Consider the following 56,478-nt stretch of genomic DNA (forward strand, 5'->3'; position numbering starts at 1 on the left):
GTGGCCCATCGGCGCCGTTCGCTGCTGGCCGCAGGTATCACCGGCGTCCGCGGTCGATTCGCCGGCGGCGACGTGGTCGACCTGGTGGCGCCCGACACTCGCGTCGTTGCCCGCGGCGTCGTCGAATACGACAGCACCGAACTCGCCGGCATGCTCGGCCGCTCGACCGCTGAACTGCCGGACACTATGCGGCGTCCGGTCATTCACGCCGACGACCTGGTCAAGGTGTAGTCCGCGCGGTCACCTTCGGGGTAGCTGCGTCGCGGCGGGACTGTTGCCGCATCGGGGTATGTCGCGGATCCGGATCCAGTGCAGGTAAAAGGCTCGCCCATGGGGCGGGGACGGCTGTACGCTCTGCGGATGCTTCGCAAGACTTCCCAGGAGAAGAAGCGGCTGAGCTATGCCAAGGATCGCCGCAACAACTACGGCGAGAACGACAAATCCTCGCGCAAGAACATTCCGCTACGTAAGCGCCTGGTCAATCGGGCCAACCGCCGTCTCGCCGAAGTCATGCTGATGGGTGCGACCGGTATCGCAGACCCGGTCGGCGCCGATTCGGTCGAGCAGGACTTCCTTGGTCGGCGTCCGAAGCGATGGAAGAAGTCGCCCGACATCCCGCTGGGGATTCATGCCGCGGGCAAACGAGAGCGCGGCAATTGATCGGTCTCACGGCGCGGTGAGGGCACCCGTCAGGACGGGACGACGCCGGGTTGGTTCGTGGTGGGTACCTGGTTCTGGTTGCCTTGCACCGGGCCGGTGACGCCGGGCTGGCCGCCGGGATCGGGCAGCGGGACCGGGGGTTCGGCCGGGCTGGGGATCGGCGGCTGTACCGGTCGCGCGGGTTCCGGTATCGCAGGTGCCGGAGGAGGGCTCGGCGGCGGCTGCGTCGATGCTGGCGGAGGGGACGGCGCCTGCTGTGTCTGCGGGGTCGGTTCGGGTGCGGGCTGAGGCGTGGGTGCGGGCTGGGTGGAAGGGGCTCGCTCGGACGGCGACGATTGCTGAGACGGTGGCATCGATGGGCTCGGCTGAGGGGCGGGCAGCGGCTGGACTCCCGGTGCCGAATCATGCGATGGTGCCGGCGATTTCGGTGCGGGGTCGGGTCGCGGGGTGTCCGGCGCCGATTGGCTGTCCGGGCCTGCCTGTTCGGGCGTCCTGTACTTCGGCGTGTTCGGCGCCGAAGCCTCGGGCGTGGCCCGGCCCGATCGCACGTCCGGCGGCGCGGGCGGGTCGGGCAGCGCGGGTACCGCTGTACCCGCCGCGGAGTAGGCGGGCTTGTAGACCATGTTCATCGCGAGCACGGCCTCCTGCCGCAGCGCCTCCTGAGCCATCTGCGCATCGATGACGTGGGCGGCTTCCAGAAGTTTCGCCACGGTGCCGACCGGTCCGGAGTTGCCGGGCGGCACCGCCGCGAGCTTCACCGCCTCGGCAGCCGTAGCGACGCCGCCGAGCCGGGCGCCGACCTCGCCCATCACCGCGGCCAACTCGTCCACCGAGGCGGCGAAGCTACGCGCGCTGGCATACGCGGCGTCGGCGGTGGCGCCCTGCCACTGCATCGAGTTCAGCACGCGATCCACGCTGCCCTGGGTGAGCGGAAACGAGGTCGCGAGCGCACCGGCCACCTCCAGCCACGTCGCCGAGGCGCGCAACACCTGCGTGGCGTCGATCTGTTGTGCCTTGGCATAGATCTCTTCGTGCCGCATCGACTCGAAGTGCTCCATCGAAGTGATGTAGTCCGGGTCGTAGCCGGTCATCTGGGCGACCTCGAGTCGACGGCGCGCAGAGCGGCGGCGTTCGCGGCGTCGGCCTCTTCGAGCAGTCCGCCGCTGATCAGGAAGGCCTCCCTCATCCGGTAGGCGGCCTCGATGTAGTGATCGAGTAGCGCAGCCGCGTCGCGGGCCTTGTGGCCGAAACCGTCCCGCAGTTGCTGCGCGGAGTCGAATCCGCCGAATCCGCCCAGCTCCGCGGCGGACTCGAGGCGCTGCCGCAGGTGGATCAACCGATCGGCCTGCCGGTCATACTGTTCGGCGCACTGCCGCGCTGCCGCCGGATCGAACTGTACGGTTCCCGCCCGCGCCGCTTGCTTGAATCGGGCGATATCGGCCCGGCTGGTTTCGATCGTCATCGCGCACCCCCTGAGATCGTTCGGTACGCCTCAGACTAACCGGAAGCCGGGTAGCGGGTCCGTAGTAACCACCGGTCGGCTGACGATGGCCTACGCGGGAATTCGCCTTTGCAGTTGTGCGGCGATCTGCTCGGGCGAAGCGGGGGCGATATGCACCTCGACTCCCGCTTTGATCAGGTAACGCCCGTCGTCGCGGACATCGATCCAGGTGTAGTGGGTCGGTGTCGGTGGGGTGGGCCGGTCGAGCCGGGACTCGATCCGAATGTGTCCCTCGGCGGTATGTGGCTCGAGTAAGAGCTTGCGGATCCGTGGCGCGGCAGGCTGCCGTGCCGGCGCCGCGTCCTCGTCGCGCACGGCGTCGGCCGAAGCAGCCCGGGCGGGGTGCTTGCCCGGGGGGATCTTCGGCAGCAGCGCCGCGATCCGCGCTCCCAGTTTGGCGCTGTGCCCGATCGAGATTCGCACGCGGCCACCGAAATCCGGCACCGGTCCGGGCTCCTGTACCGCGAGCACGGCACGGTCGTAGATCGTCGCGGCCAGCAGCCGCAGTTCGGTGCCGGGCTGGTGCGCGCCACCGATCGCCACGATCCGGGTGTGCGGCATCGCCAGAATACGCAGGCAGGCGGACAGATCGGGGTCGGAGCCGAGCGGCATCCGCTCGGCGAGGGCGATCCGTAGCTTCTCGGCCTCGGTCTCGGTCCGCGGCGTCTCCAGGATGCGGAGGGGATAGGGGTGGCGATCCAGATCGGTCTCGCGCCAGATGTGGGCGAACTCGTCTGGAGTGAAGGTCCATTCCATGGCCGAATCACATCCTTACCGAACCGCCAATGCTGCTCGTAGCCTAGCGGTCTCGCGCAAGGAGCGGAGAGGTCACGATCGACGACCTGGGTATGGTGGGGCTAACGCGGCGACGAATTCTCGGATATACAAGCAACCACCCGGTTGTACTCGGCTCGGTCGTTCCGAGATGCCGTGCTCCGCAACGGGGATCGGGGTGGATGGGAGTATGTCGTGCAGATTCTCGGACCGTGGAGCGATATCGCCACGATATCCGCGCTCGGCGGGGGTAAGGCCCGTGGGTTGCATCGCCTGCATCAGGGCGGGTTGCGAGTTCCGGACTGGACTGTGCTCGGCACGGATGTCTGTACCCGGTTCCTCGCGCCGACCGCGTCGGTGAACGTGATCGATATCACGGACGCCACGGATCTCGACGCGGCGCTGACTGCGGCCGAGGCGATGCGGGCCGCGATCGGCACGACGCCCATTCCCCCCGAGGTCGGTGCGCTGATCGCCGAGGCGTACGACCGGCTCGGCGCGGGCGCGATCGCGGTGCGCTCCTCGGTCGTGGCCGAGGACGGCGCGGAACGGTCCTACGCGGGCCAGTTCGACACCTTCCTGAACGTCAACGGTCTGGACATGGTGCTCGATCGGGTGCGTGACTGCTGGGCTTCGGCCTTCTCCGAGCGGTCGGTCCGATATGCCTTCGCCGGCGGGAAGCCGAACGCGCTCGCGACCGCGGTTGTGCTGCAACGGTTGATCGTGGCGCGGGCCAGCGGCGTGGCGTTCACCGCGAACCCGATCAGCGGCGCCGCCGACGAACTCGTGATCAGCGCCGTATACGGGCTCGGCGAGGGCCTGGTGTCCGGCGCGGTCGACGCTGACACGGTGGTTGTGGAGAAATCGTCCGGCAGGGTCCTGGAGACGGTGGTGGGGGACAAGGACCGGTTGTACGCGCCGGCGGACGAACAGGGCCTCGGGATGATCGAGGTCGACGAGTCGCGGCGCGGCAGGCTGACACTGTCCGATGCCGAGATCGCCGACGTGGTCGCTCTGGGGCGCACGGTAGCGGCGTCCTTGGGCGCGCCGCAGGACATCGAGTGGGCGATCGACGACGACGGCCTCTGGGTGCTGCAATCGCGGCCGATCACGACCGAGATCGGTGTGCCGGACGGTGTGTTCCTCCGCGGGGCGGGCGAGGACGTTCCGGACGGCGAACTGCGAATCTGGGACAACTCCAACATCATCGAGAGTTTCAACGGCATCACCTCCCCGCTCACCTACACGACCGCCGCCGACATCTACGGCCGGGTGTACCAGGGCTACGCGGAGTCGCTACGAGTGCCGCGCGAGCAGCGGCGCCAGACCGGAAGCTGGACTCCGGTTCTGCTGGGCTGTTTTCACGGCCGCGTCTACTACAACCTGCTGCATTGGTATCGCATGGTGGGTATCGCGCCCGGCTATCGGCTCAACCGCAAGGTGTTGGAGGCGGCGCTCGGCGTGGACGAGCCGCTCGCCGATGAGGTCGCAAAGACATTGCGTCCATTCACGTTTCGCACACCATTTGGTCGGGCGTGTTCGCGTGTGATCACCTCGGTGACCTATGTGCGCAGGCTGCTGGGTATCGACCGGCTGGTCGAGCGGTTCATGGTCGACTTCTATCACGTGTACGCCGAATACGACTCGGTCGACTACACCGCGCTCTCCGGCGAGCAGGCCTATATCGCTTACCGCAGGGTGGACCGCGATCTGGTGGAGCGCTGGGGCCCGCTCATGGTGCTGGATGCGATCCTGCTGACCTGCACGGGGTTGCTGTATCTGCTGACCAAGCTGTTCCTGCCGGCGGCACCCGAGTGGTTCTTCTACGCGGTGGTGGGCCCCGGGGCCGACGTGGAATCGGCCGAACCGGCGCGGGCGATGAAGTCCCTCGCCGGACTGGTGCGCGCGGATCCGGAACTGACCGCGCTGGTGAACACGACCTCGCCGGACCAGATCTACCCCGGACTGGCCGACCATCCCGAATTCCGGGTTCGTGTCGACGAATACATCGATCGCTACGGCTACCGCAGTCTCGACGAGCTCAAACTCGAGGCTCCCGACCTGCGAGAGGACCCGGCGAGCCTGTTCATCATGCTGCGCAGCGCTGTGCCGGACGCGCCGCTCGGCCGCCGCGACGAGGCCGAGGCGTATCTCGACGCGCATCTCGGCGGACTCCGGCGCCGGATGTACGAACGGTTGCGCGGAAAAGTGTCCCGGTGCTCAGCGCACCGGGAGCGGCTGCGGTTCTGCCGCACCAGAGCGTTCGGCATGGTCAAGCGCATGATCCGGGCGATGGGAAGGGATTTGGCCGAGCGCGGCGTGATCGAGGAGTTCTCCGACGTGTTCTACCTGACGGTGCAGGAACTGCGCGGCAGTTACGAGGGGGCGGATACCGACGGCCTGCGCGAGCTGGTCGCAGCGCGGAAGGTACAGCGGGTCAGAGACTCCGGCCTGGTCGCGCCGGCCCGCTTCGTGACGGTCGGCTCGGCCTTCGGTCGTGCGGAATTGGCGAGGCAGGGGTGGGGCCCGGTCACCGACATACCGGCGGCCGAAGCGGGAACGATCCTCGCGGGGACGCCCTCGAGCGCGGGCGTAGTCGAGGGAGATGCTGTCGTGGTCGACGAACCGCGCGATGTCGCGGGCGGCATCCTGGTCGCCTACCGCACCGACCCCGGCTGGGTGGCCGCGCTGCCGTCGGCCGCAGCACTGGTGATCGAGCGCGGCAGTCCGCTCACCCACGTCGCCATCGTGGCGCGGGAGCTGGGTGTGCCGACCGTGGTCCAGGTCAAGGACGTCACCAAAAAGATACGGACCGGCGCGAGAATTCGGGTAGACGGCACCAACGGAGCGGTTACTGTGCTGTCCGGAGGAGATCACCGCGATGCTGACTGACAAAGACGTTGCGGCAGTGCGACATTGGCTGGTCGATCCGGCGGAGTCGACCGGTATCCACCTGGCTGACGAGGTCGACGGGTGGACCTACCGCAGTTATGCCGAACTCGCCGAGCAGGCTTGGTCCATCGCGGCACTGATGCGTGCGCACGGTGTGGGCAGCGGCGACGGCGTCTGCGTGATCATGCCGACCGGGTTCTCCTGTGTCGCCGCGTTCTATGCCGTGTGGGCCTGCGGCGGGGTCTGCACACCCGTTGCCCCGCCGATGTTCGGCGATCTGGGGCAGATCGTCGCGCACATCGCGGCGATTCTGCACCAGGCGGGGCCCCGGCTGGTGGTGACCTCCCCGGAGTTCGAGCAGTGGGTGCGGCAGGCGGCCGAGGCGGCGGGCCGCACCGACGAACCACTCGTGGTCGATGCCGCTCCGCTGTCCGCCCCGCTCGCGGCCCGTGCGTTCGGCGATCCGGGGGAATGCGCACTGCTGCAGTTCACCTCGGGCTCCACCAGCGCACCGCGCGGTGTGCGGGTCAGTTGGCGCAACCTGGCCAACAACATCGCCATGATCTCGGCGCTGATCGATTGGCGCGATGGTGAGGCGATGGTCTCCTGGTTACCGCTGTATCACGACATGGGCCTGGTCGGTGCATTCCTGACCACAGTGACCAACCAGGGCGAGTTGTATCTGATGCGCCCCGATCAGTTCGTCCGTGATCCGGCGCGGTGGTTGCGCGCGATGGCGCATGCCCAGCATTCGCCCTCGCCGTCGTTCGCCCTCGGCTATGTCGCCCATCGGGTGCGCCAGGCGGAGATCGCCGATCTCGACCTGTCCGGCTGGCGCACGCTCGCGGTCGGCTCCGAACCGGTCGAGGTGGCCGATCTGCAATCCTTCGCGGAACTCACCGGATGCCAAGGCTTTTCGACAAAGGCATACACACTGGCCTACGGTCTCGCGGAGGCCACGCTGATGGTCACCTCGTCGGCACGCGACCGGCCGATCACCGCGCTGCGTCTCGACAACGCGAGCTTGCGGTTCGGTGCGCCGGTGCTCATCCTCGCCGAGGAACGGCTCGACGACACCCAGCGCGTCGACGGCACGGGCTGGATCACCGGACTCGGCTATTCGACGCCCGAATCGACGGTGCGGGTCGTCGACGAGGAAGGGCGAGAACTGCCCGACGGAGTGCTGGGCGAAATGGTGGTGGTCGGCGATTGCGTGGCGCTGGGCTACTCGGACGATTCGGCCACCGCGTCCACCCGGATCGCGGACGGCACACTGTACAGCGGTGACGCCGGATTTTTGCACCACGGCGAGGTTTTCGTCCTCGGCCGGCTGGGGTCGAGCCTCAAGGTGCGCGGGCGCTCGGTGTTCATGGAGGATCTCGAATCGCGGGTATCCGGAGAAACCGGGATCGTCAAGGGCAAGCTCGCGGCGGTCGCGATCACCGATCCCGGTGCGCAAGGCGTCGCACTGTTCGTGGAGTCGCCGCCCGGGGAGTGGATCATGGCGGCGCGCAGGGTCATGCGCGGCGAACTCGGTCCCGCGCAGACGGTCACCATCGTCACCGGGCCGCGCGGCACCATCCGGCGGACCTCCAGTGGCAAACCGCGCCGCCGACACATCTGGCAGCAGTTCCGCGACGGCGGACTGGTGGGAGCGGTCGTGCACGAGACCGACGGCGCGACCGTGACCTCGCCCGCCGAAGGCGCGGGCGAGGTGATCGCTCGCACCGGGACCGGACTCGTCGCGGCGAGTCCGGAGACGGCCGCCGCGGACCGCGCACCGCGACCCACGCTGCCCATCGCTCGGGTGACGCAGCTGCTGGACCGCGCCATGGACAGCGTCGCGGTTCCGGCGAACTCGGCCGTCCTGTTCGAGGGCTCGCTCGCCGAAGGCTTCGGCAACGCGGGTTCCGACGTGGATTTTCTGGTTCTCGCCCCCGGGGCCGAGGAGTTGCCGACCTTGCCGACGGTGCTGTTCGTCGACGGCCGCCGGGTGGAGATCCGTACCCGTTCGGTAGCGCAGCTGCGTCGTCAACTCGAGCAGGTGGCCGCCGCGGTGACCACCGATGACCTGGCCGAGGACGTGCTCAATCGCTGCCAGCGGTTCCTGCGCGCCACCGTGGTGCGCGCTACGCCGGATGCTCCGGACGTTACCGGACTGCGGGCGGCGCTGCCGCACTCCGTCCTCGCCGACATCCTCGCCGACTGGTGGTTCGGCCGCGCCCGCCACGCGCTGCGCTACGCCGTGGCGCTGCGCGCGCTGAAGGTTCCCGACGAGGCGGTGGGCTGGGCACGCGACGGACTGCTCCAGGCGATGAAAGGGTGGGCGGCCCGTCGCGGCGAAACCTACTTGGAGACCAAGTGGCTCCCCGGGCAGCTCGATCGGCTCGGCGGCGACGACCTGATCAACCGCTACCGCGACCTGAACGACCCGGCGGCGTGGCCGGGTGACGACGAATCGCGTGCCTTGGGCGACACCCCGACCGATGTGCTCGGCGTCGCGAAAGCCCAGGCGGCTCCCGAAGAATCCGTATGGGAACAACTGCGGGAGCTGGCCGCGGACCTGGGCCTCGATGCACCGGTCGACGATCCGCAACGAATCCGGTTCGCCAGGGTACCCGGGGTGACCACGTGGCCGATCGGTCCGCGCCTCCACGTGCTGCGCGGCGATCGCGACGTCTTCGTGCTCTCCGACAGCGGTGCGCGAGCGTGGCGATCGGTGGTGTTCGGCCACTCGGTCGCCGACGTGCTGGGGCGTGCGCACCATGACATCACCGCCGAACTCGCCGAATTCCTGCGCCTCGGATTGGTGGGATTGCGCTGGTGCGATGGTGAACTCATCACCCCGGCGCTCGCGATGTGCGCACCCGTACGGCCCTATACCCCGGTGCCGTCGACAATCGTTCCCGCGCTCGGCCTGATGGGAGCGGCCCGCACGGACGCGGTCGCGACCTTCGCGCCACTGCCCGCGCGACACTTCACCGAATGCGCGCTGAACCTGGTGTGGTCGAACATTGTGCTGGAGAACGCACGTGAGGACTTGGCGGGCGCGGTGAAGGACGCCCAGGGCTCGGTCGCCGATATCGCGGCGCATCGGTTGATCGCCATGTGCGTGCGGGTGTTGTTGTCGGCCTTCGGTCTGCATCCGTTGCCCGCCGATGTCGCGCCCGTCGCGACACTGCGCCGGAGTTTGCCCCGGCAGGCCGCACATCGAACGGACCTGCTGGCACAGGTCGAATCGGCGCAACGCGTGCGTTTCTCGGCGATCATCGCCGAGGGCGGCGACATCGCGGCGGGGGTTTCGGTGCTCGATGATTTCGTCACGCTGGTGCGCCGGGTCGCCGCCGGAACCGACCCGGTGGCAGGTGCCGATGGCTTTCCGGCGTCGTTCGATTCGCGCGAGCAATGGCGGCGCACGCTGGCGATCGGGTATGACTGGCTGCGCATCGCGGGGTATCTGGACACCGAACTACCCCTCGACGAGGCGCGCGACTTGCTGGCCTCGGGCGGACAGCAACCCCACCTGCGGACGAAGGAGTCGACATGACCGCCGCCGATGCAGCGCAGGCCGAACGGGTACGGGGACTGGTCCGCGCGATGGCGCCCGATCAGGCGACTCCCACGGACGACGACCAGCGGCTCGTGGAGGATCTCGGCTTCGATTCGCTGCGGTTGATGGAGCTCACCGTGGTACTCGAACGGGCCTTCGATCTGCCGCGTTATCGGCCGACCGACCTGGTCGGCGTTCGACGGGTGGGCGAGGTGGTCGCCTTGGTCGAGCGCAGCGTGGCGGAAGCGGCGGGGGAGCGTCGGCGAGCGCACGGCGGGCCCAGCGCACAGGCGTGCGCGACGGAGCCGAGCCTCGGTGAGGCGCTGACGTGAGCGGCGCGGACACGGTGCTGATCACCGGCGCCACCGGGCTGGTCGGCGCCGAGGTGGTCGCCCGGCTCGCCGCCGCGAGCAGGCCGGTCGCCGCCGTGCTGCACAACACGGCAGCCATTCTCCGCAACGACGGCACGGAGATCGGCGCGGGCACGTCGGTCGCGGGTGACATCCGTACACCCGGATTCGGTCTGTCCGACCGCGACCGGGACGATCTCGCCGAGCGGGTGGGAATCGTCGTGCACTGCGCTGCGACAACGGCTTTCGACGCGTCTCTGGTCGAGTATGACGAGCTCAATGTACGCGGAGCGGCGAACGCGATCGCTCTCGCCCGGCAGTGGGACGTGCCGCTGGTGTACGTCAGCACCGCGTATGTGTGCGGCATGCGGGGCGGCGCCGTCACCGAGGACGAACTCGACCTCGGCCAGTCGTTCGGAAACGGGTACGAGTGCAGCAAGTTTCGCGCCGAGCAGCTGGTGCGGGCCGCGAGTGAACGCGGGCTGCGCTCGGCGGTCGTGCGGCCGGGCATCGTGACCGGGGCGAGTGACTCCGGCATGATTCGGGAATACAAGAACCTCTACACCGTCCTGAAGCTGATGGTCGAGGGCAAGTTGCGCTCGCTGCCCGGCCGCTACGACGCGACGTTGTCGCTGGCGCCGGTCGACCACGTCGCCGATGTGGTCGCGGCGGCAGTTCTCGATTTCGACTCGGCGCAGGGGCGCACGCTGCACGCGCTCGGCCGCGACACACTGTCGCTACGCGAAGTCTCCGACGTGTTGGCCGAGTACCCGTCATTCGAGGTCGCCACATTCGTGCCCGAGGCGACTTTCAGTGAGCGCGATCTCGACGCGATCGAACGCGAGTACTACCAGCGCATCGGATCGCTCTACACCAGCTACTTCCGGCGCCGTCTGGTGTTCGACACCGCGCGGGCCGAGGTGCTGCTCGGCAGGCGGAGCCCGGCTACCGGCCAGGACTATCTGCGGTTGCTGCTGGACCACTGCCTGGAGTCCGGCTATCTCGGTGTCCCGCTGCCTGGTATCGAGGAAGTGCTGGCGAGCAACGACGTCCGCGGAGCGGGCCGGTGAGCGCGCCGCTGCGCGAGCTGCTCGCCGCGCTGACACCACAACCCGAGAAGGTGAACGCTTACCTGGCCGATACCTACCTGCAGGAGACCGTCGATCAGTTCGACCGCCTCGGCATCGATGCGGAGACCTTCGCCAGGGAGCACTCGCTGCTGCTGCTCAAGCCGGACGCTATCGTCGCGAGGGCGGTCGAACCTACTTTGAAATGGTTAAGAGACAACGGGTTTCGCGTCGTGGCCGCCTTTCGTCGTCCGGTGGACCGACACCTGGCCCGCGCACTGTGGTATTTCGCGTGGAACATCTCCTCGCCCGAGCGCAGGCGTCTCGCCGATCTGCTGGTGGGCATCGCGGACGTGCTGGTGCTGGTGGTCTGGGCCGAGGACGGCGAACTGCCGGTTCCGGTCCGGCTCGCCGAGGCGAAAGGCGCGACCGATCCGCGGCGTCGCAAGCCGGGCGAACTGCGCTACCTGCTCGGCCGGCACAGCTATCTGCTGAACCTGGTGCACTCGCCCGACGATCCCGCCGACGTGCTGCGGGAGCTCGCCATCTACCTCGACGAGCGAAGCAGGGCGTCGCTGCTGGCGCTGGCGGCGACCGGCGCCGACCGCTCGTCCGATGCCGTCGCGATCGCCCGCGACCTCTACGCGTACACGCCGTCTCGTAGTTTCGATCGGGCCGACGCGCTGGAGCACATCCTGCGTGATCTCGAGCGGGCGGGGGCAGCGGTCCCGCCCGAGTTCGATCCGGCGGCGGACGCGGACTGTGCGCGCCTGCTGTATGCCGCGTGGGCCGACGATCGGGCCCTCGATCCCTGGTCGGTGATCGTGCTCGGGTCCTACGTACTTCCCATGCGAACCGGCGCGCAGCCGCAGACACTGCCGCCGGTGTCCGCGAAAGAGTGGTTGGAGGCACGACCGTGACCATCGAGATGGTGAAGACAGCGACCCATCACCGGACGATTTCCCGCGAGCTCGCGCACCGGTGTGCGGTGTCGGAGGTGTTCGTCACCTCGCTGGATTCGCTCGGGGCGGACGAGTTCGTAGTCGGCGCACAGCTGCCCAGGATGCATGCCTACTACGGTGACCATGCCGGGCACCTCGGTGTGCGCTACGACCCGCTGCTGGTGATGGAGGCGGCACGGCAGGCCGCCCTCGCGCTCACCCACGAGTTCTATGGCGTGCCGCCGGAGGTGGCTTTCATCGTGCGCACCTTCAATGGCACCGGCGGGGACACGGCTGCCTGGCAGATCGACACGGCGCCCGCGAATCTGGTGATGAAAGTGCGGGTACCGCGCCGCCACCACAGTGGCGAGACGTTGATCGGTTTGGACATGGTGCTGGAAATCGATGGCGCTGCCGAGTCGATGATGACGGTCGATGGCTCGTTCTCCTGGACGACGCCGCAGCGGTGGTCGGCGCTGCGCTCCGCTTTCCGGGAGAGCCTCGGCCTCGGCCGGGTCGTCGGCGCCACCGCGCGCACCGAGCGCGCTCCGTGCGCCGCGGTGGGCAGGGAGAACTGGCGCAATGTGGTGATCGGCTCGCCGCGGCTGGCGGGCGGTACCGCTCATGCGCTGCTCACGCCCGATCTCGGCCACCCCGTGTTGTTCGATCATCAGCTCGATCACGTGCCGGGCAGCCTGCTGATCGAGGCGTGCAGACAGACCGCGCTGGCGATGGTGGTGCGGCCGTTGCCCCGGCTGGAGTGTGTCGCCAGCTCGTTCGAGCGGTTCGTCGAACTGGATCGTCCTGCCGAATGCGTCGCGGAGATCACCGGCAGTCAGGCCGACCGGACCGTCGTGCATTGCGAGATCCGGCAGTGCGGCGAGGTGGCGGCCCAGGTGGACCTCGAATTCGCCGAGAACGAGTTGGTCGCGGACCCGCCGCGGGCAGGCGCGAAGCTCGGCATGGATGGCGTCTGATGGGTATCGAACTGCTCACCACCACCCGCGCTTTCCGCCGCAGGCTCGACCTGACCCGTCCGGTGGCGCGCGAGGATCTGCTGGACTGCGTGCGGATCGCGGTCCAGGCGCCGAGCGGTAGCAATCGCCAGCCGTGGCGATTCCTCATCGTGCAAGACCCCGAGACGAAGCAGCGGATCGCGGAATACTATCGAAAAGCATTCGCCGCCAACCTCACCGGCCGCGTCATCCGGCCCGACCAGCTCGCCGACCTGTCCTCCGGCCGCTACCTGGCCGAGCATGTGCACCAGGTGCCCGCGCTGGTCCTGGTCTGTTCGATCGGCCGCCTACCCGAGCCTGCCGCGCCACCGCGACTCGCGAGTTTCTATGGTTCGATCTATCCGGCGGTGTGGAACTTCATGCTTGCGCTGCACGAGCGTGGCCTCGGCTCCTGCCTCACCACCGCGCATCTTGCCTACGAGCGTGAGATCGCACAGCTGCTCGGCATCCCGTTCGATGAGGTGACGCAGATGGCAATGGTCCCGGTGGCAGCACTGCGGCCGGGGGCGTCCGCGTCCGGCCGCCGTGCCCCCGCCGCCGAGGTGACCATGTGGGACCGGTGGGGCGGCGCATGAGCGTGCCGGCCGCCGCGGCGCGGATCGCGCGCTTCACGGTGCTGATGTACAAACCGCACTACCTGCTCTACGGCATCCTGTGGGTGCTCGCGCTGGAAGGCACCGCAGCGCTGGTGACCGACCTGGGCTGGCATCCGACCGCCGCCACCGTCGTGCGCATCGTGGTCGTCGCGATCGTCCTGCTGTTTCTGCGGATGGTCGACGAGCAGAAGGATCTCGAATACGACCGTGTGCACAACCCCGATCGACCGCTGGTCACCGGTGCGGTGCGAGCTACCGACCTGCGCGTCGCCATGGGCTTCATCGCCATCGTTTCCGTCGCCGCGAGTCTCGCGCTCTCGGTCGGTTCGGCGGTAATGATCGCCGCCGCGCTGGGGTACGGGCTCGCGCTGTGGGGGATGGAGCCTCTGTTCCTGACGGTCCGCACGAACATCCTGATCAACCTGGTCGTCACCTATCCGGTACAGCTGCTGGTCACCGCGTACGTTGTCGTTTCGGCGATCGATACCGGCGCGGTCGGCGCGAGGTGGCGCGCGGCAGCCGTCGCCGTGATCTTCGCCGGGGCATTCCTGCACTTCGAGTTCGCCAGGAAGACCACGCGGACATTCCGCCCCGGCGCGATGATGTACTCGAATATTCTGGGCGCCAATGGGAGTGCCGCGGCAGCGCTGCTGTGCGCGATGGTGGCGGTGGTCGGCGATGTCGTGCTCGTCCGACCATGGGCGCAGGTCGGGCCGGCAGCGCTGATCGCCTGGATTCCCTTGCCGTTACTGCTGATTCCTGCTTTCGGTTTCTGGCGTTTCGGCGCACAGGGTCGGTCGGACCATCCGGTGCTTCCCGCGGTCTTCTTCATCCTCGCGCTGTATCTCGTCCTGATCGCGCAGGCATCGGTGGCGTCCTGAACGGCGCGGTTCATCGAGTGGCACCGCACTCGACCGGTGCGCCCGATTCTGGTGGAATGTCGCTGGAGGGTCGAGGACTCACGCATGGTGCGTGGCCGGGCCCCGGATGCGGGCAGGCCCGGTCTGCCGAGGAAGGGTTGCGATGCACACCATGATGCGGCGACTGAGCGGAGGCGGCGGCCTGCTGATCCTGGCGGGTGGTCTGGTTTTTGCGGGCTCCGGGCCGGCCGCAGCCGCGCCCACCGGTTGTTTCGTCGACCGCGGACTCACCGATGCGGCCGCGCTCTGTCACGGCGGTGAGGGCGCGTCGGTATTGGAGGCCGAGTGCCTCGGCTTCTTCGTGCCCCAGGGGGAATCCGCGCCCGTGTTCGGACGCTACAGCGGCTTCGAGTCGCAGCGGACGCCGGTCGGCCGGGCAATGCGGGTCACCTGCATTTCCGACCATGCGTTGGGTATCGCGACCACGGCGTTCGTCATACCCGCGGCGCCGTAGCGCCGGGCTGTCCGGAGTTCAACTCGGTACGGCCACCAGCACATTGTCGGGGGAGATGGTTGGGACCAGCCTGGTCAACGTGAACCCGTGGCGGGCCAGGAGGTCACGGTACTCGGACTCGGTTCGTTCCCGTCCACCTACGTTGACCAGCATCTCCAGGTCGATGAACTTGCTCGGGTGCGGGGCCGTGTGCTCGGGGACGACCAGTTCGATGATCAGCAATCGTGCGTCGGGCGCCATGGCCGCGCGCACGGTGCGCAGGATTCGGCTCGCTTCCGGTTCGGCCCAGTCGTGCACGATGTGTTTGAGAATATAGGCGTCGCCGCCCTGCGGGACGGTGTCGAAGAACGATCCGCCTTCGACGGTGCAGCGGTCGGCGAGGCCGAGTTCGGTGAATCGGGTGGGCGCGGACGCCACCACCTCGGGCAGATCGAACAGGATCCCGTGTGAGTGCGGTGCGCGGCGCAGGATTTCGGTGAGCAGCGCGCCCTCGCCGCCGCCCACGTCGACAATGGTCGCGTGGCGGCCGAAGTCGTAGGCGGCCAACAACGGTTCCATCGCGAGGGTATTGATACTGGTCATCGCACGGTCGAACAGTTCGCCCAGTTCGCGATCGTGCCGCACGTAGTCGAAGAACGACATGCCGTAGAGCTTCTCGCCGACGGGTCGGCCGGTGCGGACGGCGTCGACGAGGTGTGACCAGTGGTTGCGGTGGCCCGTCGAACCGAAGAACAGCATCGCGTCGCGCAGCGAGACCTCGGCATCACGGCGCAGCGCCTGCGCCATCGGCGTCAGCGCGTACCTGCCGTCGGCGCGCTGGGTGAAGATGCCGTAGCTGATCAGCAACCGCAGCAGCCGTCGCAGGGCATCCTGGTCGGCGCCGACCGCGGCGGCGAGTTCCGCGTTCGTCCGAGGTCCCGCCGCGAGCTCATCGGCTATCTGGAGCGACGCCGCGGCATGGATCGCCTGTGAGATCCATCCGGCGGCCATCAACTCCATCAGGGCGATGTGCCCGGGCACCAGTTTGCGGAACACCACCGCCAGCACCGCGCGGACCGACTCGATGGCGCGCACCAGTGGTCGCGGTGGGATTCTCGGTCGGTCGGATGCCATGGCGACTCCATCCGTCGAAGGTCGGCACTGTGCGCGTGTTCTTGGAGCGTACGTCGTGGGAGCGCTGGCCCGGGGTCGCACACGCGAATACGGACCCCGGAACGGCGGCGTGCCGTGGAGGCCGTGACTTCGCCGATCGACCGGGCTCTACACACCTGACAACGGTTCCAACGGCCAGGCCAGGGCAGCTGTGTTGGATGCCGAACGTACGCCGATTGTCAAGCGTCCGAACGTGATCGGTTCTGCCACGGATCTCGATCGGCCGCCGAGGAGAGGTCGTCGCCGAATTCACGCCGCGGGATACCGACTCCTGGAAAACGTCGCGATCCGCGGTTTTCGCTCGGTGTGCATCGGTACGACGAATCGCAAGGTCCGATGCCGACGCGTCGGGCATGGCCGGCTGCGCGGAGGCTCACTGCCCGAGTCGTCACGCCGACGCGCGGCCGTACTGCCGCCGCGGCATCTTCGTCCTCAGTACCCGCGTTCGGGATCGATCGGAGCGATCAGCTCGCGTCCCGCGACGAACCGCATGACGTTCTCCCCGACATGATCGGCGAACGCCGCGAACCGCAGCTGTGGCGGATTCGAATCATGCGGCGTGACAATGGCATTGGGAAGCACCCAGAGCGGATGTCCGTCCGGGAGCGGTTCGGGGTCGGTGACGTCGAGGCCGGCGCCACCGATCGCGCCCGAGGCCAACGCGGTCACCAAGGCGTCGGTATCGACCAGACTGCCGCGGGCGACATTGATGATCCAGGACGACGGCTTGAGCCGGGCGAGCTCGTCGGCGCCGACGAGGTGCCGGGTATCCGGGGTGGCGGGCGCCGCGATGACCACATGGTCTGTCCGTGGCCAGATTCTGCCGAGATGCTCGGTGGCCAGGGTCTCGACGGTCTCCGGGATGCCAGGACCGGTGACGGGGCGCCCGCTGCGGTTGATGGCGATCACGTGCGCGCCGAGTGGGATCAGCATCGGGATCAGCGCGCGGCCGATGCCGCCCGCGCCGACGATGGTCACCGTCTTGCCGCGCAGCGTGTCGACGTGCGGAAAGAAGTCCTGCTGACGCCAGCGGGCGGCGCGCAGGTGCTCGGGCAGATAGCGGACACCCGCGAGCAGCAGCATGAGCGCGTGCTCGGCCACGCTGGCCGCGAAAGCTCCTGCGGCGGAAGTGAATCGGACAGCGGGATACTTGGCGAATATGCCCGCGGTGAACCAGTCTTCGATGCCCGCGGCAGGCAACTGCACCCATTCGACGGTCGCGGGCAGCTCGTCCGGGAACTCGCCGGGACCACCGGCCCAGATCAGGGCGCGAGCATCGTCGAGTTCGGACACGGCGGCGCCCGCCTCGACCACCGCCTTCTCCAGCAACGCGGGGGGAGGTTCGGCGGGGCCGATCGCGATCGGAACTGCCGGCCGGCTCATGGATGGACCTCCTTCGGTGCAGTACGGCTCGGGCGCCTGTGGTGCAACGGGTGGACAACCCGAGGTCGCCGCAGCGACGGTAGCACCGTCGCGCGGGCGCTGGGTGGCGGAGTGTCGGACAGCACCTGCGCGTCGGGTAGGGCGCTAGTTGTCGTCCGGTTCGGTGTGCGCATCCAGTTCGGTGTCGACCTTGTCCCGTGCGGCCCACTCGAGCAGCCGATCCAGGTGGAATACCGCGTCGTCGATGCCCGCGTGCAGGTCGCCGAGTTCGGCGAAGCGGGCGGGGACGGTGGCGATGGTGAAGTCGCGCGGATCGATGTCGGGGATCTCGTCCCAGCGCACCGGGGTGGAGACCGTGGCGGCGGGGACGCCGCGCACCGAGTACGCCGCGGCGATCGTGTGGTCGCGCGCGTTCTGGTTGTAGTCGACGAACAGCAGCTTCGGGTCGCGATCGCGGCGCCACCAGGTGGTGGTCACCTTGTCGGGCGCTCGCCGCTGGACTTCGCGGGCGAAGGCGAGCGCGGCCCGGCGCACGTCGTGGAATCCCCACTCCGGCGCGATCCGGACGTAGACGTGCAGCCCCTTGCCGCCGGAGGTCTTCGGCCAACCGACGGCGCCGAGCTCGTCGAGCACCTCGTGCACGACATCGGCCACCCGCTGCACCCGCGACCATGGACACTGCGGCATCGGGTCCAGATCGATACGCCACTCGTCGGGGCTCTCGACGTCGGCGGCGCGGGAGTTCCACGGATGGAACTCGACAGTCGACATCTGCACCGCCCAGATGACATCGGCCGGTTCGGTGACGCACAATTCGTCGGCGTATCTGTCATAGCGCGGGAAGTGCACCCGCACTGTCCGAATCCAGTCCGGCGCGCTCGCGGGCAGTCGCTTCTGGTGCACTTTCGCGCCCGCCAGTCCTTTGGGGAACCTGTGCAGCATGCACGGCCGGTCGCGCAGTGCGTTGACGATGCCGTCCCCGACACTCAGGTAGTACTGGACCAGGTCGAGTTTGGTCGCGCCGGTTTCCGGAAAGTAGACCCGGTCCGGATTGGTGATGCGTATCGTGCGGCCGCCGACCTCGAGTTCGAGCGTCGGCGCCGCAGATTTGCCGGCCACGCGTTCGACCCTAGCCGATGCGGGGTGGATCAGGTTTCGAGTGCTACATCGTTCTGGTATGCATACAGGTATGAGTAAGGCGACGCGCGTGACGGTCACGTTGGATCCGCAAGTGGCCGAATGGGCCAGAGAGGCCGCCGAACGCCAGAACCGCAGCCTTTCCTCGGTGATCAACGCGGCGCTGCGCACCACGCTCGTGCACGACAGCCTGACCGCGCTGGTCGTCGACGAGGAGGCCGAGCAGGCCGCCGCGTACGACGACGTGCAACTCACGCAGGCTGCCGAGAACGACGCCCGCGGCGCGGCATGAGGCGCGGCGAGGTCTGGCGTTACGCTCCCGCGCTGCGCGACGGCACTCCGTTGCCGCGGCGGGTGACCGTCGTGCTGGTGTCGGACTCGGCGGTGATCACGTCGCGCTACCGGTGGCTGAACGTCGTTCCCTTGCGCGACGCGGACCCGGGCCATGTGCTGGCCACCAAGACCGAGCACGGATGGGCGGACACCCTGGAACTGCACCGTGCCTACCGGCCGTGGCTTTCCGAGCACCTCGGTGTCCTTACATCGGCGGAGACCGAATCCCTCGACGCCAGGTTGCGGGCCACGCTCAGCCTGTGAGCGTGCTCGGTGGCCGCGTGGTCCGCCCGTTCGGATAGCGCGAATGTCGTGGATGGCGCAAGCCGCGCACCGCCCGGATGGGATCGCCTGCGACCCGAAACCGCCATGTTGGTCTCCAGCTCGCGCTGCGAAGATCGCGGTTGGGCGAGGACTCGGCTGCCCTTGCCCCGGCGTCCGTATCGACAGCAAGCGAAATGCGTTGCGGCAATGGGAGTTCGAACTACAGGGCGTCCCCGTTCGGTCACATGACGACGGTGATCATCGGACAGCTGCGGTACCCGACCCGAACGGTGTATCACTCCGGTGGGACGACCTGCGCCGTAGGAGCCGCCAAGAACTCCAAGAGATCCACACGGTCACCCAGGAGCCGGGTCATGCGCTGGCGTAGATCGTCGTCGGAGGGGCATGGGGGCAAATGGAGTTGCTCTCGAAACGTGCGGTATGTCTCGGCTAGCACAAGAATCGCGAGTGCATAGAACACATTCATTTCCATCTTGTAGCTCTTACGCTGTGCCTTCGACGCCATGGACCAACCCTGAATTTTCCCGCGATGGCGTTTGAGTAAGAACCAATGTGGCACGAAGTACGCCCAGAGCGGCTTCGTCAAGCGCATTGCGTGGATTTTGTCGATCCCGAAATACCCGGCTACCACCGCGGCCATAGGATCGATATCCATCAGAGTGTGCAAGTCGTAGTCATCGATAGCGCAAGGGTGGTAGATCTTGTTGACGATCTGATAGATCCCCCCGGCCAGGTCGCGCAGAACCTGTATGCCCTGGACATCACTCGGGAGTTCCTGGAGTTCGCGCGTCGAATCGAGATCGGTCAGGTAGACGGTTCCAGTGCGGTGATCGAGATAGAAATTGTCCCAGCCCGCGGAATAGCGATAGAGCCCGGCCTGCGCCAATTCGCGGAGTCTCATTCCGATCTGCCGCCCGACCACTGCCCGCACCGACAGAGCCGACACCCCGTCGCGTTGGTGCGGCGGGTAGCCGAGCGTCTCACGCACACCGGCGGCGTGGGCTCTCTCTTCAGCAGTTGCGGCGGGGTTCTCCACCCGCAGAAGGTCCAGTGAGTATGGGCTCTCGTCCCATGTCAACGAAATGACCACGCCGAGCGGGAGGTCATTGAACAACTTGCCATCATCGTATCGAAGGACAGCTAGCGGAACGATGGAGGGAGCGCCTGCGCGATACAGCGTCGCGGCGTTGTCGAACTCACGTTGCGCGCGCGGTAGCGTCATTCCGCCGTATGGTGCCGGCTGGCTGAAAACCGACGCGAAACAGCCGTTTTCATCCAGCCCGAAATGAGGATTACGTGTGGTTTCCTCATATGCGCTGTTCGATGGAGGTGTGGGCTCGCCAGCGTCGCTATGAGTCGGCGTTGGTGCGACGCGGGGGTGCCAGGCGCCGACCCCCTTGATCTTCGCGGCGACGAGCGTGCGCGACGTCTTGGGATCGATGACCGGCTCGGAAAGGACATACCAAGCGGTTCGACCGGGCACGGCGAAGGATGGCTGCCGGTCCCAGGACACGATCTGCATCAGCGTCCGCTGATCTCGGGGGGATAGCTCGAACCCCGGCATCTCGTCAACGATGGTGTATTTCAGTGGCATGCGGTATTACTCCGGTGGACGCGTCCGGGAGCATGCTTACCGCTCCCGGTATATGGGGATCGAGGAGGTACGTCGCAATGACGATGCGCTGCCACATCGTGATCTTTACCTGATATTTCTCGGCGAGTTCGAATAGTTGGCGCCAGTCGCGAGACTCGCCCGCGCGGATCCGTGTTATCACGCGTGCCAACTCCGGAGCCGGATCGGGCACCCTCGTGGGTTCGACATGGTTTGCGGCGACGGCGATCTCGTCAAGGGTACGGCCCAGGTCGAGATCTACCTCGGGTGCTGTGTTCTGGACGCGGTCGACAAGAGCGTATGCCGCCGCGGTGCCATCTACATCGGCTACGGCTGCCGAAAAGAGTCTCAGGCGCTGATCGTGGTCGCACAGGATGCCGAGTTCACGCAACAGGTCGGCTGGCTCGTCGGCGCCATGGACCAGATTCAGCTGGTAGTTGAAGCTGCCCACCGCGTAACGCAGGTGGTGCGGACGGCAATTCTCGGGTTCGGCTGGGCCCTTCGCCCGACTCAGGATGGCGGTTGCCGACTCGGCCTGTCCCGCTTGTGCCAGAAGCAGGAGAACGCACTCGCCGGCTGTCATGTAGAGGTCGGCGGTGTCTCGTCGGTCGCGACTGGCGGCGTTCAACCCGTACTGCCATAACGCTCGCACGGTATGGCGCGTAAACATCACCGGGACGGCGCCGACGATCGAGAAACCATGATCGGTCACCCACCGGAGCACCGCGGGGGCGCGGCGGGAAACAATTGCGTCCGGCTTCAGCAACAACAGCGTGTGATCGCGACAGAATCGCCTGAAAGAATCTCCGGCGACTGCGGCAAGGTCCTCGATGCTGTCGAGAAAGTATGAATCGGTTGAATAGAGGGAGCGTTTTATCGGGAGGGTCGACAAGAAATTCGGCACGAGACGACCGGACCCGGATCCCGCACCGTCCACCGGGTTGTGTTTTTCGGACCCGCTGCCAGGAATCGCTGGAGTGGATTTACCGCTATACACGTCCGAAACGTACTGCAACGGCGCCTCCTCGTCAAGATCCGATGGCCCCGCTCGGCACGGTATCGAGATTCTCGTAAATCGACTGCCTGGCTTCATGATTCGCGCACATCACCCGGATGTTCGGCGCGGCCCCGGCGCGTGAGATCGTGGTTGCTGGATCTCGATCATTCGAAGCTCTTGGCATGAAGTGTGATCCCGTTCATGTATTCTCCCTGAAATTGTTGCCGCACAGCCGATTTAACGGGAATGCGGCGCGAAGAGCGCGCGGCTGTGGTCGCAGGCTCTCTCGAGTCGTCACTCGTACCCGACTCGGTGCACGCCGGATGGTCGCCATAACCCCTATGTCTGAGGGTATTCGAGCGCCCGGCTCCGTCGGCAATCTCTGCGTCGCGGGGAACGCCGGCACCCGATCGACGTCGGACGCGCTGCCGTGGCGGTGAATACCTGTGCTGGTCGGTGATCATACCGTGGGTGGACCAGGTGGTATGGTACGGATACGGTGGACTGCGCTGCGAATCCTCTGTAGCAGAAAGAGTTTGCCGGACGACGATCCGTGCCGCGATACACCGCGCTCGGCCGGAGTGGAGGAGAGCATCGGGCCTCATGACCTGGATTGCCAGTGCGGGCGGCACCACCGCGCGACTCGCTGGTTGTCACCCGGCGTCGCTGGTCCGCCACGCCCCGAACGCTGTGGGATCGGCTTATCGCGCGGCCCACGACGACTTGGAGGGTGTCGGAGCCAAGGGCTCGAGTAGTAGAGCCCGTACGCAGAACCGGGGATACGGACGTGTGCGTATTCATGGCGCCGAGGGAGCCTTGTGTGTGAACCCCGGTTCGAAAGATAGACGACTGTGCTGCGGCGATACCGGGCACGCCGCCGAGCGCGGGGTACCGCTCGCGATCACCGTGCTTCTTTCCGTATCAGTAGAGAAAGGAGGGTGATCCGATGACCAAGTATGTCAAGCCGGCGACCACGCAAGTGACCAGCAACATGGTTCTCGGCGGCAGCATCTGAGTCGAGTGAACGTGGGTGGCTGCTGGGCGAAGTGGCCACCCATGACCACGGTGCGCAATCGGCTCTCGAAGGGATTACGGTGATGTGCTCGCGGGTCCGGGGCAATCGGCTCGGCGGTGATTTCGAGCGCTTACTGGCGGCGAGTGCGATCAGCGCCGCCGGTACCGCGGTGACTACGGTCGCGTTGCCTATCGTCGCGCTGGTGACATTGCGGGCCAACACGTTCGAGGTCGGGGTGATCTCCGCGGCCGGGCTGGGGGCATGGCTGCTGTTCGGCCTGTCCGCAGGCGTGTGGGTAGAGCGCATGAGGCGCCGACCGTTGATGATCATCTGCGATCTGGCACGTGCGGTAGCGTTGGCGTCCATCCCGCTGGCGTCCGTTCTGCACCTCCTGACTGTCGCTCAGGTCGTGATCGCTGCTCTGGTGGTGGGGATCTGCTCGGTATTCTTCGACATCGCCGGCCAGTCCTACGTGCCTTCCATCGTCGCGCCGTCGCAATTGCTCGCCGGCAACGGCAGGATGCAAGTCAGCCACGCCGCAGCAGGGACCGCAGGCCCCGCATTGGGTGGCGCACTTGTCCAATCGCTGGGCGCTTCGTTGTCTTTGTTGGCCGACGTGCTGAGCTATGTGGTTTCCGCGGTGTTGCTGGCGAGGGTGGGCAAGCGCGAGGCGCCGGCGGTGCGAAGCGGCCCCCGACGAATGCTGCCGCAGGTCAAGGAGGGCCTCGGCTATGTCTGGCGCGACCCGGTGTTTCGCCCACTCATGGTGGTCGCGGCGATCTCGAACCTCTTCGGCGCGGCCTTCGACACGCTCGTCGTGCCATTTCTCCTTCGCGACGTCGGCGTATCCGCGGTGGCGATCGGTGTATTGCTTGCCATCGGCGGAGTAGGCGGGCTGTTGGGGGCGGCGGTGGGCCCATCGCTGGCGGACAAGGTCGGAGGTGCGCGGGTGTTGGTGGTCGCGGCCATCGCGGGTCCGCTGCTCGGGCTCCTGGTGCCCACCTCGCGGGCTGGGGTCGGGCTGGTGGCATTCGTAGTCGGCCTGCTCGGCCGAGAGGTCGGCATCGCGATCGTCAGTCTGTTGGCGCGGACGATCCGGCAGTTGACCGCGCCGCCCGAATTGCTGGCCAGGATCACGGCAACGGTCCGGTTCGTTTCCTGGGGCGTGTTGCCGATCGGTGCGCTCATCGGCGGATCGCTCGGCCAGCTGATGGGTCCTCGCGTGGCGTTGTCCGTGGTGTCCGGCCTGATGCTGCTGAGCGCGTTGCCGATCGCGTTCATGTCGCCGCGCGCTCTGCAGGCCCTGATGGACGATGCGACGGCCGCGCTGCCGCGGCCGGTAGGAAGCGGTTGATGTCGATCTCGTACCAGGACGACAGATTCAGGGATAGGAACAACAGATGTGCGGACTAGCAGGCATCGCCGCTCTCGGCGAGGACAATCTCCCTGCCGGCGTCGGCACGATCCTGGCGGGCATGTCCCGGGCAGTGGGCCACCGGGGCCCGGACGCCGAACAGGTGTATATGGATGGCCCGGTGGGTCTGGGTTTCCGGCGGCTCGCGCTGGTCGGCCCAGAAAGCGGTGACCAGCCGTTGTTCAGCGAGGACGGGAAGGTGGTCCTCATCGCCAACGGCGAAGTCTACAACCACAGACAACTCGTGACCGGGTCCCTCACCGGCGTGCGGACGCGCACCAACTCCGACTGTGAGGTGCTGGCACACCTCTATGCCCGCGACGGCCTGCGGTTCCTCGACGACGTCGTGGGCATGTTCGCCATCGCGCTCTGGGACCGGATGCGACATCGGCTCGTGCTCGCCCGCGACCGGTTCGGCATCAAGCCCTTGTACTACACGCGAGTCGACGGCGCCGTACTGTTCGCCTCGGAGATCAAGGCACTGTTCGCGCATCCTGGATGCCGCCGAGAGTTGGACTGGGAAGGCGCGTTGGCCGACCAGTCCTTGACGATGTCCCCGTATCTGACCGATGCGCCGGTCAACACCTGGTTCCGGGGAATCGAGATCGTCCCTGCGGGTTCCATCGTCTCCATCGACCTACGCGACGGGGAGGTCGACCGGCACCAGTATTGGAACCTGCCGAGTTTCGAAGGCGATGCGGGCATCTCGGATGAGGAGTTCGTTCGCACCTATCGTGACCTGCTCACCGGCGCGGTGCGCGACGCGGCGACCGCCGACGCCGAGTTGGGCTTGTTCCTCAGCGGTGGCATCGACTCCACAGCTGTCGCCGCGCTGGCCGGCGCCACGGGAAGTCCCATTCATACCTTCACCGTGCTCAGCGGCGGCACCCTGGTGACCGGGGATTCCGAGTTCGGCCATCGCGCCGCGTCGACACTGGGTATGCCAAACCATCAACTGGTCTTCGACGCGAAGACCGTGCCGGCGGTTGACGAGTGGAAGCGGTTGCTGTGGCTGCTGGAGACGCCGCTGTGCGGCCCCGAGCAGTACTACAAGTACGAGCTGTATCGGTATGCGAAGCAGGCGCGTCCACAGTTGCGGGGCATGCTGCTCGGTGCCGGAGCCGACGAGTACAACGGCGGGTTCTCCACCGTGTTCAACGTGGGTGCGGATTGGGCAGGATTCGAGTCGGGCATCCGGCAGATGGCCAGGGCGGCCGCCCTGCACAAAACGCCCGCTCTAGCCCCCTGGTGGGAATGTCGGGAGAGTCCGCTACTCGAGGGCGCCTTGCTCGGGAGTTCTGCGACCAGCCCCCTTGTCGACCCGTACCCAGCCTACGTCGCTTCGCGTCATCGCTATCTACAGCAGTACAACTGCTGGCACGACGATCGCACCGCAGCAGGCAACGGAATCGAGGCCAGGGTGCCCTTCCTCGACCATCGGATTATCGAGCTGCTCATGAGGATCCCCACGCGCCAGCGTGCCGGATTGCTCTGGGACAAGAAGATTCTGCGCGAGGCGGTGCGCGACATCGTTCCCAGCGAGATCGCCGCCAGACCGAAGGGTGCGTTCATCTGGGGTGAGGGGGCCGGCTTCACCCACCGCATGGTTGTCCGTCTGCTCAGCCAACAAGACTGCGCGTTGCTGGAGGAGGCGCTCGCCTCGCCGGGCGCGCGCCAGGTGCTGTGCCCGGACGCGGCGCGCGCCATGCTGGGCAGATTGCGCTCCGAACGGCAGCCCGCGGATGCGCGGTTACTGCTCAGCCTCGTCAACCTCGGTCTCCTCGACGAAATGACACGTCAGCTTCCCGCTGTGCCCCTGGATGCGCCGCCGCGTGATGTGCTGACGGCTATTTCGATAGGAGACTGGGACTGCGAGGCGCCGGCGATTGCCGAGCGGGTCAGGGACCATAGCGTGCCATCGCTGCACGACGTGGTGGCCTTCCCCGAAAATGTCCTGCTGGTGCAGGCGCGTCAGTCCCCAAGCCGCCTGTATCTGGTCGTGGACGGCGCATTCGAGTACGTCGTCGATGCCGATCTCGACGCAGCGTGGTTCGCCTTTTTACAGACGGTCGACGGCGAACGCACGCTTGGCGAGCTGCTCGACCTCTGCGGCCAGCCGTATGTGTCCGTCGAACAGACGCTTCTCGCCAGCATCGATGCTGGCCTACTGCAAGGAATTCCGGCATGACCATCGAGAATCTGCCCGATCTGGTCGACGTCCTGCGTCAACGTGGCCTGATCCCACCCGGTGAACTGGCCGTATTCCTCGTCGGGTCGAGGGCGCGCGGCTGGGCCCACGCCACCAGCGACATCGACTTGGTTCTGGTGTCCACCGAGCGCTTCACCGATGATCGGGCAATGGAGTTGAATGTCCCGCTCGCCCCGGGCACAGTGCAGACGGTGACCTTCCACCACGAGGGCCGGCGCTGGGAACTCAAGTACTGGCTGGACAGACAAGTGGACGAGCTTTTCGGCAAGGTCACCTGGGCGGCATTCGACAACGACGGTAAGGTCGGCGCGCGGCTTACCGTGGATGAGAGCCTCTTCCTCAGCCGGCTACGTACCTGTGTCCCCCTCGGCGACGACAGTTGGGTTCAGCGGCGGCGGCAACAGCTCGAGGACAGCGCTTTCTGGTCATTCCTCACCCTTCAGTTCCTCAATGATGCCGATGGTGCGGCAGAGGACGCGGTCGGCCTACTCGCCGTCGGTCGAACCGAGGGCGCCGTGCTGTCGGCGCGGCAGGCTTTCGGCTTCGCCATCGATGCCATGCTGATCGGACGTCGGGAACACGACGCGGGGGTCAAGTGGCGTCCGCACAAGCTTCAGCACCTCGCCTCTTTACCGCTGTCGTTCGAGGACTACTGGTCCATCGAGACCATGCGCGACTACGACCCCCGCCAGTCGGCCGAATGGGTGCATCGTGTGGTGTCCCTCTGCAAGAAAATCAGCATGGAGGTGGAAATTTGAGCCCGATCACCCCGCATGCCACACCGCGACTACGGCTCACTGCCCGCATGCGGAAGTTTCGAGGCAGGCTGTTGGTCGCCAGCCAGGAACACAATCTCGAGCTGAGCGAGTCGGCGGAGTTCATTTTCCGCAGTATCGACGGCATGCGGACAGTCAGCCAGATCGGCGCAATGGTTGCCGAGAGGTACGACATTCCCGCGGATATGGCAACGGATGATGTAGCCGACCTTATCGACGAACTCGTCGAGGCATGTGTCGTCGACGTGGACTCGTGATCGCAACCATGTCGGTGGATGAGGCGTACCGCCAGTACTGCTGGCGATGGGAGTCGGACCGGGAACTGACGCGCCGCTCGTGAGCCACCACCAGGAGACTCTTAGAGCTCACCGGGTCGGTCGTTGTCCGCGACGTCGACGGCGCCGGACCGATCAATGGCACCGGTGAATTTCTGGATCGAGAAGTGTGGTGTCGCCACCGACGGAGCCATCGAAGACACGCAGGAGCAGGTGAATCATGGGATCGGCCAATTCTTCCGACGGTCTCGGAAAAGGTGTGGGGAGCATGTCGGGCTCGTACGACAGTAAATTCGGCAACTGGGAGAGGCGGGCAAGTGTAAGGAACAAGTCCCGTCGAACGATGGACATGGAAGAGCCCCGCTCGTTGTTCTTTCCGCCCGAGTTCGTACCGGCTGTGTCGCATCCCCTCGTCGAGGATCGAGGTCCAGAAGTCAGGCACCGCGTCCTCGTGCATTCGCTGTACCAGTACCTTCATTTCACGACAGTGCTGGAACAGGTCGCCATTGTGCCGGTGACAGCACGGATATCGAGCAATCGCAGCGGAGTAGAGGCGCCGAAGGCGATGCTCGCGGACGCATTCAAGATAACGACCGACGAGGCCTGGCATGCGCAGTTCTCCTATGACTTCATCGAGGAGGTCGAGCGCTGCAGCGGAGTCACCGCGACAGCCATGGTCGAGCCGAATTTCGTGTGTCTGCTCGACAGCATCCGCGAGGTGTACACACCCGGGACTGGACGTGCCCTCGATCTGGTCGCCGCCACGGTGAGCGAGACGCTCGTCTCCTCTCTCTTATCGGAGATCCCCAACGACGCAAGGCTTCCGGGGCCCGTTCGTGCGCTGGTCGCCGATCATGCGGCTGATGAGGGGCGCCACCACGCCTACTTCCGAAACTTCTTGCGGTATCTGTGGCCGCAATTGCCGAAACGTGAACAGCGGACCATCGGGCCCCGAATCCCCGAACTCGTGAGTGCGTTCCTGCGCCCCGATCTCCGGGCGGTCGCCGCGACACTTTCGGCTTCGGGTTTCACACAGCCCGAAACAGCCGAGATCCTCGGCGACTGTTACCCGGCGCGATCCGACGCCCACGGCATCAGACATGCCGCCCGCTCGACGGTGCGCAGTTTCCGAGAGGTCGGCGCTCTCGACGATCTCGCGACCAATGAGGCGTTCCTCGCCGCTGGCCTCCTGGCAGAGCCGGAAGCCTCGCTCGGCGGATGCGCCGCCGATGCCGGTCCACCGGGATCACGCCGAGCGAACGGCTGAGTCCTATCAAGCCCTCATCATCCGCCGGAGGAAATACAGCGATGGACGAGTCCACACTGCCGAACTCGATACAAGAGGCTCTCATCACCAGGACGGCAGGCGCGTCCGGCGTGGCACGCCTGGTGATCGACGGCTTGTTGGAGATGAGCCACGACCAGGAGCTACTCGCGCAGGCCGGCACATGGCTCAGTCGACGACTCCCGGGTTACGCGCCGATGTGGCACATCGCGAATGCCGCCCGCGGTGACCAACCGATTGATGCGCTGAGAGCCATCCGCCTCGAGTTGGACCGTTCGATCGAGAAGAGTGTGGAAGCAGCGGTGGCATGGTTGTCGTCGTATCCCGGGCCGGTCGAGTCCGCGCCGAGTAGTTCGATCGTCAGCCAAGTGCTGGCGCGACTCGGCGGCCGGGCCACGGGCGGCCCGGCATGTGTCGCTGTCGCCGGGGCTGACGCTATCGGCCCGACGACCGTGTTGAACATCCAGGGAACTCGGCCTTTGGCAGCACGTCTCCCGACGGTAGTTGTCACCACATCTCTGAAACTCGTGCCAGAAGCAGTGTTTTCCACGTTGGGCACACCGTCGTTCGAGCGCATCCCGTTGACGGAGTTCGCTGGAGTCGTCCTGGACGGCGAGGTCCTCGATCATGCCGAGGTCGGTCGCCGAGCCGCCGCTGTCCGCGGATGATCCGGTGGCAAGCCATCTCGGTTCGCGTGGCGAACCCGGCGATTCGTGTGATGTCGCCGATCGGCGGTACTCCGTGCGATGGGCATATTTCCCGTGCGGCATCCGGGGATAGCTCATGTCCGTCGGCGAGAGATGAACCCGGTTCACCATCTGGAAAGCGAACATGGCGTCGATAAACATCACTATGAATGGCTTCACACGCTACCGGCACGACCAGGACTTCATCCGAGGATTCGCCGCGGCGAAGCACGCGCTTGGTGGCGACGAGACAGCCGTCGCGAACTCGGTTGCGATGTTGCTGTTCTCGCCACTTGCGCTCCGCGCGGCGCGAGTGCATACCGGGCTGGCATGGCTCACCGCTAATGGATTCACTGTCGGATATGTTCGCCATGTCCGTCTCGATCGAGGGCAAGTCCGACGGATCTGGAAGTACCAACCCGTCGAATACGACGCAGAGCGGGTGCGCATCGTCTGTGACCTGCTGACCAGCGGGCCGTGCCTGCTGGTCGTCGTCACCGGGCCGGAACAAGATGGCCTGCCCCTCGCGTCCCGGCTTCGAACGCGCAAAGGGCCTTCGGATCCGCGCCGCTGCTGTCCCGAACACCTCAGAACCCACCTGGGTGCGGCGAACATGTTCAACAATCTCGTGCACACCTCGGATGGGCCCGTCGAGGTGATGCGGGAATGCGCAGTGATGCTGACCGATACCGAGTTGGCGACCTTGTGGCGATGCGTATCCGACTCACTGTCCGGCTCTTCCCCGTCAGGTCTCGATGAGGCATTGGCCGGGATTCCGACGGTTGCCATTCCCGGCGGAATATCGCTGGCCCATGTGACGATCGCGTTGCGCGCCGCACTGTTGCAGGACATCCGCCCGATGTCGGCGCGAACCGGTCGGCTCGGTGCGGCCCAGCACATGCTTGCCGCGGAGATGGAATGGGCACAGCGACAGGATCCAGCCCGACCCGTCCAAGCACTGCACGCGTTCCGTGCGCATTTCAGCCCGGTTCACCCGTTGCTTCACGAGGCATCTCTTGGTCGGGATCGGAGTTCTCTCTCCCTTTTCGAGAATGTTGAGCACGCGCTATTCGGCATGCCATTCCGTCTCGATTCCTTGAATCGGTCGGCTTCGGCAGCGAATATCACTCTGGACGTCCGAGACCGGCTTGTGTTGGAGACGGAATGGCTTTCGCTGAGGTTTTCCCAGCAGGGCCCCCGTAGTGCGCCGTTGTCCTGACGCTGGTCGAGGCGGAACCTCGATGCCGGGTCGCGCGAGCTACGCTCAGCCTGTGACCACGCGGGTGTCATTGTGCGTCAACTGGTTCGACGCAGCAGTGCGCTGTGCCCCGGGGGCACCCCGCACACCGAGTCGATACCGTGCCCGCAGGCACCCGGTCGCGAGGCGGACGCCCGAGCGGGCCGCACCGCGCTACGTCGCTCGCTGATCTCCGAATGATGCGCGTCAACATCGCGGTGGTTACTGGACGGCGCTCCGAGCGACAGGTTTCCAGGTCAGCAGTGTGCGTAGTCGTTGTGCCCAGCCCAGGTCGCTGAGCCTGCCGAGCACGCGGCCGGTCTCGGCGCCGCCGGTGATCTTGCTGGATAACCGACTCGTCCTGTCACGCCTCGATGTTCGAGGTCGCCATCCTGCGTTCTTACCCGCGGGGGTCCTCGACCAGGTCGGTTCGGGGGGTCGTAGCCGGTGCCGCGGCGGGGACGCCTCCGTGGCGGACGGCTGCGTGTGCGGCGCGGCGGGACGGCACAAGGGTGGCTGCGAGGGCGGCCGCGGTGAGGAGCGCGGCGATGAAAACAAAGCCGTGGGTGTAGCCGGAGTCGTAGGGCAGGCCGGAGGGCTGCGGTCTGCTGGTGATCAGCAGACTGGTGAGTGCGGTGCCCAGAGCGCCGCCGATGGTGCGGAGATTGGCGTTCATGCCGGTCGCGGCACCGGTCTGCTCGGTCGGCACGCTGCGGACGATGAGGTTGGCCATCGCCGAGAAGGCCAGGCCGATGCCGAAGCCGAACAAACCGGCGACGAGCCCGACCTGCCACGGCCGTTCATGCCAGAGTGCGAGGATGCCACAGGCGATGGCGCCGAAGACGGCACCACCCACCAGCAGTCGCTTGGCCCCGACGATCGGCTCCACGCGGCCGCTGAGGATGCCGGAGACGAACATGGCGACCAGCATCGGCATCATGAGCAGTCCGGAGGCCGTGACGCTTGCGCCGAAGCCGTAGCCGGCGGCGCTGGGGGTTTGTACGAAACCGGGCAGGAATGACCAGATCGCGAACATGCCGGCGCCGAACAGCAGACCGGCGGTGTTGGTCGTCCAGACCGTCGGCAGTCGCATGATGCGTAGGTCGATCAGCGGATTCTCGGCGCGTGCCTCGGCGAACATCCATAGCCCGCAGATCACGACGGCCGCGGCGAAGAGCCCGATGACACGGCCGGAACTCCAACCCCAGTGGTTGCCCTGGGTGAGTGGTAGCAGCAGTGCGACCAGCCAGCCGGACAGGAGCACACCGCCGGTCCAGTTCACCGATCCGGCGTCGCGGCGGGATGATTCGGGCACATAGCGCACGGCCAGCACGGTCGTGACAGCGACGACGACGACCGGGATCCAGAACAGCCAGCGGTAGTCCAGTGCCGAGACCGTGGGCCCCGCGGCGACGATGCCGACGCCGCCGCCGGCGGCGATCACGGCGGACAGGTTGCTGATGCTGCCGCTGACCCTGTTACTCGCGAATTCGTCACGAATGATGCCGAAGGAGAGCGGAAACAGCGCACCGCCGACGCCCTGGATGATCCGGGCGATGATCAACACGCCGATGTTCGGGGCCGACGCGGCGAGCAGGCAGCCGGCCAGGACAGCCAGCAGGACGGCGACGAGCGTGCGCTTCTTACCGGCCAGGTCCCCGACTCGGCCGAGGATCGGAGTGCAGACCGAGGCGGACAGCAGGTACGCGGTCATCACCCAGGTGACAGTGGACTGGGAGGTGTGCATGGCGTGTTGAACAGTCGGCAGGGCCGGCGCGATCAAGGACTGCAGCATGGCGAACACGCCCGCACCGCCGGCAAGGATTGCGAAGGTGAGGCGGGTGGACTTGCGGGGCATGGAGTGACTTCCTGGATCAGGGCGACCGCCGTCGGGTCCGGCCGCTGTGGTCGCTGGGGTTGTGGTCAGACGAGGGGGTAGTCCGTGGAGCGGCTGACCGCGGCCCAGTCGTTGGCCTCGGCGAGGCGACCCTCCTCTGAGTTGATGGCGATCTGCAAGGCGTCACTGCCGAGCAGCAGCCGCCGTGGCGGTCGTTGTTCGGCTACCGCACCGATGATGGCGTGGGCCATACGGTCCGGGTCGCCGGGCTCGTTGCCGGCGTACTCGGCGAACTCGGCCAGCCACGCGCCGACCGTCTGCTCGTAGTCGGGGGTGATCGGGCCGGACGCCTCCGCGGCGCCCGCGGCCCAGCCTGTGCGGATGCCGCCGGGCTCGACGATGGTGACTTCGATGCCGAACGGGGCGACTTCGTTCGCCAGGACCTCGGAGAATCCTTCGACGGCGAATTTCGCGGTCTGGTAGGCGCTCAGGCCCGGTGTGCCGCCCACGCGGCCGCCGATGGAAGAGATCTGCACGAAGTGCCCGGACCGCTGCCGGCGCATGATCGGCAGGGCAGCCCTGGTCACGTTGACGACGCCGTAGAGATTGGCGTCGATCTGTGCGCGGAACTCCACTTCGGGGAAATCTTCGATCGAGCCACTGGTGGCGTATCCGGCGTTGTTGACGACAACGTCGACCGAACCGAACCGTTCGACCGTCGCGGCGACCACGTCCCGGGTCTGGGACGCGGAGGTGATGTCCAGCGCGGCTGTCTCCAGCCGCTCCGGGTGCTCAGCCTTCAGGTAGGCCAGCGCTTCCGGCTTGCGGGAGGTCGCCATGACCCGGTCGCCGGCCGCCAGAGCTGCGAGCACCAAAGCTCTACCCAGGCCTTGCGACCCGCCGGTGATCAGCCAAGTTCGTGACATTGTGCGTTCCTCATCTCGTCGTTTCGTTCGCCGCCCGATAAGACAGCAACTCATCTGTAGACCATTCAGCAATAAATGCTACATACAAGTCGCATAAAATGAGAGTGCTAAATCTCTCTAGAAACTGTTAAGCATGTAAGTGAAGCTGACAGTTAAGATCACTGGATCATGAGAGCTGACGCCGAACGCAATCTGACCGCGGTCCTTCGTGCTGGGGCTCGTCTGCTGGCCGAGGACCCGAGTACCTCCATGGCGGCCATCGCCACCGCCGCAGGCGTGGACCGCACCACAGTCCACCGCCGATTCGCCACCCGTGAGGCCCTGCTCGGCGCAGTCTTTCAGGCCAAACTCGATTCGGCCCAACGCGTCCTGGACGAGGCTCGCCTTACCGAGGCCCCCGTCCCGGTCGCCTTGCACCGCTACCTCGAAGGGATCATCCTCGTCAGCCGTGAATGGGCTGTCGACATCCGCCGCATGATGCAGAAGGACCCCGCCGCTCGCGCCCGTCGCCGACGGGAGGGCGCGCGAGTCGACTCCTTCATTCGCCGTGCCATCGACGAGGGCTACCTCCGGGCCGATACCGACGCGGCCTGGGCACGGGCGGTCCTGGACGAACTCGTCAACACCATCGCCCACCAGTTCCCCGCCGTCGAGCCGCCACAGGCCGCCGACCTCGTCGCCGCTACCTTTCTGAGTGGTTTCGGCGCGACTTGACGCGCGGCACCGGACGGAAACCAGATCAGCCTCACCGCGACCGCCGTCGCGAGGCGGGGCCCGAGCAGTGCTCTGTGCGCGCCCTACGTCGGTGTTGCCAGCGCGAAGGGCAGGATGGCGTCTGCTCCGGCGGCGCGTAGCGCGTGTGCGGCAACGGTGAATGTCCAGCCGGTGTCGGTGAGGGTGTTCACCAGCAGGATGGGGCCGGTGATGGTGGTGAGGTCGGGGATGTCCCACGAGTCGCGCAGTCCGGCTACGCGGTGTGCGGAGTTCGCTGCGGAGACCGGTGGCCGGTCTGGTCGGGTTCGCAGCGTTCCGAGATCGCGTAGGCGGCCGACCTCGGCGAGCCGAGCGGCGAGGGTCGCGGTCAGGACCGGATAGCGCGGGGATTCCAGCGCCAGCACCGCAGTGGGGCGTGCCGCCCAATCCCATTCGCGCAGTATCGCGATGCATGCGTCGAAGACTGTGTCGGGCACCGGATCGTCCGGTTTGTCGAGCAGCGTCCGCAGCCGCTGTCCCCAGCCCAGGTCGCTGAGCCTGCCGAGCACCCGGCCGGTCTCGGCGCCACCGGTGATCTTGCCGGACAAGGGGATTCCGAGTTTCGCCATGCCGGTCGGCCACTGCTTGCGCGGGGCGAGGTCGATGCCGGGACGATCGAGGCGAGCCCTGGTCGCGGCGAGCGCGTCGGCGATCACGCTGCGGTCGGGACGCGTGCCGGTGCAGTTGTCGCAGCGTCCGCAGCCGGGCGAACCCGGCTGATTCGCGGGAAGTCCCGGGTCGTCGAGTTGACGGCGGAGGAACTCCATCCGGCAGTCGGAGGTCGACTGGTAGTCGATCATCGCCTGCTGTTCGCGCTCGCGGGCGACAGCGAGGCGTTCGTAGCGTTCGGCGTCGTAGGTCCACGGCTGACCGGTGCGGATCCAGCCGCCGCGCACCCGGCGCACCGCGCCGTCCACGTCGAGCACCTTCAACACCATCTCCAGCCGGGAGCGGTTGAGTTCCACCAGCGGCTCCAGCGCCGCGGTGGACAGTGCCCGGTCGGAATCCAGCGCGTCGAGCACCGCGTGCACGAGGTGTTCGCGCGGAAAGGCGACCGACGCGAAGTAGCTCCAGATCCGCGTGTCCTCCGGGCCGGGCAGCAGGACCACCTCGGCGCGTTCGGTGCCGCGACCAGCGCGCCCGACCTGCTGGTAGTAAGCGATGGGGGAGGAAGGCGCGCCGACGTGCACCACGAAGCCGAGGTCGGGCTTGTCGAATCCCATGCCCAGTGCGGAGGTCGCGATGAGCGCCTTCACCTCGTTGTTCAGCAGCGCGGCCTCCAGCGCCTCACGTTCGGCCGGGTCGGTCTGCCCGGTGTAGGCGGCGACCGTGTGGCCGTGCGAGTTCAGCACGTCGGCCAGATCATGCGCGGCGGCGACGGTCAGTGTGTAGACGATCCCGGAGCCGGGCAGCCGGTGCAGCCGGCCGCTGAGCCAGGCGGTGCGTTCCACCGCGTCGTCGAAACCGATCACCGACAGATGCAGCGACTCGCGGTCCAGCGTGCCACGCAGCACCAAGGTGTCGGTGCCGATCTGGGTGGCGACGTCCGTGACCACCCGGTCGTTGGCGGTCGCGGTGGTCGCCAGAACAGGTACGTCCGAACCGAGATCGGCGATCAGGGTGCGGATGCGCCGATAGTCCGGCCGGAAATCATGGCCCCAGTCCGATACGCAGTGCGCCTCGTCGATCACGACCAACCCGGCGTCCGCCGCGAGTCTGGGCAGCACCTGGTCACGAAAGTCCGGATTGTTCAGCCGTTCCGGGCTGACCAGCAGCACGTCGACCGTGCCCGCGGCGACCTGCGCGTGGATCTCGTCCCATTCGGTGACGTTGCCCGAGTTGATGGTCGCGGCGACCACCCCGGCACGCTGGGCGGCCGCTACCTGGTTGCGCATGAGGGCCAGCAGCGGCGAGACGATCACCGTCGGCCCGCGACCGGCCCGCCGCAAGAGCTTGGCCGCGATGAAGTAGACCGCGGACTTACCCCACCCGGTGCGCTGCACGACCAGCGCCCTACGCCGCCGAACGACCAGCGCCTCGATCGCCGTCCACTGGTCTTCCCGCAGCCGCGCGCCGGACCCGGCCAATTCGCGCAGCAGATGCTCCGCGCGCTCGCGGAGGTCAGGCGCGGTGAGGTCGATCTCAGGGACATCGGTCGCCGTGGTCATGCGCTTCATCGTGCCCGACGCTACCGACACCGCCGAACGAACCGACGCGAAGGCAGCGCGCCGCGACCGCGCGCCGTGGCCGGGCACTTCGCCTAGCGCGCGTGCCGGCGTCCGACCGGGGCGCAACGTCACGGCGGCGGTGGCCGTCGCGGGAAAGCGAAACGGGATCCGCATACGCGCCGGTCACCACGGCTCGCGGCCGAGTGCGACCATACGGCGCGAGCCGTTGGGGGTGCACGCCGTCGTATCCCCGGCGCGGTAGGCACCTTGTGGGCGTCGCTCGGTTGCCGAAGCGACAGCGCAGGTCAATCGGGCCTGGTCGTCGCTGCCAATTCGACTAATCGGGCGCGGACCAGATCGGGCCGTTCCTCGGCGATGAAGTGGCCACAGTCCTCGACCAGTTCAAGGCGGTAGTCGTCGGCCCGCGCTGTTTCCTCGGCGGCGAGCGACGGGTGGATCGCCGCGTCCTCGACACCGAACAGGGCGCGGATCGGAACGGTCGCGTGGCGTCGTTCGCCATGCCCCGCGGCCCGGGGCACTTCGTGCAGCAGGAAGGTGCGGTAAGTATCCGTCGCGGTTCGCGCGCAGTCCGGGTCACGGAAGCGCTCGGCGTAGCTGCGAACCACGTCGGGGCCGAACTCTTCGCGATTGCGCACTCCCCGGGTGAAGACCAGATCTTCCAGGAACCTCGTCCGTTGATGCAGGTACTCCCCGAACGCCGCGACCGGCGGTTGATAGACCAGGAACCGCCACGCGTGCGGGAGGAAAACGCGCGGTGTCTGCCACGGATGGGCGATGTTCAGCGCGAGCAGCGCGTCGAACCGCTCCGGCGCCCGCAGCACGAGCAGGTGACTGATGTAGCCGCCCCAGTCGTGTCCGACCAGCAGGACGCGATCGAGACCGAGGGCGTCCAGCAACGCCAGGACGTCCGATACGACGTCTTCCTTCGCCCATCGGTGTGGAGCGGGACCCGACCAGCCGTATCCCGGCAGATCCGGTGCGATGATTCGCAGTCCGTCCGGCGGATCCGCGAGCAGATGGCGGTAGGCGTAGTGATGCTGTGGCCAGCCGTGCAGTGCGAGCACCGGACGTCCGTCGACGGGGCCCGACTCGGTGATGTGGAAACGGACGCCCCGCGCGGTCACGAACGATCGCCGTACGCCGCGGATGTGCGGCGGACCGGCTCCCGGGTCCGAATCCGCCGGGGGCGATAAGAAGGACGGCCACCAGGGCATAGTCGGATGGTATCGGGTCGAGCGACGGCTTCGCGCGTCATCGGACGGGCTGGTGATCGCAGCCGGCATCAGGGCTGTTCTGCGCAGGCGCGCAACACCCGCGGGTCTCGCGCCAGGCGAGTCCCGCTCACCCGGCGCAAGATCTCGCGCGTATTCATCCCTTCACGCACAGCACCTGACGCAGCGTCGCCACGACATCGACCAGATCGCGCTGCGCGGCGATCACCTCATCGATGTCTTTGTAGGCCGCGGGGATTTCGTCCACGACGCCCGCGTCCTTCCGTGACTCGACGCCCTCGGTCTGGGCGATGAGATCGGCGACGGTGAACTGCTTCTTGGCCGCGTTGCGACTCATCCGCCGCCCCGCACCGTGCGAGGCCGACTGGAACGAGGCCGGATTACCCTTGCCGCGCACCACATACGAACGGGTGCCCATGGAGCCGGGGATCAACGCCAGATCACCGTCGCCCGCGCGCACGGCGCCCTTGCGGGTCACCAGCATCGGTATGCCGTCGACCAGTTCCTCCGCGACATAGTTGTGATGGCACGATATCGGCTGTTCGAAACGCACCTCGCGCTCGGCGAATTCGTCGCGCACCGCGCGACACACCAGGGCGAGCATCACCGCGCGGTTGCGTGCGGCGTACTCCTGCGCCCAGCCGAGGTCGCGCCGATATGCCGCCATTTCCGGTGTTCCGGTGACGAATACCGCCAGATCGCGGTCTGGCAGGTCGACGTTGTGCGGTAGCGTCCGCGCGATCGCCATGTGTCGCTCGGCGAGTTCCTTCCCGATGTTGCGGCTACCGGAGTGCAACAGGATCCACACCCGGTCGTCCTGATCGAGGCAGACCTCGATGAAGTGGTTACCGCCGCCGAGCGTGCCCATCTGCTTGTGTGCCTTGGACTCTCGTGCCTGAACGCGGTCGTCGAGTGCGGCGAACGAACCCCAGAACCGATCCCAGCCGGTGCGCAGCGTCGCGGTGCTCGCGCCGAGCGCGGCCACCTCGGCGCCGAGCTTCGTCACGCTGACGGCGTGCCGGTGTGCCTGGAAGCCGACCGGCACCGCCGCCTCGATCCGGGACCGCAGCGAATGCAGGTTGTCCGGCAGGTCGGCGGCCGTCAGATCGGTGCGCACGCTCTCCATGCCGCACCCGATGTCGACGCCTACCGCGGCGGGTGACACCGCGTCCTTCATCGCGATCACCGAACCCACCGTGGCGCCCTTGCCGAGGTGAACGTCCGGCATCACCCGGACGCCGTGGACCCACTTCAGCGCGGCGATATTGCGCAGCTGCTGGAGCGCGGCCTGGCCGACGTCCTCCTCGTCGGCCCACATCAGTGTCTGCGCCCTGGTACCGCGCAGCTCGACGGGAAACATGGTCTCGATCCTCTCGTTGTCTTCGTCACCAACGGTAGGCATCGAGGGCACGCGTCGCACCCGAATATCGAGCGCCCGGAAACTGCTGCCTCAGTCGGTGCCGGACGGGTAGAGCGCCGCGCGGTAGGCGCGCTCGGCGTTCCCGTGTGCGACCGCGAGAACCAAGCTTTCGGCGTCGGCAGCGGTGATCGCGTCGGCGGCGATCCACTCGTCGACCAGCGCGCCGAGCCCGCGCCGCCAGAGCAGGGCGCCCAGGTAGTGCAGTTCCGGCAACCCGTAGCCGTCCGAGGAGTAGCACAGCGCGCGGAACGGAGCGAGTTCCAGCGTCTCGGCGAGCACGGCACCGGCACGGTGCCCCACGTACGGGATGGTGAGGCCGAGATCGAGGTGGACGTGCTCGAAGACGTGCGCGAGATAGGCGGCATGACGGTGGTAGGGCCAGCAGTGCAGCAGCAGCACCGAGAGCCCGGTCCCGGCGGTTCTGCGCAGAAAGTCGGTGAGCAGCAACGGGTCGGACCGGTGCAGTCGAAGATCCGGGTCACCGAATCCGGTGTGGAATTGCAGCGGGAGGCCGAGTTCGGCTCCGATACGTGCGGCGAGACCGACCAGCCAGCCGAGCAGGTGTGGATCGGTGAGCCTGCGTTCGGGCGCGAAGCTCGTCGGCGGCCGATCGCGCAGCGGAAAGTCGAGACCGCACCGGTAGGCCACGATCGTCTTCAGCCCCACGGCGTTTCGCGCTCGCGCCCACAGCTCCGCCTCGATCATGTCGTAGACGCCCGATACCGGGCCGACTTGGGCGACGACTTGTTCGGCCACGTCTTCCACCCGCACGATCTCGCGGACCGTGCCGTTCACCAGCCGGGCGAAATTTTCGGTGTCACCACCGATACCGGTATCCAGGAACCAGCGGGTGACGCCGGTCGCGCGCAGCAACCGCGCGGCGACCTCGGGTCCGCCCAGCCCGGCGCGGTGCCGCAAGTAGACATCCGCGCCGACATGCGCGGGCAGGTCGAGGGCGGGCGCGCACCAGCGCCGCACCGCGAGCCCGATCGCGGAATCGAAACTGCCTCGGGCGCCTTCACCGAGCAGTCGTTCGAAACGGGGCCGATCCAGGGTGTCGGTGACCACACCGTGGCAGTGCTGGTCGGTGAGCTGAACACCGTCGGTGAGCACGCTAGAACCGCCAACGGGTCAGGGCGACGAGCTCGTCGGCGCTCGCGGCGCCGTAGCGCTCGGCCTCGGCGCGGCGCACGGTGCGCAGCGCGTCGTGTAATTGCACGCCCATGGCGGTGGCGAGCACCCCCGATTCGTCGAGTCGGTCGGCGGCTTCGGTCGGGGTGGTCGGCAATCGGCGCACACCCGACATCATGCGGGCTTCCGCATCGAAAGTCACGGGATCCCCGGTGATTTCGGCGGGCAGGCGAAGTCCGTCGGCGACGCCGGACAGGCCGGCCGCGACAACCGATCCGACGATCAGGTACGGATTTCCGGTCGCATCGAAACACTTGATCTCGGCGTTGGCCGCCCACTGCTCGGTTCCGCGGACACCGGTGATGAAACGGAGCGCCGCCTCCCTGGTCTCTCGGCCCCAGCACTGCCACACGCCCGCCCAGCGCGAGGGCACCAGCCGCAGGAAGCTCGCCGGATTGCCCGCGCCGACCGCGACCAGCGCCGGCAGTTCCCGCAACACTCCAGCCAGAAAAGCTTCGCCGGCCCGCCGCATGCCGTACCGCCCGTCGCCACCGGAGAACAGCGGACCCTCGTCGTCGTGTACCGACAGGTGCAGGTGCGCACCGGAACCGGAACCGCTCGGCTCGAGGCACGGCGCCAGCGACGCGCGCCACCCATGCCGCGCGCTCACCTGGCGGATCGTGTGCCGGACCAGCACCACTTCGTCGGCGGCGGTGACCGGGTCAGACGGCTCGATCGACAGTTCCAGCTGCGCGAGCGCGTATTCGGGGTGGAACTGGTCGACCGTGATGCCCTGCTCGGTCAGCGCCGCGACCAGGTCTTTGCCGTAGTCGGCCACCTGGCCGAGCCGGACCATGCCATAGGCGGGGCCGTGCACAGCCGGGGTGAAGCCGTCCGTGTCGGTATCCCGGCCGATCGACCATTCGGTCTCGAAGGACATCGACAACCGCAGCCCGGTCGCGCGCGCCGCCTCGGTTTGCCGCGCCGCGAAATGGCGCTGGCAGGCGACGAAGCGGGCGCCGTCCTGGGCGAACTTGTCGGTGGGCGCCCACGCCCAGCCCGGCTGACAGGCCAGCTCGGTCAGCATCGACAGGTCCGGGACGAGCCGCAGATCGCCGTCGGGACCACCGAGGTATCGGCCGACCATCATCAGGTCGTCGAAGGCGAAGGTCTCGAAGCACGGGGACACACCGACGCCGAATCGGGCCGCATGCGTGAGCCGCTGCGCGGGCACCGCCTTCGCCCGGGTGATACCCGCGTTGTCGACGAAACTCAGCGCGACCATGGACGCGTCCAACCCGCCGATCACCGTGTCGGTGTCGCCGTCGACGGGAATGCGATCCGGCGTCGGGGCCATGCGCACCACGATAAGCGCGGACCAGTGCGCCGCGGGTCGTTACTCGGCGGCCACCGCGGCGGCGATCTCGGCTGCGGTCGGGATCGCGGTGCTCGCGCCGAGCTTGGTCGTCGCGAGGGCGCCGGCCGCGCAGGCCCAGCGCAGCGCCCATTCCGGGCCGCGGTGCCAGGTGGCGGCGAGTGCGCCGGTGAAGGCGTCGCCCGCGCCGGTGGTGTCGCGGACCGTCACCTCCGGGCTGGGTTGGGATCGGAGCGTGCCGTCGGGCCCGCGATAGGTGGCGCCGGCCGCGCCGCGGGTGACGACCACGTGCGGCACCAGGGTGAGGTCGGGGCGAAGCTGGTCGTATTCACCCGAATTGAGCACGGCCACATCGACATTCGCCGAAAGATCGGCCGGTAGTCGACGGGCCGGTGAGGGGTTCAGCACGACCGTCGTCCGGTTCGCGCGAGCGTGACCCGCGGCCGCGGTCACCGTGTCTATCGGAAGCTCCAACTGGCACAGCAGGATGTCGGCAGCCGCTATCGCCGCCAGGTCGTCGCCGTCGAGTTCGGTCATCCGCGCGTTCGCGCCGCCGACCACGATGATGCTGTTCTCACCGGCGCGGTCGACGATGATCGTGGCAACGCCACTCGGCCCGGTGACGGTGCGCAACCGATCGACCGCCACCGCGGAATCCGTCAGCGCCCGGCGGAGTTCGGTCGCGCACACGTCGTCACCGACGGCGCCGAGGAACCGCACCGCCGCACCGGCGCGCTGCGCCGCGATGGCTTGGTTGGCGCCCTTCCCGCCCGGCACCATGACGAATTCCATGCCCACAACCGTCTCACCGGGGACGGGCCGCCGCGCGGTCGTCGTCACCAGGTCCATGTTGATACTGCCGAGTACCACGATCACCGGTGCGCCCGTTTCGGCCGTCATAGTGCCGGACGCTAGTCGCAGACCGCGCGTCTCGCACGCACCCTCGTCCTCGCGTCGTCAGCCCGCGGCCCGGTCGTGGCTGCCCAGCGGGTGAAATCGGTGGCGAACCCGGTGCGTAGGCTGATACGCATGACGGTAGGAACGACGACCGGGCCGGATGTTCGCGCGGTGGTGCACGAGGCCGCGCGCAAGGCGCGGGTCGCGTCGCGAACTCTCGCGCAGTTGACGACCGCGCAGAAGAACGACGCGCTGGATGCCGCGGCCGACGCGCTGCTGGCCGCCGCCGACCGGGTACTCGCTGCCAATGCCGACGATGTCACCGCGGCGCAGGCGGCGGGTACGGAGGGGTCGTTGCTGGATCGGCTGCGGCTGACGAAGGCGCGCATCGACGGCATCGCCTCCGGCCTGCGCCAGGTGGCCGGGCTGCCGGATCCGGTGGGCGTGGTCGTCCGGGGTTCGACCTTGCCGAACGGCCTGGAGATCAAACAGGTGCGAGTCCCGCTCGGTGTGGTCGGCATGGTGTACGAAGCCAGGCCGAACGTCACCGTCGACGCGTTCGGGCTCGCGCTCAAGTCCGGCAACGCGGCCGTGCTGCGCGGCTCCGCTTCGGCGGCTCGCTCCAATGCCGCTCTCGTCGAGGTGCTCCGGGAATCGCTTGCCGCACAGGGTATCCCGGCCGACGCGGTGCAACTGCTGCCGAGCGAGGATCGCTCCAGCGTGACCCATCTGATCCAGGCGCGCGGCCTGGTCGACGTGGTCATTCCGCGCGGCGGCGCCGGTCTGATCAACGCGGTCGTCCGGGACGCGCAGGTGCCCACCATCGAGACCGGGACCGGTAACTGCCACGTCTACGTGCATGCCGCCGCCGACCTGGACATGGCCGAGCGGATCCTGATCAACGCCAAGACCCGCCGCCCCAGCGTGTGCAACGCGGCCGAAACCGTCCTCATCGATGCTGCGATCGCCGACCGGGCGCTACCTCGCCTGACCAGCGCGCTCGAGCAGCACGGCGTCACCATCCACGGCGAGCTGCCCGGCCAGGTTCCGGCCACCGACGCCGACTGGGGCGAGGAATACCTGACGCTCGATATCGCACTCAAAGTGGTCGCCGACCTGGACGCGGCGGTGGAACACATCAACACCTGGGGTACCGGCCACACCGAGGCGATCGTCACCGGCGAACTGGCCGCGGCCCGCGAGTTCACCGGCCGCGTCGATGCCGCGGCCGTCATGGTGAATGCCTCCACCGCGTTCACCGACGGCGAGCAGTTCGGATTCGGCGCCGAGATCGGCATCTCCACGCAGAAGTTGCACGCCCGCGGTCCGATGGCTCTGCCCGAACTGACCTCGACCAAGTGGATCGTCTGGGGTGACGGCCAGATCCGGCCGGTCTAGCGTTCCGGCGCGCAGCGCCCGTGCGGCGCACACCGACATCGAGTCGGTCCGCGCTCCCGTAGCGTGAGTGGTGGTTCGGAAGGAAGGCAGCGAGTGGCATCGGAGAGTGCGGGGCAGGAACCGGTCTTCGGATCGGTGGATGACGTGATCGACCGGTTGGCGAGTACGGGATACCTCGCGGACACGGCCACCGCTACGTCGGTATTCCTTGCCGACAGGCTGGGCAAGCCACTGCTGATCGAGGGTCCGGCCGGTGTGGGCAAGACCGAGTTGGCCCGCGCGATCGCGCAGACCTCGGGCGCCGAGCTGGTCCGCCTGCAGTGCTACGAGGGCGTCGACGAGGCCCGCGCGCTCTACGAGTGGAACCACGCCAAGCAGATCCTGCGTATCCAGGCCTCGAGCGAGAACGACTGGGCGGAGACGAAGGCCGATGTCTTCACCGAAGAGTTCCTGCTCTCCCGGCCGCTGCTCACCGCGATCCGCCGTACCGATCCCACGGTGCTGCTGATCGACGAGACGGACAAAGCCGATGTGGAGATCGAGGGCCTGTTGCTCGAGGTACTCAGCGACTTCGCGGTCACCGTGCCGGAGTTGGGCACCATCACCGCCAGCCGTAAGCCGTTCGTCGTGCTCACCTCGAACGCCACCCGCGAGCTGTCCGAGGCGCTCAAGCGCCGCTGTCTCTACCTGCATCTGGACTTCCCGGATGCGGAGCTGGAGCGCCGCATCCTGGCCAGCCGGGTCCCGGAGCTGTCCGCCGCGATCGCCGCACAGCTGGTGCGGATCGTGCATGTCCTGCGCGGCATGCAACTGAAGAAGCTGCCCTCGGTCGCCGAATCGATCGATTGGGGACGCACGCTGCTCGCGCTCGGGCTGACGGATCTGGACGACACCGCCGTCCGCGCCACCCTCGGCGTCGTGCTCAAACATCGCAGTGACCATCAGCGCGCGCTGGCCGAATTGAAGCTGGCCTGAGCCATGGCGACCGGATCGGTCCCCGCGGATTTCGCGCCGCTGTCCGCGCCGAACGGACTGCCTGGGCATCTGGTCGGGTTCGTAGCGGCGCTGCGGGCGCGCGGAATTCCGGTCGGGCCCTCGGAAACGGTGGACGCGGGTCGTGTGGTGACCGTGCTCGACCTGATGGACCGGGAAGTCCTGCGCGAGGGCTTGGCCTGTGCGTTGCTGCGGCGCACCACGCACCGCGCGACCTTCGACGGAATGTTCGACCTGTGGTTTCCAGCCGCGGTAGGTGAACGCACATCGACGCCGGGCGAGGTCGATATTCCGCACACTCGCACGGGCGACGTGGACATTCCGGCGTTGCGTGAGCTGCTCGCGCAATTGCTCGGACAGGAGGCGGCCACAGCGCAGCTGGAGGCGCTGGCCGGGCAGCTGGTCGAACAGCTCGGTCAGTACCAATCTGCCCGTGGCCCTTCGTTTTCGGCGTATCAGGCATTACGTGAGGTGCAGCCGCAGACCCTGCTGGCCGAGATCGTCGCCGGGCTGGCCGCCGGATCGGACGTCAATGCTTTCGACACCGAGATCGCCCGCCGTACGGTGCGCCGGCGCATCGACCGGTTCCGCGCGACGGTGGAGGCCGAGACCAGGCGGCGCGCCGCCGAACGAATCGGCCGCGAACGCGTCGCGACCTACGGCGTCTCCCGGCAAGCCGAGGAGGTCGACTTCCTGCGTGCCTCCGAGGCCGAACTGGCCGAGCTCAAGCGGGGCACGCAGCGCCTGGCGCGCATCCTCGCGGCACGTCTCGCCGCGCGGCGCAGGCACGCTCGGCGCGGCGAGATCGACCTGCGGCGTACCCTCCGCAAATCCATGTCGACCGGTGGAGTGCCGATCGACCTGGTACACCGCAAACCGCGTCCCGGTCGCCCCGAGTTGGTGCTGCTGTGCGATGTGTCCGGGTCGGTGGCCGGGTTCAGCAACTTCACGTTGTTGCTGGTGAGCGCGCTGCGTGAACAGTTCTCCCGGGTGCGGATCTTCGCATTCGTCGACCAGGTGGACGAGGTGACCCAGTTCTTCGATCCGCACACTCGGCTCGACACGGCGATGACGAAGATTTTCACCGAGGCGAGCGTGGTCGGCGTGGATGGGCACTCGGACTACGGCGCTGCGTTGGCCGGATTCGCCAGGGACTATCCCGACGCCGTCACCAGCCGAAGTTCGCTCCTGATTCTCGGTGACGCACGCACCAATTACCGAGATCCGGAGTTGACGACGCTGCGATCGCTGGTTGATGTCGCCAAGCACGCGCACTGGCTCAATCCGGAGCCGCGCAGCCAGTGGGGTTCGGGCGATTCGGCCGCCGACAGGTACGGGCAAGTGATCGAAATGCACGAATGCCGGTCGGCGAAGCAGTTGACCGCCGTGGTGTCCCGGCTGCTGCCGGTCTGAGAGGGCGTCTGAGAACTTTGGTGGGCGTCGGCGTGTGTGCCGGGAAGTGGGCGAACTCCCGGTAGGACTGGTGGTTCTCTACGCCAACCGGTCTGCCAGGAGCTCGCGTGTCAGTGTTGCCTACCTGCCGGTGTTTGTCATGCCCAGCCCATGGTGGGCCGCTGACTACACCGGTGTCGTGTCCGTTCTACCCGTCCTCGTCGATGTCTGACTCCGAGTGGGCGCTCGTCGCGTCGTTGCTGCCACCACCGGGTAACACCGTCGGCAAAGGTGGTCGACCGGAGAAGCACCCACGCCGGGTCGTGCTGGACGCCATCTTCTACGTGGCCCGCGGCGGGATCGCCTGGCGACAGACGCCCGGCGACTTCCCGCCCGCGATGACCATCTACGACATCTTCCGCCGATGGGCCAAAACCGTTGTGTGGCAACAAGTTCACGATGCACTACGCAACCTGGTCCGCCTCCACACCGGACGTGACCCGCTGCCCACCGCCGCGAAGCCATGGGCCTGGTTCCACGGCGAGGAGCAGCCGGCCGACAATACCTCTACCCCGGTTCACTCTGGTAGGGCGAAGCCCATCTGGCGGAGCATGCGGCGAAGGTAGGCAGTCAGCTCCGTGGCCGAGCGGTCGCCGGGCGCTAGCACCAGCTGATGCAGGACGGCCCCCCACATCATGTCGATCACCATGTCGACATCCGTAGTGGCTGGCAGCACGCCGTCCCGCTTCGCGCGGTCGAGGGTCTTTCGGGCACGCTCGCGGCGGGGCTCGAGGTGGTGGCGCCAGTACGTGGAGAGCAGCTCCGGGTGGTCCGGCCCGGCGCCGATCATCCGGGCGGTCAGCGCTCGCGCGCCGGGGTCGGCCAGCAGCTCACCCCACCGAGGCAGCAGCTCCTCGATCACGTCGAGCAGCGGACCGCCGACCTTGTCGACTGCACGGACCTGCTCACGCGTGGACTCGAGCGCCTGGGCGAACAGCTTTTCCTTCGAACTCCACCGCCGGTACACGGTCACCTTCGCCACCCCGGCCCGCCGGGCGATCTGCTCGATGCTCGTCCGCTCGACACCCCGCTGGATCAGTAGCTCAACGGCGGCCCGCAGGATCGCCTCGTCCGCCTCCGGGTCGCGCGGACGGCCAGGACCGGTGCGTGCGGAAGTCACAGGCGCATTGTGCCAACGCCCGGCGGCCGCAGCATCGCTGTCAGCCGATCTTGCAGCGCGGCCGGGTCGTTGCCGTGCCAGGCGAGGTGTGCGTCCGGGCGGATGAGCAGCGCGTCTCCCTCCCCTCGCAGGCCGACCACCTCGCCCAACGCTGTGCGGGCCTCGGCCAGCAGTTCGGCCGAGCCGCCGACCAAGGCCCACTCCGGGCCAAGCTCCGCGTGCAGCCGTGTCTGGGTTCCGTCGGTGCGCTGGTATTCGCCGTCCGGGATGCGGTCACCCGGCTGCGGCGCCGGGCCGCGGCCACCGAGCGGACCGCGCCGGTAGGTGACCCACAATTGCGACGCCACCCGGGTAGCGCGGCGCTGCACGGCCGGCCTGCCGAGCAACGGAACCACCACCCGGTCTCGGAGGAACCGCGTGAGCGCCGTTTCGCCGAGCAGCAGCCGCGTGTTCGCCGTGGTGTTGCGCAGGACGTCCGCCGCCAGCGGCCGGCGTTCGGCCCCATAGGTGTCGAGCAGTTCGGGGCCGGCCAGGCCGCGGACCACCAGGCCCAGCTTCCACGCGAGGTTCTCCGCGTCGCCGATGCCCGTGTTCATGCCTTGACCGCCGATCGGGCTGTGGGTGTGCGCCGCGTCGCCGGCGAGCAGGACCCGGCCGCGGCGGTAGTCGGCCGCCAGCCGTCGGTGGATGCGGAACACCGAGGCCCACACGGTCTCGCGGATGCCGATATCCGACTGACCCGCGCGCTCCACGAGGAGCTGCCGCAGCCGGTCGACCACTTGGTCGGGGGCGAGCCGCTCGCCGTCGTGCGGTACGTCAGCCATGAGGCGCCAGAGGTCCGGCTTGCCGGGCATCGGCATGGCCAGCAGCATGCCGTCCCGGTGGTACCAGCCGGCGGAGACACTGCGGTCGCGGTCCCAGTCGGCGTGGACGTCGGCGAGCAGGAACCGCTCGGCGACCGGCACGCCGGGGAAGTCGATCCCTGCGAGTTCGCGGACCGTGCTGCGGGCACCGTCGCACCCGACCACCCAGTCGGCCGGCGGATCCTGGTCGAGGGACGTGACCTCGGTCCCCCAGTGGATGGGCACGCCCAGCTCGGTGAGCCGGCGGCGCAGCTCGGCCTCGATCGCGGCCTGCGACACGAACAGCGCCTGCGTGCGCTCCCGCCGGTCCGGCAGGAACCGCATAGTGGCGATTGGCCTGCCGCCGACGTGCATCCGCATGCCGGCGGGCTCGAGCGTCCGTTCCCGCAGGTCGCGGAGGGCACCCAGCCGGTCTAGGACCTCGACGCCGCGTGCGTGCAGGATGTTTGCCCGCGAGGTCTCGGCAGGTCCGGTGGCCCGGTCGACGAGCCGCACCTCGACGCCCTGCGCGGCCAGGCCGCACGCCAACGTCATTCCCGTCGGTCCCGCTCCCACGATCAACACGTCCATGCGCCGATCATATACGTAGTCGTAGACGTATCGAAATTACCTCTCTGAGAGGGCGTCTGAATGCTGACGTTAGTGGTCTCCGGCACGGGCGAGTCGGCGGGACATGGTCATGATCATGGCTATGTAGACCATGGCTTCGTGGTGTTCGGGCAGGGTCTCGTAGTCACGGACGCAGCGTCGGTGTTTGGTGATCCATCCGAATGTTCGTTCGACGACCCAACGCCGGGGCAGGACCAGGAACCCGCTGGTCTTGTCGGTGCGTTTGACCACCTCCAGGGTCAACGACAGGACCTTGTGGGCCCAGAGGACCAGGCGACCCGCGTAGCCTCCGTCGACCCAGAGGTGCGACACGGTGGAGAAACGGGCACGCAACGCCACCAGCAGCCGGTGGGCTCCGTCGCGGTCCTGGATGTGCGCGCCGGTGACCACGACGGCCAGGAGCAGCCCCAGGGTGTCGGTGGCGATGTGTCGTTTGCGGCCCTTGGTCTTCTTGCCCGCGTCGTAGCCGGCGCTGTCGGAGGGGACGGTGTCGGCGCCGCGTACGGTCTGGGAGTCGACGATCGCGGCGGTCGGCAGCGGGTCGCGTCCGGCGCGTACCCGGACCAGGTCACGCAGCGCGTCGTGGATCTTGTGCCACACAACGTTTTTGGTCCAACGGCGGAAGATGTCGTAGACGGTCGTCGCGGGCGGGAAGTCGTGGGGCATCTGCCGCCACGCGATCCCGCCGCGGACGACGTAGAAGATCGCGTCCAGCACGAGGCGGCGGGGGTGTTTCTCCGGTCGCCCGCCGTTGCCGGTGGTGTTGCCGGGCGGCGGGAGCAGTGGCTCCAGCACCGCCCATTGGGCGTCGGTGATCGACGAGGACGGGTACGACGAGCGCTCCGAAGGCCTGTCGGGCGACTCGCGGTGGGTCGGGCATGACAAACACTGGCAGGCAAGCGACACTGGCACACGAGCTCCTGGTCGGACCGGGTTTGGCGTGAGAACCACCAGTCCTACCGGGAGTTCACCCATTCTTCGTGCGCCACACGCCGCCCCGCCTCAGTTCTCAGACGCCCTCTGAGGCGTCGACCGTGAACGAGCCAAGGTCGTCTTGCCGGTCGCTGGAATGAGCCGGGCGGGACGACCTTTCGGATAAGAGACCGTCTCGTCTAGTCCTTGTCCTCTACCTCGAATCGACTACGTCGTCTTCGTCTTCGTCTTCATCCCATTCCGAATCGTCCGCGCATGCGATCCAATACAACGCGTAGTATCGTTCCTCCACCACCTGTGCGTCGATATGGTCCATGACTCCTTGGCAGAGGCGTAGCGCCAGATAGTAGTGAAGCTCTTCCACTATCTCCTGCCTCGGGCGGAGTGTGGCTTTCTGGATAAACGGCTGCAATGGCTCGCCCAATCCGGGCAAGTGGTCGATCACCGATGAGCCATCTATTCTTTCATCGGGCTCGATCATGCTCGGAATCGCTCCCGAAGCCCACAGGAGTACGTAGAGGGACTCGGCTCGCCAGGTCAGCAGATTCGTTTGCATTGTCTGCTGTCGCCACAGCATCTCCGCTTCGGGCAACTCGGTCAATGCGAATGCCCATTGTTCTCGCTCGGTCAGTTCATGCAGGAAATTCTCTTCCTCCATCCATTCCTTGACCTCCCGGGGGTCGCGGTGGAAAATGACCCCGAGCAATGCATGTAGCGCGATTATTCGTTTGGCTATTTCGGTGGGGGAGCGGACGTGGACGGAAAAAACCTCGTCGATTTCAGGAAGGTGTTCCGCTTTCAATCTCACGCCGTGCTGTTCCAATCGAATTCGTGTGGACAGCGTCATTGCACACCTCTCTGTCAACTCGCATCGATAATGCGTGCCGGTGGGTCTGTTGTCGGTGATCGAGGGGGTGTTCGGTGGGGTCTGATTGTGGGTTGCCGGGCGCGATGAGGCCACCTGCCACCTGTTTCGCCAGGTGGGGCGGGTTTCCAGGTCCGGTTGGTCGGTCGGGTCGAGTGGACGGTGGGGTTGGGGTCAGCTGGCCCAGTCGACGAGATCTGTTGTGGCCGAAAGTATTTCAGCTAGTCGGCATGGCGTGGAACGCGTGGCGGGGCGGATTGCGTTACCCGGCGATACTTCACCTGTGAAGTGCCTTCCAGTCAGGTTTATGGAACCGTGGAGAGCCATTATGCCTGCAGGACAAGCATTTTCGCGTCTCCCCTGCTCTGGCCAGCGAACTTCGCGGAGATTCACGGTTCGGCACTGTCACGCAACCGCCTGTCGACCACTCTGGGTTGGCTTAGGTAGGGCTCGAACGGCAGCGCTCGCTCTCCTCGGGGTGGTGAGTGCGATACGCCATTCGGCAGTCAGGTTTGGGGCCCGGACGCCGGGCAACTGGTAACCCCGGCAATGATCAGGGGCATCTACGCCAACTACTTGTCTCAAGTACGGTACTTATATATACTTTCTCCCAGTCGTTCTAGGGAGGACTCATGCAGTTACGGGCAGTCGATCTCGATCGCACCGGTTTCCGCTCGGCGCTGGGCCGCTTCGCGTCGAGCGTCAACGTGATCTCGATGTGGGACGAGGAGGGCGGGCCTATCGGCATGACCGCGACAGCCTTCTCTTCGGTCTCCGACGATCCGTTGCTGGTGCTCATCTGCGTCAATCGTGCCACCCGGACCTACGGGCACATCACACGTGGCGGCCGGTTCGGCGTCAACATTCTCGGATCGGCGGCAGTCTCCATCTCGAACCACTGCGCGCGACCGGGTTCGGACAAGGGCCTGGCCCCGGAGTGGCTGGCGACGGACGCGGGATGGTCATCCCCGGCCCTGAAGGATGCCCTTGCCTTCCTGGATTGCACGGTCGACAGCGATACCTCCGCAGGTACGCACGCAATCCTGGTGGGCAGAGTGACAGGGGTCGGCATTGCGACCCACGGCGAGCCGTTGCTCTACTTCGGTGGTCGTTACCAGCAGCTGCGCCCCGAAGTGCAGTACCGCTCGCCGCTTCCGCTTCCGATCGCCTGGGACGGCGGGGACCCGGCGGTCCTGGCGGCCGTGGCCTCCTGAGATGGGAACTGTCGGGCGACTGATCGTCGGCCTCACTGGTGCGTCCGCTCCGATCCTCGCAATCAGGACATTACAAGCGCTGCGCGCGTCTGAAATCGAGACCCATCTCGTGATCTCCCGCGGAGCGCGCCGGACCCTCGCGCTGGAAGAACCCGCATGGGGTCTGGCCGACGTCGAGGCGCTGGCCGACTTCGTGCACCGACCGGAGGACATGGCTGCGCCGATCGCCAGCGGTTCGTTTCGGGTGCGCGGCATGGTCGTCGTCCCATGCTCGATGAACACCCTCTCGCACATCGCCCACTCCGCCACGCCGGACCTGGTGGCGCGCGCCGCGGACGTGACCCTCAAGGAACGTCGCCGGCTCGTGCTGGTCCCGCGAGAGAGTCCACTGCACCTCGGCCATCTTCGCAACCTGCTGGCGGCGACTGAACTCGGCGCGATCGCGGTGCCTCCGGTCATCGGGACCTATTACAAGCCACACACCGTGCTGGACGTGGTCGACCACGTGGTGGGACGCGTCCTCGACCTCTTCGACATCGAACACGATCTCGTCAACCGCTGGAATGGGCCGCCGCAGAGCCCCGGAGGTGGTATGTGACCGGGACGCGACTGGCCGCGGAACACCTCGCCGACCTGACTGCCTCTGCTCAGCCTCGCGACCAGGCGCTGCTGCTGTTGTCGGTGGATGAAGCGGGGCCGCCGCGGGTCGCCCTGCTGAGCCGCGCCGAGGTGCACGTCGTCGCTGACGATTTGCTGCTGGTGGCGGTGTGGTCTGGTAGTCGATCGGCGACCAATATCGAGCGCTCCGGCGCGGCCACCTTGTTCTGGGTCGTGGACGGGGCCGCGGTGTCGGCCTCATTGCGGTGTACCGATAGCGGGCACCTCGCCGCGGCGCCATCGGGAGACCTGGCAGGACACGCGCTGCGCGCGCTCACTCTCCGGGTTGTGGACGTGCGTGTGGACGAGGTCCGTTATGCGGAACTGACCGCACCCCTGATGTTTGCGGTCCACGAACCCGAGGAGATAATGTCCCGCTGGGAGGATGTCGCAAGGCGCCTCGGCGCCGTCGCGCTGAGCCTCCAGGATGGTTCCGATTCGAGGGGGGGTGGCTGATGGACGACGGGGCACTGCGGGCGTACACGACCTGGTCGGACATCGGGGCGAGCCAGCGGGAGACCGAGTTCCGCTCCTACGCGTTCAACATCGCCGAAGCGCGCTACGTGATGCGTCGGGTCACCCGGATCATCAACGAGGAAGCCAAGAAACGCGGTTTCGATCCGCTGCAGCACCAAGCATTGCTGCAAACCTACGGCATTCGTGAAGGTGAGCAACTGACTATCAGTGGGCTCGGCGAGCGGCTCGATGTTCCCGCGGCCTTCGCCTCACGGCTGGTCCGTAAGCTCGAGAGCGAGGGTTACGTAACCCGCATGCATTCCGAGCGGGACAAGCGAGTCACCTTCGTCCAGGCCACAGACGCCGGCGTACGCGTGCTGCGTGACATCGACGAGCAGGTGCATCGCCACGTGGCCTACTTCCAGCATTCCCTCAGTGAACACCAGCGCATTGCGGCGCTGTCGATCTTCGCGTTCTACGTGGGGATCGACGCGGAGTCGCCGATCGCCGAGGCGCTGCGAGATGGTCGCATCCAACCGGAGAACGCCTGATTGCTGCCCTGGGCGCGAGTTCGCCCTGGTACGTGGTGTGTCGGTGTCTCTTCCGCACAGAGAGCGCGGCACAGCAACTAGCCAAAGTACTTGACTTGAGTCTAGTACTGAAGTTAGCGTCTTCTCTCATTAGTGAGGCGTGTTACACGCCCAGCATGAGGAGAGGTACGCAATGGAGCACCGAGGACCCAGTGGTCCGTTCGGCAGGCTCGCGTCGCGGGGGATCCTGACGCGGCGACGCGCTCTGGCCCTCGTGGCCGCAGCCCTGGTTCCGGCACTCGCGGCCTGTGGGAGCGGATCGTCGGGTACGTCCGGTCCATCCGACACAGTGAGAGTCGCGATCGCGCCCACCGGCACCGCGTTGCCGGTCGTCGTCGCCGACAAGCAGGGCTTCTTCAAGGCGCAGGGCCTGAAGGTCACCTTCCAGGTATCGAACGTCTCGATCTCGGACCAGCTCGCGACTCTCGGCAGACAGTTCGACGTCGCGATGGGCACGCAGCCGGCGCTGATCACCGCTGCCGCCCATCGGATCGCGCTCGCGAACATCACCGGCGGCGCGATCGATTCGAAAGCCAACCCGCAGACCGACTTCGTCACCTCGGCCGCCAGCGGTATCAAGTCCTACGCCGAGCTGGAGGGGAAGAACCTCGGGGCGCTCTCGCTCACCGGCAACATCCACTACGCGGTGCTGAACGCGGCCAAACAGGCTGGTGCGCCGTTGGACAAGGCCAATTGGGTCGTCGGTACTGTGCCGCAGTTGCCGGACACTCTTCGGGCGGGCCGGGCCGACGGCATCGAGGAGATCGAGCCGTTCGCGAGCATGACGGTCGCGAACGGCGGGGTCTCTCTCGGTTCGCCGTTTCGCTCGCTCGGCGACGAGGCGTTCCTCGGTATCTTCCTCGCGTCCAAGGGCTGGGCGGACGCCAACGAGGAGACGGTACTGAAGTTCAACACCGCGTTGTCCCAGGCCGCGGACTGGATCAAGGCGAACCAGGCCGATGCTCTGGAACTCATGGGCACCTACACGGGTGCCAGCAAGGCGGTACTCGCCAAAACCCGGATCCCGGACTATCGGTTCCAGACGACCGCGGCCGATCTCGCGTCGGTCCAGGGCGCCGACACCGAGACCTGGATCGAGTTGCTCCGGGAGTTCGGGAATTTCAAGGGTCGTGTGAGTCCCGCCGACGTCCTGCCGGGGTGGGCGAAATGACCCGGCCCGACGACGTCATCCGCAAATGGGAGGCGCACTTTCCGCGCGAGGAGCTGGAAACACTCGCGAAGGCCGGCTACGGTAACCGGCTCGGCTTCGGGGCCCGACCCGCGCTGCTGGTCGTCGACGCGACCTACAGCTTCTGTGGCGCCGAACCGCTGCCCATACTTGACGCGATCGAGGTCAACCGGCGTTCCTGCGGTGACCGGGCGTGGGCAGCGCTCGGACCGATCCGCGAGCTGCTGAACGCCGCCCGGGCCGCGGCAGTGCCGATCGTGTTCAGCACGATGCGAGATCCCGCCAGTCCCGCTTACGAGCCGGGATTATGGGGGGCCAAGAACACCCGCGGTGTCGAGGACGGTGGCACGGGCGGCGACGGCAGGGACAACGAGGTACTCGACGAGATCGCCCCGCGGGAGGGTGAACTGGTGCTTGCCAAGGACAAGCCGAGTATCTTCGCCGGCACCGGGCTCGCGGCATATCTGATCGCCCGTGGGGTCGATTCCCTGATCGTATGCGGCGGCACGTCGAGCGGCTGTGTATACGCGACCGCGGTCGACGGCTTTTCCCACAACTACCGGGTGACGGTCGCGCGGGACGCCTCGTTCGACCGGGTCGACACCCCACATTGGGCGGCCCTGCTGGATATCGACATGAAGTACGGCGACGTTGTCGACACGGGCGAGGTGCTCGAACACCTCGCCACGCTGCGGCCCGGCGCATGAGCCACGGACGAGAGGAACAACCATGGCAGACCTTGTACAGGTCCCGGACTGGCGGACGGTCTTTCCCGAAGATGAACGCCGCATCTACGAGGCCGCGCGCTTCGGCGGCCTGCTCGAGCCGGGCAGTCGGCCCGCCGTCATGGTGATCGACGTGGTCGAGTCCTTCGCCGGCCGCGCTGGCGAGAGCATCCTCGACGCTATCGAGGAATACCGGACAAGCTGTGGGCCCGCGGGCGAGGGAGCGATCGACGCGATCGCAACGCTGCTCGATCTGGCTCGCGAGACCGACGTGCCGGTCGTTTACACCAAAGGAAGTGTCGTCGACAAGTTCCACGCGGGCGACTCGGTCAAGGGCACCCGCCCGGACGAGATCGCGAGCGTCTACGGCGCCCCGATCGTCTCGCGGATCGCGCCGTCGGAGTCGGACTACGTACTGGAGAAGACCAAGGCGTCGGCGTTCTTCGGCACTCCGATGACGTCTTTCCTGCAGCGACACGGCGTGGACACTCTGCTGGTCTGCGGCACGTCGACCAGCGGGTGCGTGCGTGCGTCGGTCGTCGACGCGTTCTCACACGGCTACCGCGTGTGGGTGGTGGAGGACTGCGTTTTCGACCGCGCACCGACATCGCACGCGGTGAACCTCTACGAAATGAACCAGAAGTACGCTTCGGTCGTTACGCTGGACGACGCTCGCCAGTACCTCCGTGTGGTCGCGAAGGGGCAAGCATGAGTGCCCCGAGACACCGCGTCACCGCGGCCAATTCGACGTCGGTCGCGGATTCGGCAACCACCGGAGTGACCATTGAGTGTCGCGATGTGTGCATCGACGTCCCGACCGACACCGGTCCACGACGGATCGTCGAGGGACTGGACCTGCGGATCGAGGCGGGCGAGTTCGTGTGTGTGCTCGGTGCTTCCGGCGTCGGCAAGACGACGGTGCTGCGGGCACTCGGTGGACTGGTCGCCCCGACCGAGGGCTCGGTGCTCGAGATCGACGGCATCCCGGTGGACGGCCCGCCGTCCGCCGGCGTGATGGTGTTCCAGAACTACGCGTCATCGTTGCTGCCATGGCGGTCCGCCCTCGCCAACGTCGAGCTGCCGTTGGAGAGCACGGTCCGCGATCGTGGCGTGCGCCGGGAACGGGCGATGGAGGCG

General features: G+C 67.2%; 53 protein-coding genes (2 of these 53 running past the window's edge). 33 read left to right on the forward strand and 20 right to left on the reverse strand.

Annotation, left to right across the window (positions count from 1 at the left end; genetic code table 11):
- Together proB and AB0B25_RS10515 are read left to right on the forward strand one after the other, a co-directional pair.
- On the forward strand, positions 1-231 hold the end of the coding sequence (gene proB, locus AB0B25_RS10510; protein ID WP_357176962.1) for a glutamate 5-kinase. The gene continues 915 nt to the left of window position 1, outside the view; the window shows 231 of its 1,146 coding nt (coding positions 916-1,146); its start codon lies beyond the left edge, outside the window; the stop codon is at positions 229-231.
- Positions 232-360: 129 nt separating this feature from the next.
- Positions 361-660 carry a hypothetical protein gene (locus tag AB0B25_RS10515; protein WP_357176963.1) on the forward strand — a complete coding sequence of 100 codons (300 nt, stop codon included), beginning with the start codon at positions 361-363 and terminating at the stop codon, positions 658-660.
- A gap of 29 nt (positions 661-689) precedes the next feature.
- Here the strand turns inward: AB0B25_RS10515 and AB0B25_RS10520 are convergent, their stop codons facing one another.
- From AB0B25_RS10520 to AB0B25_RS10530, 3 genes are all read right to left on the reverse strand, one after another.
- On the reverse strand, positions 690-1,751 hold the full coding sequence (locus AB0B25_RS10520; RefSeq protein ID WP_357176964.1) for a hypothetical protein: 1,062 nt from the start codon (positions 1,749-1,751) through the stop codon (positions 690-692).
- A complete protein-coding gene (locus tag AB0B25_RS10525) occupies positions 1,748-2,122 on the reverse strand; it encodes a hypothetical protein (protein WP_357176965.1) in 375 nt (124 codons plus the stop codon). The genes AB0B25_RS10520 and AB0B25_RS10525 overlap by 4 nt, the downstream gene beginning before the upstream one ends.
- A 90-nt stretch (positions 2,123-2,212) precedes the next feature.
- On the reverse strand, positions 2,213-2,917 hold the full coding sequence (locus tag AB0B25_RS10530) for an ESX secretion-associated protein EspG (RefSeq protein WP_357176966.1): 705 nt from the start codon (positions 2,915-2,917) through the stop codon (positions 2,213-2,215).
- Between the two features lie 213 nt (positions 2,918-3,130).
- Between AB0B25_RS10530 and AB0B25_RS10535 the strand changes: the two genes are divergently transcribed.
- From AB0B25_RS10535 to AB0B25_RS10575, 9 genes are all read left to right on the forward strand, one after another.
- Positions 3,131-5,827, forward strand: a complete 2,697-nt coding sequence (locus AB0B25_RS10535; RefSeq protein WP_357176967.1) for a phosphoenolpyruvate synthase — start codon at positions 3,131-3,133, stop codon at positions 5,825-5,827.
- Positions 5,817-9,374 (forward strand): AMP-binding protein, encoded by a 3,558-nt coding sequence (locus AB0B25_RS10540; protein ID WP_357176968.1) that lies wholly within the window; start codon positions 5,817-5,819, stop codon positions 9,372-9,374. The genes AB0B25_RS10535 and AB0B25_RS10540 overlap by 11 nt, the downstream gene beginning before the upstream one ends.
- Complete coding sequence (locus AB0B25_RS10545) at positions 9,371-9,709, forward strand: phosphopantetheine-binding protein (RefSeq protein ID WP_357176969.1); 339 nt, start codon at positions 9,371-9,373, stop codon at positions 9,707-9,709. Before AB0B25_RS10540 ends, AB0B25_RS10545 begins: the two co-directional genes overlap by 4 nt.
- Positions 9,706-10,797 carry an SDR family oxidoreductase gene (locus AB0B25_RS10550; protein ID WP_357176970.1) on the forward strand — a complete coding sequence of 364 codons (1,092 nt, stop codon included), beginning with the start codon at positions 9,706-9,708 and terminating at the stop codon, positions 10,795-10,797. Before AB0B25_RS10545 ends, AB0B25_RS10550 begins: the two co-directional genes overlap by 4 nt.
- The gene (locus tag AB0B25_RS10555; protein WP_357176971.1) at positions 10,794-11,714 is read left to right on the forward strand and encodes a nucleoside-diphosphate kinase; all 921 of its coding nucleotides are present in this window, start codon (positions 10,794-10,796) and stop codon (positions 11,712-11,714) included. The genes AB0B25_RS10550 and AB0B25_RS10555 overlap by 4 nt, the downstream gene beginning before the upstream one ends.
- The gene (locus AB0B25_RS10560; RefSeq protein ID WP_357176972.1) at positions 11,711-12,712 is read left to right on the forward strand and encodes a ScbA/BarX family gamma-butyrolactone biosynthesis protein; all 1,002 of its coding nucleotides are present in this window, start codon (positions 11,711-11,713) and stop codon (positions 12,710-12,712) included. The genes AB0B25_RS10555 and AB0B25_RS10560 overlap by 4 nt, the downstream gene beginning before the upstream one ends.
- Positions 12,712-13,326, forward strand: a complete 615-nt coding sequence (locus tag AB0B25_RS10565) for a nitroreductase family protein (RefSeq protein WP_357176973.1) — start codon at positions 12,712-12,714, stop codon at positions 13,324-13,326. Before AB0B25_RS10560 ends, AB0B25_RS10565 begins: the two co-directional genes overlap by 1 nt.
- A complete protein-coding gene (locus AB0B25_RS10570; RefSeq protein ID WP_357176974.1) occupies positions 13,323-14,228 on the forward strand; it encodes a hypothetical protein in 906 nt (301 codons plus the stop codon). Before AB0B25_RS10565 ends, AB0B25_RS10570 begins: the two co-directional genes overlap by 4 nt.
- 142 nt (positions 14,229-14,370) lie before the next feature.
- The gene (locus AB0B25_RS10575) at positions 14,371-14,721 is read left to right on the forward strand and encodes a hypothetical protein (protein ID WP_357176975.1); all 351 of its coding nucleotides are present in this window, start codon (positions 14,371-14,373) and stop codon (positions 14,719-14,721) included.
- 18 nt (positions 14,722-14,739) lie between these two features.
- Here AB0B25_RS10575 and AB0B25_RS10580 read toward each other — a convergent pair whose 3' ends face one another.
- The 3 genes from AB0B25_RS10580 to ligD form a co-directional block, all read right to left on the reverse strand.
- Positions 14,740-15,834 carry a methyltransferase gene (locus AB0B25_RS10580; protein ID WP_357176976.1) on the reverse strand — a complete coding sequence of 365 codons (1,095 nt, stop codon included), beginning with the start codon at positions 15,832-15,834 and terminating at the stop codon, positions 14,740-14,742.
- Between the two features lie 471 nt (positions 15,835-16,305).
- Positions 16,306-17,256, reverse strand: coding sequence for a D-isomer specific 2-hydroxyacid dehydrogenase family protein (locus AB0B25_RS10585; protein ID WP_357176977.1), 951 nt, complete (start codon positions 17,254-17,256; stop codon positions 16,306-16,308).
- Positions 17,257-17,400: 144 nt separating this feature from the next.
- Complete coding sequence (ligD, locus tag AB0B25_RS10590; protein ID WP_357176978.1) at positions 17,401-18,375, reverse strand: non-homologous end-joining DNA ligase; 975 nt, start codon at positions 18,373-18,375, stop codon at positions 17,401-17,403.
- Positions 18,376-18,445: 70 nt separating this feature from the next.
- On the opposite strand from ligD, the gene AB0B25_RS10595 reads away from it, so the two are divergent.
- Together AB0B25_RS10595 and AB0B25_RS10600 are read left to right on the forward strand one after the other, a co-directional pair.
- The gene (locus AB0B25_RS10595) at positions 18,446-18,685 is read left to right on the forward strand and encodes a DUF6364 family protein (protein WP_357176979.1); all 240 of its coding nucleotides are present in this window, start codon (positions 18,446-18,448) and stop codon (positions 18,683-18,685) included.
- Complete coding sequence (locus AB0B25_RS10600; RefSeq protein WP_357176980.1) at positions 18,682-18,990, forward strand: hypothetical protein; 309 nt, start codon at positions 18,682-18,684, stop codon at positions 18,988-18,990. The genes AB0B25_RS10595 and AB0B25_RS10600 overlap by 4 nt, the downstream gene beginning before the upstream one ends.
- 295 nt (positions 18,991-19,285) lie before the next feature.
- On the opposite strand, the gene AB0B25_RS10605 is transcribed toward AB0B25_RS10600, so the two are convergent.
- Entirely contained in the window at positions 19,286-20,605 is a 1,320-nt protein-coding gene (locus AB0B25_RS10605; RefSeq protein ID WP_357176981.1) for a hypothetical protein, read from the reverse strand.
- Positions 20,580-21,716 carry a nucleoside-diphosphate kinase gene (locus AB0B25_RS10610; RefSeq protein WP_357176982.1) on the reverse strand — a complete coding sequence of 379 codons (1,137 nt, stop codon included), beginning with the start codon at positions 21,714-21,716 and terminating at the stop codon, positions 20,580-20,582. The genes AB0B25_RS10605 and AB0B25_RS10610 overlap by 26 nt, the downstream gene beginning before the upstream one ends.
- A 1,001-nt stretch (positions 21,717-22,717) precedes the next feature.
- On the opposite strand from AB0B25_RS10610, the gene AB0B25_RS10615 reads away from it, so the two are divergent.
- The 7 genes from AB0B25_RS10615 (at position 22,718) to AB0B25_RS10645 (ending at position 30,499) form a co-directional block, all read left to right on the forward strand.
- A complete protein-coding gene (locus AB0B25_RS10615; protein WP_357176983.1) occupies positions 22,718-23,989 on the forward strand; it encodes an MFS transporter in 1,272 nt (423 codons plus the stop codon).
- 46 nt (positions 23,990-24,035) lie between these two features.
- Complete coding sequence (gene asnB / locus AB0B25_RS10620) at positions 24,036-26,237, forward strand: asparagine synthase (glutamine-hydrolyzing) (RefSeq protein WP_357176984.1); 2,202 nt, start codon at positions 24,036-24,038, stop codon at positions 26,235-26,237.
- Positions 26,234-27,016 (forward strand): nucleotidyltransferase domain-containing protein, encoded by a 783-nt coding sequence (locus tag AB0B25_RS10625; RefSeq protein ID WP_357176985.1) that lies wholly within the window; start codon positions 26,234-26,236, stop codon positions 27,014-27,016. The genes asnB and AB0B25_RS10625 overlap by 4 nt, the downstream gene beginning before the upstream one ends.
- On the forward strand, positions 27,013-27,291 hold the full coding sequence (locus AB0B25_RS10630) for a PqqD family protein (protein ID WP_357176986.1): 279 nt from the start codon (positions 27,013-27,015) through the stop codon (positions 27,289-27,291). Before AB0B25_RS10625 ends, AB0B25_RS10630 begins: the two co-directional genes overlap by 4 nt.
- A gap of 361 nt (positions 27,292-27,652) precedes the next feature.
- The gene (locus tag AB0B25_RS10635; RefSeq protein ID WP_357176987.1) at positions 27,653-28,576 is read left to right on the forward strand and encodes a diiron oxygenase; all 924 of its coding nucleotides are present in this window, start codon (positions 27,653-27,655) and stop codon (positions 28,574-28,576) included.
- Positions 28,577-28,617: 41 nt separating this feature from the next.
- A complete protein-coding gene (locus AB0B25_RS10640; protein WP_357176988.1) occupies positions 28,618-29,262 on the forward strand; it encodes a hypothetical protein in 645 nt (214 codons plus the stop codon).
- A 184-nt stretch (positions 29,263-29,446) separates the two neighbouring features.
- Positions 29,447-30,499 carry a nucleoside-diphosphate kinase gene (locus AB0B25_RS10645; protein ID WP_357176989.1) on the forward strand — a complete coding sequence of 351 codons (1,053 nt, stop codon included), beginning with the start codon at positions 29,447-29,449 and terminating at the stop codon, positions 30,497-30,499.
- Between the two features lie 418 nt (positions 30,500-30,917).
- Here AB0B25_RS10645 and AB0B25_RS10650 read toward each other — a convergent pair whose 3' ends face one another.
- Positions 30,918-32,375: an MFS transporter gene (locus tag AB0B25_RS10650; RefSeq protein WP_357176990.1), complete on the reverse strand. Its 1,458-nt coding sequence runs from the start codon at positions 32,373-32,375 to the stop codon at positions 30,918-30,920.
- Between the two features lie 65 nt (positions 32,376-32,440).
- The gene (locus AB0B25_RS10655) at positions 32,441-33,280 is read right to left on the reverse strand and encodes an oxidoreductase (protein ID WP_357176991.1); all 840 of its coding nucleotides are present in this window, start codon (positions 33,278-33,280) and stop codon (positions 32,441-32,443) included.
- A gap of 168 nt (positions 33,281-33,448) precedes the next feature.
- Between AB0B25_RS10655 and AB0B25_RS10660 the strand changes: the two genes are divergently transcribed.
- On the forward strand, positions 33,449-33,994 hold the full coding sequence (locus AB0B25_RS10660) for a helix-turn-helix domain-containing protein (protein ID WP_357176992.1): 546 nt from the start codon (positions 33,449-33,451) through the stop codon (positions 33,992-33,994).
- Between the two features lie 83 nt (positions 33,995-34,077).
- On the opposite strand, the gene AB0B25_RS10665 is transcribed toward AB0B25_RS10660, so the two are convergent.
- The 6 genes from AB0B25_RS10665 to AB0B25_RS10690 all read right to left on the reverse strand — a co-directional run bounded on the left by AB0B25_RS10665 (position 34,078) and on the right by AB0B25_RS10690 (position 42,280).
- Positions 34,078-36,201, reverse strand: a complete 2,124-nt coding sequence (locus AB0B25_RS10665; protein WP_357176993.1) for a RecQ family ATP-dependent DNA helicase — start codon at positions 36,199-36,201, stop codon at positions 34,078-34,080.
- 305 nt (positions 36,202-36,506) lie between these two features.
- A complete protein-coding gene (locus tag AB0B25_RS10670; protein ID WP_357176994.1) occupies positions 36,507-37,436 on the reverse strand; it encodes an alpha/beta hydrolase in 930 nt (309 codons plus the stop codon).
- 154 nt (positions 37,437-37,590) lie between these two features.
- The gene (locus AB0B25_RS10675) at positions 37,591-38,814 is read right to left on the reverse strand and encodes an RtcB family protein (RefSeq protein WP_357177082.1); all 1,224 of its coding nucleotides are present in this window, start codon (positions 38,812-38,814) and stop codon (positions 37,591-37,593) included.
- A gap of 90 nt (positions 38,815-38,904) precedes the next feature.
- Entirely contained in the window at positions 38,905-39,987 is a 1,083-nt protein-coding gene (locus AB0B25_RS10680; RefSeq protein ID WP_357176995.1) for an amidohydrolase family protein, read from the reverse strand.
- A 1-nt stretch (position 39,988) separates the two neighbouring features.
- Positions 39,989-41,362, reverse strand: a complete 1,374-nt coding sequence (locus AB0B25_RS10685) for a glutamine synthetase family protein (RefSeq protein WP_357176996.1) — start codon at positions 41,360-41,362, stop codon at positions 39,989-39,991.
- A gap of 39 nt (positions 41,363-41,401) precedes the next feature.
- Positions 41,402-42,280: a ribokinase gene (locus AB0B25_RS10690; RefSeq protein WP_357176997.1), complete on the reverse strand. Its 879-nt coding sequence runs from the start codon at positions 42,278-42,280 to the stop codon at positions 41,402-41,404.
- A 99-nt stretch (positions 42,281-42,379) separates the two neighbouring features.
- On the opposite strand from AB0B25_RS10690, the gene AB0B25_RS10695 reads away from it, so the two are divergent.
- The 4 genes from AB0B25_RS10695 (at position 42,380) to AB0B25_RS10710 (ending at position 46,686) form a co-directional block, all read left to right on the forward strand.
- Positions 42,380-43,675, forward strand: a complete 1,296-nt coding sequence (locus AB0B25_RS10695; RefSeq protein WP_357176998.1) for a glutamate-5-semialdehyde dehydrogenase — start codon at positions 42,380-42,382, stop codon at positions 43,673-43,675.
- Positions 43,676-43,768: 93 nt separating this feature from the next.
- Positions 43,769-44,650, forward strand: coding sequence for a MoxR family ATPase (locus tag AB0B25_RS10700; RefSeq protein WP_357176999.1), 882 nt, complete (start codon positions 43,769-43,771; stop codon positions 44,648-44,650).
- A gap of 3 nt (positions 44,651-44,653) precedes the next feature.
- Complete coding sequence (locus AB0B25_RS10705) at positions 44,654-46,081, forward strand: VWA domain-containing protein (protein WP_357177000.1); 1,428 nt, start codon at positions 44,654-44,656, stop codon at positions 46,079-46,081.
- Between the two features lie 203 nt (positions 46,082-46,284).
- Positions 46,285-46,686, forward strand: a complete 402-nt coding sequence (locus AB0B25_RS10710) for a transposase (protein ID WP_357074398.1) — start codon at positions 46,285-46,287, stop codon at positions 46,684-46,686.
- Here the strand turns inward: AB0B25_RS10710 and AB0B25_RS10715 are convergent.
- The 4 genes from AB0B25_RS10715 to AB0B25_RS10730 all read right to left on the reverse strand — a co-directional run bounded on the left by AB0B25_RS10715 (position 46,638) and on the right by AB0B25_RS10730 (position 50,492).
- The gene (locus AB0B25_RS10715; RefSeq protein WP_357074401.1) at positions 46,638-47,240 is read right to left on the reverse strand and encodes a TetR/AcrR family transcriptional regulator; all 603 of its coding nucleotides are present in this window, start codon (positions 47,238-47,240) and stop codon (positions 46,638-46,640) included. The genes AB0B25_RS10710 and AB0B25_RS10715 overlap by 49 nt on opposite strands.
- Positions 47,237-48,673 (reverse strand): FAD-dependent monooxygenase, encoded by a 1,437-nt coding sequence (locus AB0B25_RS10720; RefSeq protein WP_357177001.1) that lies wholly within the window; start codon positions 48,671-48,673, stop codon positions 47,237-47,239. The genes AB0B25_RS10715 and AB0B25_RS10720 overlap by 4 nt, the downstream gene beginning before the upstream one ends.
- Before the next feature lie 69 nt (positions 48,674-48,742).
- Positions 48,743-49,597 carry an IS5 family transposase gene (locus tag AB0B25_RS10725; RefSeq protein ID WP_357177002.1) on the reverse strand — a complete coding sequence of 285 codons (855 nt, stop codon included), beginning with the start codon at positions 49,595-49,597 and terminating at the stop codon, positions 48,743-48,745.
- A 241-nt stretch (positions 49,598-49,838) separates the two neighbouring features.
- The gene (locus tag AB0B25_RS10730; protein WP_357177003.1) at positions 49,839-50,492 is read right to left on the reverse strand and encodes a DUF4272 domain-containing protein; all 654 of its coding nucleotides are present in this window, start codon (positions 50,490-50,492) and stop codon (positions 49,839-49,841) included.
- 650 nt (positions 50,493-51,142) lie between these two features.
- Here AB0B25_RS10730 and AB0B25_RS10735 point away from each other — a divergent pair.
- The 8 genes from AB0B25_RS10735 to AB0B25_RS10770 form a co-directional block, all read left to right on the forward strand.
- Positions 51,143-51,724 carry a flavin reductase family protein gene (locus AB0B25_RS10735; protein ID WP_357177004.1) on the forward strand — a complete coding sequence of 194 codons (582 nt, stop codon included), beginning with the start codon at positions 51,143-51,145 and terminating at the stop codon, positions 51,722-51,724.
- Position 51,725: 1 nt separating this feature from the next.
- Positions 51,726-52,322: a UbiX family flavin prenyltransferase gene (locus AB0B25_RS10740; protein ID WP_357177005.1), complete on the forward strand. Its 597-nt coding sequence runs from the start codon at positions 51,726-51,728 to the stop codon at positions 52,320-52,322.
- Positions 52,319-52,837 carry a hypothetical protein gene (locus AB0B25_RS10745; RefSeq protein ID WP_357177006.1) on the forward strand — a complete coding sequence of 173 codons (519 nt, stop codon included), beginning with the start codon at positions 52,319-52,321 and terminating at the stop codon, positions 52,835-52,837. The genes AB0B25_RS10740 and AB0B25_RS10745 overlap by 4 nt, the downstream gene beginning before the upstream one ends.
- On the forward strand, positions 52,837-53,388 hold the full coding sequence (locus AB0B25_RS10750; protein WP_357177007.1) for a MarR family transcriptional regulator: 552 nt from the start codon (positions 52,837-52,839) through the stop codon (positions 53,386-53,388). Before AB0B25_RS10745 ends, AB0B25_RS10750 begins: the two co-directional genes overlap by 1 nt.
- Positions 53,389-53,716: 328 nt before the next feature.
- Positions 53,717-54,598, forward strand: a complete 882-nt coding sequence (locus AB0B25_RS10755) for an ABC transporter substrate-binding protein (RefSeq protein ID WP_357177008.1) — start codon at positions 53,717-53,719, stop codon at positions 54,596-54,598.
- On the forward strand, positions 54,595-55,323 hold the full coding sequence (locus tag AB0B25_RS10760; protein WP_357177009.1) for an isochorismatase family protein: 729 nt from the start codon (positions 54,595-54,597) through the stop codon (positions 55,321-55,323). The genes AB0B25_RS10755 and AB0B25_RS10760 overlap by 4 nt, the downstream gene beginning before the upstream one ends.
- Positions 55,324-55,345: 22 nt before the next feature.
- Positions 55,346-56,053 carry an isochorismatase family protein gene (locus tag AB0B25_RS10765; protein ID WP_357177010.1) on the forward strand — a complete coding sequence of 236 codons (708 nt, stop codon included), beginning with the start codon at positions 55,346-55,348 and terminating at the stop codon, positions 56,051-56,053.
- Positions 56,050-56,478, forward strand: partial view of an ABC transporter ATP-binding protein gene (locus tag AB0B25_RS10770; RefSeq protein ID WP_357177011.1) — the 5' portion only. 423 nt of this gene lie beyond the right edge of the window; the window shows 429 of its 852 coding nt (coding positions 1-429); its start codon is at positions 56,050-56,052; its stop codon lies beyond the right edge, outside the window. The genes AB0B25_RS10765 and AB0B25_RS10770 overlap by 4 nt, the downstream gene beginning before the upstream one ends.

Source organism: Nocardia sp. NPDC049190 (assembly GCF_040648115.1).
Lineage (GTDB): Bacteria > Actinomycetota > Actinomycetes > Mycobacteriales > Mycobacteriaceae > Nocardia.

Excerpts from the sequence above, each read along its gene's own strand:
- AB0B25_RS10605 (WP_357176981.1), bottom strand. The coding sequence starts at position 20,605 with ATGCCACTGAAATACACCATCGTTGACGAGATGCCGGGGTTCGAGCTA.
- AB0B25_RS10615 (WP_357176983.1), top strand. The coding sequence starts at position 22,718 with ATGTGCTCGCGGGTCCGGGGCAATCGGCTCGGCGGTGATTTCGAGCGC.
- AB0B25_RS10520 (WP_357176964.1), bottom strand. The coding sequence starts at position 1,751 with ATGACCGGCTACGACCCGGACTACATCACTTCGATGGAGCACTTCGAG.
- AB0B25_RS10525 (WP_357176965.1), bottom strand. The coding sequence starts at position 2,122 with ATGACGATCGAAACCAGCCGGGCCGATATCGCCCGATTCAAGCAAGCG.
- AB0B25_RS10765 (WP_357177010.1), top strand. The coding sequence starts at position 55,346 with ATGGCAGACCTTGTACAGGTCCCGGACTGGCGGACGGTCTTTCCCGAA.
- AB0B25_RS10610 (WP_357176982.1), bottom strand. The coding sequence starts at position 21,716 with ATGAAGCCAGGCAGTCGATTTACGAGAATCTCGATACCGTGCCGAGCG.
- AB0B25_RS10735 (WP_357177004.1), top strand. The coding sequence starts at position 51,143 with ATGCAGTTACGGGCAGTCGATCTCGATCGCACCGGTTTCCGCTCGGCG.
- AB0B25_RS10705 (WP_357177000.1), top strand. The coding sequence starts at position 44,654 with ATGGCGACCGGATCGGTCCCCGCGGATTTCGCGCCGCTGTCCGCGCCG.
- AB0B25_RS10575 (WP_357176975.1), top strand. The coding sequence starts at position 14,371 with ATGCACACCATGATGCGGCGACTGAGCGGAGGCGGCGGCCTGCTGATC.
- AB0B25_RS10585 (WP_357176977.1), bottom strand. The coding sequence starts at position 17,256 with ATGAGCCGGCCGGCAGTTCCGATCGCGATCGGCCCCGCCGAACCTCCC.
- AB0B25_RS10545 (WP_357176969.1), top strand. The coding sequence starts at position 9,371 with ATGACCGCCGCCGATGCAGCGCAGGCCGAACGGGTACGGGGACTGGTC.
- AB0B25_RS10515 (WP_357176963.1), top strand. The coding sequence starts at position 361 with ATGCTTCGCAAGACTTCCCAGGAGAAGAAGCGGCTGAGCTATGCCAAG.
- AB0B25_RS10650 (WP_357176990.1), bottom strand. The coding sequence starts at position 32,375 with ATGCCCCGCAAGTCCACCCGCCTCACCTTCGCAATCCTTGCCGGCGGT.
- AB0B25_RS10570 (WP_357176974.1), top strand. The coding sequence starts at position 13,323 with ATGAGCGTGCCGGCCGCCGCGGCGCGGATCGCGCGCTTCACGGTGCTG.
- AB0B25_RS10600 (WP_357176980.1), top strand. The coding sequence starts at position 18,682 with ATGAGGCGCGGCGAGGTCTGGCGTTACGCTCCCGCGCTGCGCGACGGC.
- AB0B25_RS10730 (WP_357177003.1), bottom strand. The coding sequence starts at position 50,492 with ATGACGCTGTCCACACGAATTCGATTGGAACAGCACGGCGTGAGATTG.
- AB0B25_RS10540 (WP_357176968.1), top strand. The coding sequence starts at position 5,817 with ATGCTGACTGACAAAGACGTTGCGGCAGTGCGACATTGGCTGGTCGAT.
- AB0B25_RS10740 (WP_357177005.1), top strand. The coding sequence starts at position 51,726 with ATGGGAACTGTCGGGCGACTGATCGTCGGCCTCACTGGTGCGTCCGCT.
- AB0B25_RS10640 (WP_357176988.1), top strand. The coding sequence starts at position 28,618 with ATGGACGAGTCCACACTGCCGAACTCGATACAAGAGGCTCTCATCACC.
- AB0B25_RS10530 (WP_357176966.1), bottom strand. The coding sequence starts at position 2,917 with ATGGAATGGACCTTCACTCCAGACGAGTTCGCCCACATCTGGCGCGAG.
- AB0B25_RS10685 (WP_357176996.1), bottom strand. The coding sequence starts at position 41,362 with ATGGCCCCGACGCCGGATCGCATTCCCGTCGACGGCGACACCGACACG.
- AB0B25_RS10675 (WP_357177082.1), bottom strand. The coding sequence starts at position 38,814 with ATGTTTCCCGTCGAGCTGCGCGGTACCAGGGCGCAGACACTGATGTGG.
- AB0B25_RS10760 (WP_357177009.1), top strand. The coding sequence starts at position 54,595 with ATGACCCGGCCCGACGACGTCATCCGCAAATGGGAGGCGCACTTTCCG.
- AB0B25_RS10710 (WP_357074398.1), top strand. The coding sequence starts at position 46,285 with ATGTCTGACTCCGAGTGGGCGCTCGTCGCGTCGTTGCTGCCACCACCG.
- AB0B25_RS10655 (WP_357176991.1), bottom strand. The coding sequence starts at position 33,280 with ATGTCACGAACTTGGCTGATCACCGGCGGGTCGCAAGGCCTGGGTAGA.
- AB0B25_RS10750 (WP_357177007.1), top strand. The coding sequence starts at position 52,837 with ATGGACGACGGGGCACTGCGGGCGTACACGACCTGGTCGGACATCGGG.
- AB0B25_RS10645 (WP_357176989.1), top strand. The coding sequence starts at position 29,447 with ATGAATGGCTTCACACGCTACCGGCACGACCAGGACTTCATCCGAGGA.
- AB0B25_RS10595 (WP_357176979.1), top strand. The coding sequence starts at position 18,446 with ATGAGTAAGGCGACGCGCGTGACGGTCACGTTGGATCCGCAAGTGGCC.
- AB0B25_RS10670 (WP_357176994.1), bottom strand. The coding sequence starts at position 37,436 with ATGCCCTGGTGGCCGTCCTTCTTATCGCCCCCGGCGGATTCGGACCCG.
- AB0B25_RS10635 (WP_357176987.1), top strand. The coding sequence starts at position 27,653 with ATGGACATGGAAGAGCCCCGCTCGTTGTTCTTTCCGCCCGAGTTCGTA.
- asnB (WP_357176984.1), top strand. The coding sequence starts at position 24,036 with ATGTGCGGACTAGCAGGCATCGCCGCTCTCGGCGAGGACAATCTCCCT.
- AB0B25_RS10690 (WP_357176997.1), bottom strand. The coding sequence starts at position 42,280 with ATGACGGCCGAAACGGGCGCACCGGTGATCGTGGTACTCGGCAGTATC.
- AB0B25_RS10565 (WP_357176973.1), top strand. The coding sequence starts at position 12,712 with ATGGGTATCGAACTGCTCACCACCACCCGCGCTTTCCGCCGCAGGCTC.
- AB0B25_RS10665 (WP_357176993.1), bottom strand. The coding sequence starts at position 36,201 with ATGACCACGGCGACCGATGTCCCTGAGATCGACCTCACCGCGCCTGAC.
- AB0B25_RS10720 (WP_357177001.1), bottom strand. The coding sequence starts at position 48,673 with ATGGACGTGTTGATCGTGGGAGCGGGACCGACGGGAATGACGTTGGCG.
- AB0B25_RS10625 (WP_357176985.1), top strand. The coding sequence starts at position 26,234 with ATGACCATCGAGAATCTGCCCGATCTGGTCGACGTCCTGCGTCAACGT.
- AB0B25_RS10580 (WP_357176976.1), bottom strand. The coding sequence starts at position 15,834 with ATGGCATCCGACCGACCGAGAATCCCACCGCGACCACTGGTGCGCGCC.
- AB0B25_RS10660 (WP_357176992.1), top strand. The coding sequence starts at position 33,449 with ATGAGAGCTGACGCCGAACGCAATCTGACCGCGGTCCTTCGTGCTGGG.